This window comes from Pseudomonas kielensis (assembly GCF_014236655.1).
GTDB lineage: Bacteria > Pseudomonadota > Gammaproteobacteria > Pseudomonadales > Pseudomonadaceae > Aquipseudomonas > Aquipseudomonas kielensis.
In genome coordinates, this window is sequence record NZ_JACMYG010000007.1 from 171,660 (window position 1) to 228,321 (window position 56,662).

The window sequence follows — 56,662 nt, forward strand, 5'->3', positions numbered from 1 at the left end:
GAAATCGTTTCCTTCACTTACTTCAAAGTAGGCGAAGGCATCGAGAAGCCGGTCGACAACTTCGCTGAAGAAGTTGCTGCCCAGCTGGCTGCTGCCAAGCAATAAGACAGTTTTCAACTGTCGCCCGAAAGAGGCTGCCCGCTCACGCGCGCAGCCTCTTTTCAAATGGGAGGTCGATTTTATTTGGCTTCCCTTCGGAACTGGCTTACAAAGCCGTGTTCTGATGGCGCTGTGATAGCGTCAAGCTAGAGTAAACGCAGGCTGCAAACAGCCAGCACAGAATTTTTTAAAATACGCCGCAGGAGAGATTCGCAATGGCTCAGCAGGGCAGTGGTTATCAGGCTCGCTATAAACGCATTCTACTCAAGCTTAGCGGCGAGGCCTTGATGGGCTCCGAAGAGTTCGGGATCGACCCCAAGGTCCTGGATCGCATGGCGCTGGAAGTCGGCCAACTGGTCGGTATCGGTGTCCAGGTCGGTCTGGTGATTGGGGGTGGCAACCTGTTCCGCGGCGCGGCACTGAGTGCTGCTGGCATGGATCGGGTCACGGGCGACCACATGGGCATGCTGGCCACTGTGATGAACGCCCTGGCCATGCGCGATGCGCTGGAACGTGCCAATATCTCGGCCATCGTGATGTCGGCCATTTCCATGGTTGGCGTGACCGATCACTACGATCGCCGCAAAGCCATGCGTCACCTCAACTCCAAAGAAGTGGTGATATTCGCGGCCGGTACCGGTAACCCGTTCTTCACCACCGATTCGGCCGCCTGCCTGCGCGCGATCGAAATCGATGCCGACGTCGTGCTCAAGGCGACCAAGGTTGATGGTGTGTACACCGCAGATCCATTCAAAGACCCGCATGCCGAGAAGTTCGATCATCTGACCTACGATGAAGTGCTGGATCGCAAGCTGGGTGTCATGGACCTGACGGCTATCTGCCTGTGCCGCGACCACAAGATGCCGCTGCGCGTATTTAACATGAACAAGCCCGGCGCCCTGCTGAACATCGTACATGGCGGCGCTGAAGGGACTCTGATCGAGGAAGGCGAACAATGATCAACGACATCAAGAAAGACGCCCAGGCGCGTATGCAAAAATCCCTGGAGTCTCTGAACCTGGCGTTTGGCCAGATTCGTACTGGCAAGGCCCACCCAAGCATCCTGGGCAGCGTGATGGTGCCTTACTACGGTTCCGACACTCCGCTGAGCGGCGTGGCCAACGTTACCGTGAAAGACTCGCGCACCCTGCAGGTCGTGGCGTTCGAGCGCAACATGCTCGCTGCCGTCGACAAGGCTATCCAGAGCGCCGGCCTGAACCTCAACCCGACCAACCTGGGTGAGATGCTGCTGATCTCGATGCCGGCCCTGACTGAAGAAACCCGCAAGGGCTTCACCAAGCAGGCGCGCAGCGCAGCCGAAGATGCCCGTGTTGCCGTGCGCAATATTCGTCGTGATGCCTTGGGTGAGCTGAAGAAGCTGGTCAAGGACAAGGAAATCAGCGAAGACGAAGAGCGTCGTGCAATCGCCGATATCGATAAGTTGACCAAGGAGTCTGAGGCCCTGATCACCAAGGCCACGGAAGATAAAGAAAAGGACCTGATGGCCGTATAAGGGGTCAGGACGCCTTCATGGAAAAGACCAAGCAGCCTGCGCTGTCCACGGTGCCGCGACATGTCGCGATCATCATGGACGGCAATAATCGCTGGGCAAAAAAACGTTTCTTGCCCGGCGTAGCCGGGCACAAGGCAGGCGTCGATGCTGTGCGCGCCGTGATTGAGGTGTGCGCGGAATCGGGGGTGGAAGTCCTGACCCTGTTCGCGTTTTCCAGTGAGAACTGGCAGCGCCCGGCCGATGAAGTCAGTGCCTTGATGGACCTGTTCTTCAAGGCGTTGCGTCGCGAGGCCAAGCGCCTCAACGACAACAACATCACCTTGCGCATCATTGGCGACCGCTCGCGCTTTCATCCCGAACTTCAGGCAGCCATGCGTGAAGCCGAGGCGATGACGGCCGGAGCCAATCGTTTTGTCCTGCAAATCGCTGCCAACTACGGTGGTCAGTGGGACATCGCCCAGGCTGCGCAGCGTCTGGCGCGAGAAGTTCAGGCCGGCCACCTGCGGCCGGACGACATCACGCCAGATTTGCTGCAGACCTGCCTGTCCACCGGCGACCTGCCGTTGCCGGACCTGTGCATTCGCACCGGTGGCGAGCATCGCATCAGCAACTTCCTGTTGTGGCAGATGGCCTATTCCGAGTTGTACTTCTCCGACCTGTTCTGGCCGGACTTCAAACACGAAGCCATGCGCACTGCACTGGCCGATTTCGCTTCTCGCCAACGTCGCTTCGGTAAAACGAGCGAACAGGTCGAAGCTGGAGCCCGGGTTTAATGCTTAAACAACGAATCATCACGGCACTGATCCTGCTGCCAATCGCCCTGTGCGGGTTTTTCCTGCTCGAAGGTTCCGCTTTTGCGCTGTTCATCGGCCTGGTGGTGACCCTGGGGGCCTGGGAGTGGGCGCGCCTGGCTGGCTTCGAGGCGCAGTCGATGCGTGTCGCCTATGGGGCTGTGGTGGCCGCGATGCTGCTGGTCCTGCATCTGGTGCCCGGGCTTGCGCCTTGGGTGTTGGGCGCAGCCGTGCTGTGGTGGGGCGTAGCGACTTTCCTGGTGCTGACCTATCCCAAGACCAGCGAGCACTGGGCGAGTGCCGCCTGCAAGCTGGTGATCGGCCTGCTGATTCTGTTGCCGGCCTGGCAAGGCCTGGTGCTGATCAAGCAATACCCGCTGGGTAACTGGCTGATCATGGCGGTCATGGTGCTGGTCTGGGGGGCGGACATCGGCGCTTACTTCTCCGGCCGGGCCTTCGGCAAGCGCAAGCTGGCGCCGCTGGTCAGTCCTGGCAAGAGCTGGGAAGGGGTGTATGGCGGCCTGCTCTTGAGCCTGGTGATTACCCTGGTCGTTGGCCTGGTGCGTGACTGGAGTGTGGGTCAGTTGCTCATGGGGCTGATCGGCGCGGCGATCATCGTGTTCATCTCGGTGGTCGGCGACCTGACCGAAAGCATGTTCAAACGTCAGTCCGGGATCAAGGACAGCAGTAACCTGTTGCCGGGTCATGGCGGTGTGCTGGATCGAATCGACAGCCTGACCGCAGCAATCCCCTTGTTCGCTGTGTTGTTGTGGATGGCCGCACCGTGAGCCGGCCACAACAGATCACGGTCCTGGGTGCGACCGGCTCCATAGGCCTGAGTACCCTGGACGTCATCGCTCGCCACCCTGAGCGTTTCCAAGTCTTTGCCTTGAGCGGCTTCTCGCGCCTTAGCGAGTTGCTCGCCTTGTGCATCCGTCACGTGCCGCGCTTTGCCGTGGTCCCGCAGCCAGAGGCGGCTCGCCGTCTGCAGGATGATCTGCGGGCTGCTGGCCTGGCGACCCGTGTGCTGGTGGGGGAGGAGGGGCTGTGCCAGGTGGCTGCCGATCCCGAAGTGGATGCCGTGATGGCGGCGATAGTCGGTGCGGCAGGACTGCGCCCGACCCTGGCGGCAGTGGAGGCTGGCAAGAAGATTCTGCTGGCCAACAAAGAGGCGCTGGTGATGTCCGGCGCCTTGTTCATGCAGGCGGTGCACAAGAGCGGTTCGGTATTGTTGCCGATCGACAGTGAGCACAACGCGATCTTCCAGTGCATGCCGACGGACTTCTCCCGCGGACTGGGCAATGTCGGGGTGCGGCGGATTCTGCTGACCGCGTCTGGCGGCCCGTTCCGCCAGACCGCCCTGGCCGAGCTGGCACATGTCACGCCGGATCAGGCCTGTGCCCATCCCAACTGGTCCATGGGGCGCAAGATTTCGGTCGACTCGGCGAGCATGATGAACAAGGGTCTGGAGCTGATCGAGGCCTGCTGGCTGTTCGATGCCAAGCCGTCCCAGGTCGAGGTGGTGATCCATCCGCAGAGCGTGATTCACTCGTTGGTCGACTACGTGGACGGTTCGGTGCTGGCCCAGCTGGGCAACCCTGATATGCGCACGCCCATCGCCAATGCGCTGGCCTGGCCTGAGCGGATCGACTCCGGCGTGGCGCCGCTGGATCTGTTTGCCATTGCGCGCCTGGACTTCCAGGCGCCCGATGAAGAGCGTTTCCCGTGCCTGCGTCTGGCACGCCAGGCGGCCGAGGCGGGTAACAGCGCGCCGGCCATGTTGAATGCGGCCAATGAGGTGGCGGTTGCCGCCTTTCTGGATGGGCGTGTCCGCTACCTGGAGATCGCGAGTATCATCGAGGAAGTATTGAACCTTGAACCGGTAGTGGCTGTGGCGGATCTCGAGGCAGTGTTTACGGCGGACGCGAAAGCGCGTGTACTGGCGCAGCATTGGTTGAGCCGTCACGGGCGATAGGTGTTGCGGCAGGTTTGCCCGCACCAGCGCTGAATAGGATTGCGGAGAAAGTAGATGAGCGCGCTCTATATGATTGTCGGCACCCTGGTAGCCCTGGGCGTGCTGGTCACCTTCCATGAATTCGGCCATTTCTGGGTCGCGCGTCGCTGTGGCGTCAAGGTTCTGCGTTTTTCCGTAGGCTTCGGCATGCCGTTGCTGCGCTGGCATGATCGCCAGGGTACCGAGTTCGTGATTGCCGCCATCCCGCTGGGTGGCTACGTGAAAATGCTCGATGAGCGTGAAGGCGAAGTGCCGGCCGAGCAATTGGAGCAATCCTTCAATCGCAAATCGGTTCGCCAGCGTATCGCTATCGTTGCTGCTGGCCCTATCGCCAACTTCCTGCTGGCCCTGGTGTTCTTCTGGGTCCTGGCCATGCTCGGTACCGAGCAGATTCGCCCGGTGATTGGTGGGGTTGAAGTCGGCAGTATCGCCGCCAAGGCCGGCTTGAGCCCGGGTCAGGAAATCGTCGCCGTCGATGGCGAGGCCACTTCCGGTTGGGCCGCCGTCAATCTGCAACTGGTGCGCCGCCTGGGTGAGAGTGGCGCAGTGCAGTTGTTGGTGCGCGAAGAGGGCTCCACTGCCGATACCCCCCGTGAACTGATTCTGGACCAGTGGCTCAAGGGCGCCGATGAGCCTGATCCGATTCGCTCCCTCGGCATTCGTCCGTGGCGTCCGGCCTTGCCGCCGGTCCTGGCTGAACTTGATCCCAAGGGGCCGGCCCAGGCGGCTGGTTTGAAAACCGGCGACCGACTGTTGCAGCTCGATGGCCAGGCGCTGACGGATTGGCAGCAAGTGGTCGATTGGGTGCGTTTACGTCCTGAAACCAAAATTGTGCTGCAGGTCGAGCGCGACGGTGCTCGAATCGACGTCCCTGTGACTTTGGGAGCCCGGGGTGACGCTAAGGCCGCCATGGGTTACCTGGGGGCAGGGGTGAAAGCTGTCGATTGGCCACCAACGATGATTCGTGAGGTCAGCTTCGGTCCTGTAGCGGCCATTGGCGAAGGGGCGCGACGCACCTGGACCATGAGTGTGCTGACCCTCGATTCGCTGAAGAAAATGTTGTTCGGCGAGCTCTCGGTAAAAAACTTGAGTGGACCGATAACCATTGCTAAAGTGGCGGGCGCTTCTGCCCAGTCGGGCGTCGCTGATTTCCTGAATTTCCTTGCTTATCTGAGTATTAGCCTGGGGGTTCTGAATTTGTTGCCCATTCCTGTACTGGATGGGGGGCATTTGTTGTTTTATCTGATTGAGTGGGCGCGTGGTCGTCCCTTGTCGGATCGGGTGCAAGGTTGGGGGATACAGATCGGTATCAGTTTGGTGGTCGGGGTGATGTTGCTTGCCTTGGTCAACGATCTGGGTCGACTGTAACGCTTCGCTGAATTGCGAATCTGCCGCATTTTGCGGCAGTTTTTATTGCCAGTTGGAATAAGAAAGGACTTCATGAAACGTCTGCTGCTAACTGCGGTTCTCACCGTATTGATGATCGCCGAAGTTCACGCCGAGTCCTTCACTATCTCCGATATTCGCGTCAACGGCCTCCAGCGGGTATCCGCCGGCAGCGTCTTTGGTGCCTTGCCGTTGAACGTCGGTGAACAGGCGGATGATCGTCGCCTGGTCGAATCCACTCGTGCGCTGTTCAAAACCGGTTTCTTCCAGGACATCCAGTTGGGTCGCGACGGCAACGTCCTGGTCATCACGGTAGTCGAGCGTCCATCTGTCGCCAGTATCGAGATCGAAGGCAACAAGGCGATCTCCACTGAAGACTTGATGAAGGGCCTCAAGCAATCCGGCCTGGCTGAAGGCGAAATCTTCCAGCGTGCAACCCTCGAAGGCGTGCGTAACGAACTGCAGCGCCAGTACGTGGCTCAAGGCCGCTACTCGGCCACCGTTGATACCGAAGTGGTCCCCCAGCCGCGCAACCGCGTGGGCCTGAAGGTCAACATCAACGAAGGCACCGTTGCCGCTATCCAGCACATCAACGTGGTGGGTAACACGGTTTTCCCCGACGAAGACCTGATCGACCTGTTCGAACTCAAGACCACCAACTGGTTGTCGTTCTTCAAGAACGATGACAAGTACGCCCGTGAAAAACTCTCCGGTGACCTCGAGCGCCTGCGCTCCTACTACCTGGACCGCGGCTATATCAACATGGATATCGCTTCGACCCAGGTGTCCATCACCCCGGACAAGAAGCACGTCTACATCACTGTCAACGTCAACGAAGGCCAGAAGTACAACGTTCGTGACGTGAAGCTCAGCGGCGACCTGAAAGTGCCTGAAGACCAGGTCAAGGCGTTGTTGCTGGTGCAGAAAGGCCAGGTGTTCTCGCGCAAGCTGATGACCACCACTTCCGAACTGATCACCCGTCGCCTGGGTAACGAGGGCTACACCTTCGCCAACGTCAACGGCGTGCCTCAGCCCCACGACGAAGACCACACGGTCGATATCACCTTCGTGGTCGATCCCGGCAAGCGTGCCTACGTCAACCGTATCAACTTCCGTGGCAACACCAAGTCCGAAGACGAAGTGCTGCGTCGTGAAATGCGCCAGATGGAAGGTGGCTGGGCTTCGACCTACCTGATCGACCAGTCCAAGACCCGTCTGGAACGCCTGGGCTTCTTCAAGGAAGTCAACGTCGAGACACCGGCTGTACCGGGTGTCGATGACCAGGTAGACGTCAACTACAGCGTTGAAGAACAAGCATCCGGCTCGATTACCGCCAGCGTCGGTTTTGCCCAGAGCGCCGGTCTGATCCTGGGTGGTTCGATTACCCAGAACAACTTCCTGGGTACCGGTAACAAGGTCAGCATCGGTTTGACCCGCAGTGAATACCAGAGCCGCTATAACTTCGGTTACGTGGACCCCTACTGGACAGCTGATGGCGTGAGCCTGGGTTACAACGCGTTCTACCGCACCACTGACTACGATGAGCTCGACACCGACGTTTCCAGCTACGCCGTGGACAGCCTGGGTGCCGGTGTCAGCGTGGGTTACCCGATCAGCGAGACTTCGCGCCTGACCTTTGGCCTGAACGCACAGCAAGACAAGATCAAGACCGGCCAGTACACCGTCGACGAGATCTTCGACTTCGTTAACCGTGAAGGCGACCAGTACCTGAACTTCAAGGCTTCGGCCGGCTGGTCGGAGTCGACCCTGAACAAAGGCGTATTGGCTACCCGTGGTCACTCCCAGAGCGTGACCCTGGAAACCACCGTGCCGGGCAGCGACCTGTCGTTCTTTAAACTCGACTACCGTGGCCAGTTGTTCCAGCCATTGACCGATAACTACACCCTGCGCCTGCACACTGAGCTGGGCTACGGTGACGGCTACGGCTCGACGGATGGCTTGCCATTCTACGAAAACTACTATGCTGGTGGTTTCAACTCGGTTCGTGGCTTCAAGGACAGTACCTTGGGTCCGCGCAGTACTCCGAGCCGTGGTGTAAAAGATACGGGGAACCAAGGTACGGCTCTCGACCCGGACCAGGATCCGCTGCCGTTTGGTGGTAACGTCCTGATCCAGGGTGGTGCCGAGCTGTTGTTCCCGCTGCCATTCGTCAAGGATCAACGTTCACTGCGTACTTCCGTGTTCTGGGATGTCGGTAACGTGTTTGACTCCAAGTGCGAGCAGACCAAGAACACCGCGCCTGATTCGTACTCGAACACGCAGTGCAACGACGTCAGCCTCAGCAACCTGGCCAGCTCCGTGGGTATTGGTGTGACCTGGGTTACCGCATTGGGTCCTTTGAGCTTTGCTCTGGCCATGCCGGTGAAAGAACCGGATAACGCTGAAACCCAAGTGTTCCAATTTTCCCTCGGCCAGACGTTCTAAGCGTCTGTCCCAAGACAACGACAATGGATTTTGTAGGAGTGCATCGTGCGTAAGTTGACTCAATTGGTTCTCCTGGCAACTGTCCTGGTAGCGACCCCGGCATTTGCCGACATGAAGATCGCAGTACTGAACTACCAGATGGCGTTGCTGGAGTCGGACGCAGCGAAGAAGTACGCAGTGGACGCCGAGAAGAAATTCGGCCCACAACTGACCAAGCTCAAGACCCTGGAAAGCAGTGCCAAAGGCATCCAGGACCGTCTGGTCAGCGGTGGCGACAAAATGGCCCAGGGTGAGCGTGAGCGTCTGGAGCTTGAATTCAAGCAAAAGGCCCGCGACTTCCAGTTCCAGTCCAAGGAATTGAACGAAGCCAAGGCCGTTGCCGACCGTGAAATGCTCAAGCAGCTCAAGCCTAAGCTGGACAGCGCTGTGGAAGAAGTGATCAAGAAAGGTGCTTTTGACCTGGTCTTCGAGCGTGGCGCAGTGATTGATGTCAAGCCGCAATACGACATCACCCGCCAGGTCATCGAGCGCATGAATCAGCTGAAGTAATCCATGACAGCGACTAAAACACTCGGCCAGTTGGCCGAGTTCCTGGGCGCCACCCTGTGTGGCGACCCGGAGAAGACAATTACTGGGCTAGCCACTTTACAAGAGGCTGGCCCAGCTCAGTTGAGCTTTCTGGCAAACCCCCAATACCGCAAATACCTGGCCGACAGCCATGCCGCAGCCGTGTTGCTGAAGGCCGCTGACGCCGAAGGTTTTGCCGGTGATGCGCTGGTGGTGCCGGATCCCTACGCGGCGTACGCGCGGGTGTCTCACCTGTTCGATCCCAAGCCCAAGGCGGCTGCCGGTATCCACCCGACGGCGGTCATCGCCGTGGATGCGGTGGTTGACCCGGCGGCGAGCATCGGTGCCTTTGCGGTGATCGAGAGTGGCGCCCGTATTGCTGCCGGAGTCACGGTCGGCGCGCATTGCTTCATCGGGGCTCGTAGCGAGATCGGTGAGGGTGGCTGGCTGGCCCCGCGGGTGACGCTGTACCACGACGTGCGCATTGGCAAGCGGGTGGTCATTCAGTCCGGTGCGGTGCTCGGCGGTGAGGGTTTCGGTTTCGCCAACGAAAAGGGCATCTGGCAGAAAATTGCCCAGGTCGGTGGGGTGTTGGTCGGTGATGACGTGGAGATTGGCGTGAATACCGCTATCGACCGTGGCGCCTTGGCTGACACCATCCTCGGCAATGGGGTGAAGCTCGACAACCAGATACAGATCGCGCACAACGTGCAGGTGGGTGATCACACCGCCATGGCGGCGTGCGTAGGCATTTCCGGCAGCACCAAGATCGGCAAGCATTGCATGCTGGCCGGCGGTGTCGGGCTGGTGGGGCACATCGAGATCTGCGACAACGTATTCCTCACCGGAATGACCATGGTCACCCACTCGATTACCGAGCCGGGCGCCTACTCTTCCGGTACGGCCATGCAGCCGGCCGCCGAGTGGCGTAAAAGCGCGGCACGCATCCGTCAGCTCGACGACATCGCGCGACGTCTGCGCCAGTTGGAAAAGCAGGTAAGTGAAGTGACCCCTGGTGGTAATGCTTCATCAGATGGCTGATACCATTTCCATATCAAGTGTGCACAGCCGTTAGACTGCCTCCTTGATTTGCTAGAGGAGCGTGCATCAGTCGCGCGTTCCCAATCTTTACATAGGCTTCCCCCCGAAATGATGGACATCAACGAGATTCGCGAATACCTGCCTCACCGTTACCCGTTCCTGCTGGTGGACCGGGTAGTGGACCTCAATGTTGAGGAAAAGCGCATTCGTGCCTACAAGAATGTCAGCATCAACGAGCCGTTCTTCAACGGTCACTTCCCTGCGCATCCAATCATGCCGGGCGTATTGATCATTGAAGCGATGGCCCAGGCTGCCGGAATCCTTGGTTTCAAAATGCTCGACGTCAAGCCTGCCGATGGCACGCTTTACTACTTTGTCGGCTCCGACAAGCTACGCTTCCGTCAGCCAGTCAAGCCGGGCGATCAGTTGATCCTCGAAGCCACCTTCATCAGCTGCAAGCGCAAGATCTGGAAGTTTGAATGCCAGGCTTCGGTGGATGGCAAGCCCGTATGCTCGGCCGAGATCATCTGTGCGGAACAAAAAGTATGAGTTTGATTGACCCTCGCGCAATCATCGATCCGACGGCCGTACTGGCCGAGGGCGTTGAGGTCGGCCCCTGGTCGATCGTCGGCGCAGGTGTGGAAATCGGCGAGGGAACAGTGATTGGCCCGCACGTAGTGCTCAAGGGGCCGACGCGGATTGGCAAGCACAACCGCATCTATCAGTTTTCCTCGATCGGTGAGGACACCCCTGACCTGAAGTACAAGGGTGAAGAGACGCGCCTGGTGATAGGAGACCATAACGTTATCCGTGAAGGGGTGACGATTCACCGTGGGACCATCCAGGACCGCTCGGAGACTACCCTGGGCGATCACAACCTGATCATGGCCTATGCCCACATCGGCCACGACAGCGTCATCGGCAACCACTGCATCCTGGTCAACAACACGGCGTTGGCCGGGCATGTCCATGTGGCCGACTGGGCGATCCTCTCCGGTTTCACCCTGGTTCATCAGTATTGCCACATTGGCGCCCACAGCTTTTCCGGTATGGGTACGGCCATCGGCAAGGATGTGCCGGCCTATGTCACAGTGTTCGGCAACCCGGCAGAAGCGCGCAGCATGAACTTCGAGGGCATGCGCCGTCGTGGGTTCAGCGAAGAAGCGATCCATGCCCTGCGTCGTGCCTACAAGGTGGTCTACCGCCAGGGCTTGACCGTGGAGCAGGCGCTGGCTGAGCTGGCCGAGCCTTCGGCGCAGTTTCCGGAAGTCGCGCTGTTCCGTGACTCGATCCAGTCTTCGACCCGCGGCATCACACGCTAACCATGGCTAATCTGCGTATAGCGCTGGTGGCGGGCGAAGCTTCCGGCGACATCCTGGGCGCGGGTCTGATGCGTGCCCTCAAGGCTCGCCACCCGGCGGTCGAGTTCATCGGCGTCGGCGGTCCGCTGATGCAGGCTGAAGGCCTGACTTCCTATTTCCCCATGGAGCGCTTGTCGGTCATGGGGCTGGTGGAAGTCCTGGGGCGCTTGCGTGAGCTGCTGGCCCGACGCAAGAAGTTGATCAAGACCTTGATCGCCGAAAAGCCGGACGTGTTCATCGGTATCGATGCGCCGGACTTCACCCTCAATATCGAACTCAAGTTGCGTCAGGCCGGGATCAAGACCGTGCACTACGTCAGCCCTTCGGTCTGGGCCTGGCGGCAGAAGCGTGTGCTGAAGATTCGTGAAGGCTGCGACCTGATGCTGACGCTGCTGCCGTTCGAAGCCCGATTCTACGAAGAGAAGGGCGTACCGGTGCGGTTTGTCGGCCACACCCTGGCTGATGCCATTCCGCTGGAAGCCGACCGAGCCGCGGCGCGTGCCGAACTGGGCCTGCCGGACGGCCCGCTGGTGGCGTTGATGCCGGGCAGCCGGGGCGGTGAAGTCGGGCGCCTGGGCGGCTTGTTCCTCGATGCTGCGCAGCGGCTGCGGGCCATGCGCCCCGGGGTGCGGTTTATCATTCCGTGCGCCAACCCGGAGCGGCGGGTGCAGCTCGAAGAGCTGCTGGCTGGCCGTGATTTGCCGGTCACCCTGCTGGACGGGCGCTCGCACCAGGCGCTCGCGGCCTGCGACGCGGTCCTGATCGCTTCGGGCACCGCGACCCTGGAGGCGTTGTTGTACAAGCGGCCGATGGTCGTGGCCTATCGCCTGGCGCCGCTGACCTACTGGATTCTCAAGCGCATGGTGAAAAGCCCTTACATCTCCTTGCCGAACTTGTTGGCCCAGCGTCTGCTGGTGCCCGAGTTGCTGCAGGACGATGCGACGCCCGAGGCGTTGGCGCTGACCCTGTCGCCGCTGATCGATGGCGGCGAAGAGCAAACCATCGGTTTTGACCAGATCCACCGGACCCTGCGCCGCGATGCCTCGAACCAGGCCGCTGAGGCGGTCCTCAACTTGATCGGCGCACCACAATGAGTACGGTAAAGATGCAAATGGGCCTGGATTTCAACCTCGTCGCGGATGCTCAAGAGCTGGTCGCCGGAGTCGATGAAGTAGGGCGCGGTCCGCTCTGTGGTGCGGTGGTGACGGCGGCGGTGATCCTCGATCCGCAGCGCCCGATCCTCGGCCTCAATGACTCCAAGAAGCTCACTGAAGCCCGGCGCGAAAAGCTCTACGACGAAATCTGTGAAAAAGCCCTGAGCTGGTGCATCGCTCGCGCTGAAATCGAAGAAATCGACGAGTTGAACATTCTCCATGCCACCATGCTGGCGATGCAGCGCGCTGTCGAAGGCCTGCACATTCAGCCAAAGCTGGCGATGATCGACGGTAATCGCTGCCCCAAGCTGGCCATGCCGGCGGAAGCGGTGGTCAAGGGCGATAGCAAGGTCCCGGCGATTGCCGCGGCGTCGATCCTGGCCAAAGTCAGTCGCGACCGTGAAATGGCGGCCTTTGAATTGATTTATCCGGGGTATGGCATCGGCGGCCACAAAGGTTATCCGACGCCTGTGCATCTGGAAGCCTTGGCGCGCCTAGGCCCGACCCCGATTCACCGACGTTCGTTCGCGCCGGTGCGGCAGGCTTACGAGGCTCGCGAAGGGCTGCTAGAGCGCTAGTCCAAGCTGATGTTTTTGCCAAGGCCCGGTACAATCCGGGCCTTGTTGTCTCCACGTTATTAGCAGGATCACTATGCCGGCTTCATTCGTTCACCTACGCCTGCACACTGAATACTCCCTGGTCGACGGTCTGGTGCGGATCAAGCCGCTGGTCAAGACCCTGGTCGGCATGAACATGCCGGCTGTGGCGGTCACCGACCAGAACAACATGTGTTCCCTGGTCAAGTTCTACAAAAACGCCATGGGTGCGGGGATCAAGCCGATCTGCGGCGCCGACCTGTGGCTGTCGAACAAGGACCCGGACAACGCCTTGAGCCGGATCAGCTTCCTGGCGATGAATGCGGTGGGTTATCGCAACCTCACCGAGCTGATTTCCCGCGGCTTCATCGATGGCCAGCGCAATGGCCAGATCATCATCGAGCGCGAATGGGTGGCCGAGGCCAACGAAGGCTTGATCATGCTCTCGGCGGCCAAGGAGGGCGAAATCGGCATGGCCCTGCTCGGTGGCAATCCGGACGAAGCCGAAACCCTGGCCCGCGAGTGGATGGCAGTGTTCCCGGACCGTTTTTACCTGGAAATCCAGCGTACCAACCGTCCCAACGATGAAGAGCAGTTGCACGCTGCCGTGGCCCTGGCCGACAAGATCGGCGCGCCGCTGGTGGCCACCAACGATGTGCGGTTCCTCAAGCAGGAAGACTTCGCCGCCCACGAAACCCGGGTGTGCATCGGTGAAGGCCGGGCGCTCGACGATCCACGGCGCTCGAAGAACTACAGCGACCAGCAATACCTCAAAAGCGCCGAGGAAATGCTCGAGCTGTTCAGCGACTTGCCCGATGCCGTGCAGAACACGGTCGAAATCGCCAAGCGCTGCAACATCGATGTAAAGCTGGGCAAGCACTTCCTGCCTAATTTCCCAATTCCCGATGGCATGACCATCGATGAGTATTTCCGCAAGGTGTCCTTCGACGGGCTTGAAGAGCGCTTGAGCGTGCTGCTGCCCAAGGACACCACAGAGGACTACGAGGCCAAGCGCCAGGTCTACGTCGACCGGCTGAATTTCGAGCTGGATATCATTATCCAGATGGGGTTCCCCGGTTACTTCCTGATCGTGATGGACTTTATCCAGTGGGCCAAGAGCAACGGGGTTCCGGTGGGGCCGGGCCGGGGGTCGGGTGCCGGCTCGCTGGTGGCCTATGTGCAGAAGATCACCGACCTCGACCCGCTGGAATACGACCTGCTGTTCGAACGTTTCCTCAACCCGGAACGGGTCTCCATGCCCGACTTCGACGTCGACTTCTGCATGGACGGTCGCGACCGGGTCATCGAGTACGTGGCCGAGAAGTACGGGCGCAATGCGGTTAGCCAGATCATCACCTTCGGTTCCATGGCCGCCAAGGCGGTGGTGCGGGACGTGGCGCGGGTCCAGGGCAAGTCCTATGGCCTGGCGGATCGCCTGTCGAAGATGATTCCCTTCGAAGTCGGCATGACCCTGGAAAAAGCCTACGAGCAGGAAGAGATCCTGCGGGACTTCATCAAGGTCGATGAAGAGGCGGCGGAAATCTGGGAGATGGCGCGCAAGCTCGAAGGCGTTGTGCGTAACGTCGGCAAGCACGCCGGTGGTGTGGTGATCGCCCCCACCAAGCTGACCGACTTCTCGCCGATCTATTGCGATGAAGAGGGCGGCGGCCTGGTCACCCAGTTCGACAAGGATGACGTCGAGGCGGCCGGCCTGGTGAAGTTCGACTTCCTCGGCCTGCGGACCCTGACGATCATTGACTGGGCGCTGAAAACCATCAACCGCGACCGCGCCAAGGTTAACGAGCCGCCGCTGGATATCGCCTTTATCCCGCTGGACGACAAACCGACCTACAGCTTGCTGCAAAAGGCCGAGACCACCGCGGTGTTCCAGCTCGAGTCGCGGGGCATGAAGGAGCTGATCAAAAAGCTCAAGCCCGACTGCCTGGAAGACTTGATCGCACTGGTGGCCCTGTTCCGTCCGGGCCCGCTGCAATCGGGCATGGTGGACGACTTCATCAACCGTAAGCACGGGCGCGCCGAGCTGGCGTACCCGCACTCCGACTACCAGTACGAAGGCCTCAAGCCCGTGCTGGCGCCGACCTACGGCATCATCCTGTATCAGGAACAGGTGATGCAGATCGCCCAGGTCATGGCCGGCTACACCCTCGGCGGTGCGGACATGCTGCGTCGGGCCATGGGTAAGAAAAAACCCGAAGAGATGGCCAAGCAGCGCGGCGGTTTCATTGAGGGTTGCGCCACCAACAACATTGATGCCGACCTTGCCGGTAACATCTTCGATCTGGTGGAGAAATTCGCCGGTTACGGCTTCAACAAATCCCACTCCGCCGCCTACGGCCTGGTGTCTTACCAGACGGCCTGGCTGAAAGCCCACTACCCGGCGCCGTTCATGGCGGCGGTACTTTCGGCGGATATGCACAACACCGACAAGGTCGTGACCTTGATCGAAGAAGTGCGAACCATGAAGCTGCGCCTCGACGCACCGGACGTGAACACTTCGGAGTTCAAGTTCACGGTGAACGAGGAGGGGCGGATCATCTACGGCCTGGGCGCGATCAAGGGCGTGGGCGAGGGGCCGGTCGAGGCGATTACCGAGGCGCGTCAGGATGGGCCGTTCCAGGACCTGTTCGACTTCTGCGCGCGGGTCGACCTCAAGCGAATCAACAAACGTACCCTCGACGGCCTGATCCGCAGCGGTGCGCTGGACCGCCTGGGCCCGTACTTCTTTGATGAGACCAAAGCCTACCAGGCCAACATCGACCGCAACCGTGCGGTGCTGCTGACGGCCATGGAAGAGGCGATCAAGGCGGCCGAGCAGACCGCGCGGACCCACGACAGCGGCCACGCCGACCTCTTTGGCGGGCTGTTTGTCGAAGAAGATGCGGATGTCTACGCCAATCACCGCAAAGCCAAGGAGCTGACGCTCAAGGAACGCCTGAAGGGTGAAAAAGACACCCTGGGGCTGTACCTGACCGGTCACCCGATTGACGAATATGAAGGTGAAATCCGTCGTTTTGCCCGCCAGCGCATCATCGACCTGAAGCCGGCTCGCGACACCCAGACAGTCGCCGGCATGATCATCGCCCTGCGGGTGATGAAGAACAAGAAGGGCGACAAGATGGGCTTTATCACCCTCGACGACCGTTCGGGCCGGATCGAGGCGTCGCTGTTCGCCGAGGCGTTCCATTCCGCGCAGTCGTTGCTGCAGACCGACGCGATGGTGGTGGTCGAGGGCGAAGTCAGCAATGACGACTTCTCCGGTGGCCTGCGGCTGCGGGTCAAACGGGTGATGAGCATGGAAGATGCGCGCACCAACCTGGCCGAAAGCCTGCGCCTGAAGGTGCAGACCCAGGACCTCAAGGGCGATCAGTTGCGCTGGCTGGGGGAGTTGTTCAAGCGTCATCGTGGCGCCTGCCCCATCACGATGGAGTACACCAGCCCCGACGCGAAGGCCTTGCTGCAATTTGGCGAGACCTGGCGAATCGATCCGGCAGACAGCTTGATTCAAGCCCTGCGTGACCAGTTCGGGCGAGACAACGTCTTCCTCCAATACCGTTGACGGTCAGGGGCCCTTGAAGCGCCCTGGCCATGACCCGAATTTTTAATCTCGACCTGAACGCGCCTGTCCCTTAAGGTAGGGCGCGAATAGACAACCGGCCGACCCAAGCTCACTTGGACGTCGACCCAAGACGGACGCCTATGAACCCGAATTTTCTAGATTTCGAACAGCCGATCGCCGACCTGCAAGCCAAGATCGAAGAGTTGCGCTTGGTCGGTAATGACAATTCGCTGAATATCGGCGATGAGATCTCGCGCCTGCAGGACAAGAGCAGCACGCTGACCGAAGACATCTTCGGCAAGCTGACCAGCTGGCAGATCGCTCGTCTGGCGCGTCATCCGCGTCGTCCCTACACCCTGGACTACATCCAGCACATCTTCACCGAGTTCGATGAACTGCACGGTGACCGTCACTTCTCCGATGACGCCGCGATTGTCGGCGGTGTCGCCCGCCTGGACGACCAGCCAGTGATGGTGATCGGTCACCAGAAAGGCCGTGAAGTGCGTGAGAAGGTTCGCCGCAACTTCGGTATGCCGCGTCCGGAAGGCTACCGCAAGGCGTGCCGCCTGATGGAAATGGCTGAACGCTTCAAGATGCCGATCCTGACCTTCATCGACACGCCGGGTGCCTACCCGGGGATCGACGCCGAAGAGCGCAACCAGAGCGAGGCTATCGCCTGGAACCTGCGTGTCATGGCTCGCCTGAAAACCCCAATCATCGCCACCGTGATCGGTGAGGGTGGTTCCGGTGGTGCACTGGCTATCGGTGTCTGCGATCAGTTGAACATGCTGCAGTATTCGACCTACGCGGTGATTTCGCCGGAAGGGTGTGCCTCGATCCTGTGGAAAACCGCAGAAAAGGCCCCGGATGCCGCTGAAGCGATGGGCATCACCGCCGAGCGCCTCAAGGGCCTGGGTATCGTCGATAAAGTGATCGGCGAGCCATTGGGCGGCGCCCACCGCGATCCGGCCGCTGCAGCTGCCTCGATCCGTGGTGAGCTGATCGCGCAACTGCAGATGCTCAAGAAATTCGACAACGACGCGCTGCTGGCCCGCCGTTACGAGCGCCTGATGAGCTACGGTCTGTGATCTGACACCGGATCATGATGGGAGCGAGCCTGCTCGCAGTGACGAAGCTACAGTCAACCTGCGTGTTGGCTGGCCTTTTTCGCGAGCAGGCTCGCTCCCACCGCTGATGTGTGCGAAGTGATCGATATGCGCCAGCTCACACCTGATCTGTCTGCAAGACTGCTGTTGACCCTGACCCCCTGGCGCAATGCACCGACCTGGCGCATCGCCTTCTCCGGTGGCCTCGACTCCACCGTGTTATTGCACCTCCTGGCGCAACTGGCTAAAAGCCAGGCCCTGCCCGAACTTCAAGCGATCCATGTGCATCACGGCCTGCAGGCTGCGGCTGATGCGTGGCCGCAGCATTGTCAGGCCGTGTGTGACGGGCTGGGCGTGCCGCTGGCGGTGATGCGGGTTCAGGTCCAGGCCGGTGCGAGCCTGGAGCGAGCCGCCCGTGAGGCGCGTTATGCGGCCTTTGCCCAGGTGATCCAGGTCGATGAAGTGCTGCTGACTGCCCAGCATCGCGACGATCAGGCCGAGACCCTGATGTTTCGTCTGTTGAGGGGCGCGGGGGTCAGGGGCTTGTCGGCAATGCCGGCCCATCGTGCCCTGGGACCCGGGCACCTGGTGCGGCCGTTGCTGGATGTGTCGCGGGCCGAGCTTGAGGCGTACGCCTGTGAACACCAGTTGCGCTGGGTCGAGGACCCCTCTAATGGTGATCAGCAGTTTTCCCGCAATTATCTGCGCCAGCAGGTTTTCCCCGTCCTCAGTCGTCGCTGGCCCCAGGCAGCCGCCACCCTGGCGCGCAGTGCCGGCCATCTGCGCGAGGCCCAGGGCTTGCTCGATGAGTTGGCGCAGATGGACCTGGCCCAGGCTGCCACCGCCCATGAGTTTGCCTGGCTGGGGCATCCATCGCTGGACCTGGCGGCGCTTGCCGGGCTGTCCGCGGCTCGCCAGCGCAACGCCCTGGGGCATTGGCTGGCGACGCTGACTCGCCTGCCAGACACTGACCATTGGTCGGGTTGGGACAGCCTGCGGGATGCCGCGGCGGATGCCCGGCCGATCTGGCGACTGGCGGATGGCGAAGTGCATCGGGCCAATGGGCGGGTCTGGTGGTTGTCCGGCGATCGGCTGCCCGCGCTCACGGGTACAGTGCCCTGGCCTGATCCAGCAACTGAACTGGCACTGCCCGGCAATGGTCGGCTCAGCCTGGTGGGTGAGCCCCCGCACGGCCTGCTCAGCGTGCGTTACCGCCAGGGCGGGGAGGTGATGCAGTTGCCCGGTCGTGGACACCGCGACCTCAAGCGCTTGCTCAATGAGCGTCAGGTGCCGTGGTTCGCCCGTGGCAGATTGCCGCTGCTGTACTGCGATGAGCAATTGATTGCCGTGGCCAACCTGCCCGGGCTGGATGTCAGCGCGCAGGCAAACCTGGTTTTGCGATGGCAGCCAGTAATCAACGATCAAGGTTTGAGCTGAAAGGGGCTTTCCGGTAGACTACGCTCCCTTCTTGATACAACTTCTGTGGATTCGCCTGAATTGCAGGAGTTGCCGATTACCAAGCAGTCTTTGCTGGGCGATTCCAAAAAATGTGTAGCGAGCAACCTACTGGTGATTCATCTACCGGTCTGTCCCAACGCGGCGGTTTTTTTGAAAGATGCACTGTAATTAATGCAGGTGATCGGGGGCTTCGGCCTTCCTTCGCTTTCCCCGGCGGCACTGACCGCTTTAACGCAGACTTCTAGGGTTTTTCATGACGCGCTACATATTCGTCACGGGCGGTGTTGTTTCTTCATTGGGGAAAGGCATTGCATCGGCATCATTGGCGGCCATCCTGGAGGCGCGGGGACTTAAGGTCACCATGCTCAAGCTGGACCCGTACATCAACGTCGACCCGGGCACCATGAGCCCGTTCCAGCACGGTGAAGTGTTCGTCACTCACGACGGCGCCGAGACCGACCTGGACCTGGGCCACTACGAGCGGTTCATCCGCACGACCATGACCCAGAACAACAACTTCACCACTGGCCGTGTCTACGAGCACGTGCTGCGCAAAGAGCGCCGTGGTGACTACCTGGGTGCAACCATCCAGGTGATTCCGCACATCACCGACGAAATCAAGCGCCGCATCATCAAGGGTGCTGGCGACGCTGACGTGGCAATGGTCGAGATCGGTGGCACCGTCGGTGACATCGAGTCGCAACCGTTCCTGGAAGCGATCCGTCAACTGCGTTTCGAAGTCGGCGCCAAGCGCGCGATGCTGATGCACCTGACGCTGGTACCGTACATCGCCACCGCCGGCGAAACCAAGACCAAGCCGACCCAGCACTCGGTCAAGGAACTGCGTTCCATCGGCCTGCAGCCGGACGTCCTGGTCTGCCGTTCCGACCACCCGATCGACCTGTCTTCGCGTCGCAAGATCGCGCAGTTCACCAACGTTGAAGAACGTGCGGTGATCGCCCTGGAAGACGCCGACACCATCTACAAGATCCCGGGCATCCTGCACTCCCAGGGCCTGGATGATTTTGTCGTCGAGCGTTTTGGCCTGCAGTGCGATAGTGCCGACCTGTCCGAGTGGGAAGCGGTGGTCGACGCCAAGCTGAACCCGGAACACGAAGTCACCATCGCCATGGTCGGCAAGTACATGGAGCTGCTGGACGCGTACAAGTCGCTAATCGAAGCGATGAGCCACGCCGGCATCAGCAACCGGACCAAGGTCAACCTGCGCTACATCGATTCCGAAGACATCGAGAACCAGGGCACTGCGCTGCTCGAAGGTGTCGATGCGATCCTGGTCCCAGGCGGTTTTGGCCTGCGTGGCGTGGAAGGCAAGATCACCGCCGTGCAGTACGCTCGTGAAAACAAGGTGCCGTACCTGGGTATCTGCCTGGGCATGCAAGTGGCGGTCATCGAGTTCGCCCGTAACGTGCTGGGCTGGAAAGACGCCAACTCCACCGAGTTCGATCGCGCCAGCGGTCACCCGGTCGTGGGCCTGATCACCGAGTGGGAAGATGCCACCGGCGCCGTTGAAACCCGCACCGAGTCCTCCGACCTGGGCGGCACCATGCGCCTGGGTGCCCAGGATTGCCTGCTGGAAGCCGGCTCCCTGGTTCACGACTGCTATGCCAAGGACGTGATCGTCGAGCGTCATCGTCATCGCTATGAAGTGAACAACAATCTGCTGCCACAACTGATCGAAGCCGGCCTGAAAATCTCCGGTCGTTCCGGTGATGGCGCCCTGGTTGAAGTGGTTGAAGCACCGGATCACCCATGGTTCGTCGCTTGCCAGTTCCACCCGGAGTTCACCTCGACTCCGCGTGACGGCCACCCGCTGTTCAGCGGTTTCGTCAAGGCAGCATTGGCTCAGCACCAGAAAAAAGCCTGACGCGCCAAGGCGTGGATTCGCGACGTGACCCACGGGCTGGCAAGGCCCGTGGGTTGCCGCGATTATGCCGCTGGACGTTTCTGGATGATTGGCTGAACAGTTTTTCAACGGGGAAGCCGCGTTACCTGGGTTTCTCCGTGTTGTCGGTGCAGGTTTGCCCGCGCCAACCAACAGCAATGTGACCCACAAGTTATAAATCGATCGGTATACAGCGTTTTCGTCAACTTTGGAGTGTTTACAACAATGGCAAAAATCGTCGACATCAAAGGTCGTGAAGTTCTCGACTCCCGTGGTAACCCCACCGTCGAAGCGGACGTGCTTCTCGATAACGGCATCATCGGCAGCGCTTGCGCGCCGTCCGGTGCTTCCACTGGCTCGCGTGAAGCGCTCGAGCTGCGTGATGGCGACAAGAGCCGTTACCTGGGCAAAGGTGTGCTCAAGGCCGTAGCCAACATCAATGGCCCGATTCGCACCGCACTGCTGGGTAAAGACCCGGTTGACCAGAAAGCCCTCGACCGCATCATGATCGAGCTGGACGGTACCGAGAACAAAGGCAGCCTGGGCGCCAACGCGATCCTCGCCGTTTCCCTGGCTGCGGCCAAGGCCGCTGCCCACGATCAAGACCTGCCGCTGTATGCCCACATCGCCAACCTGAACGGTACCCCAGGCGTCTACTCGATGCCGGTGCCGATGATGAACATCATCAACGGTGGCGAACACGCCGATAACAACGTCGACATCCAGGAGTTCATGGTGCAGCCGGTTGGCGCCAAGTCTTTCTCGGAAGGCCTGCGCATGGGCACCGAGATTTTCCATCACCTCAAGGCAGTACTGAAGGCCCGTGGCCTGAGCACTGCAGTGGGTGACGAAGGTGGTTTCGCCCCTAACCTGGCTTCCAACGAAGACGCGTTGAAAGTGATCTCCGAAGCGGTAGCCAACGCCGGTTACACCCTGGGCACCGACGTGACCCTGGCGCTGGACTGCGCGGCGAGCGAATTCTACGAAGATGGCAAGTACAACCTGTCCGGCGAAGGCCAGGTGTTCACCGCTGAAGGTTTCGCCGACTACCTGAAAGGCCTGACCGAGCGTTATCCGATCATCTCGATCGAAGACGGCCTGGACGAGTCCGACTGGGCTGGCTGGAAGATCCTCACCGACAAGATCGGCGAGAAGACCCAACTGGTGGGCGACGACCTGTTCGTGACCAACACCAAGATCCTGAAAGAAGGCATCGATAAAAAGATCGCCAACTCGATCCTGATCAAATTCAACCAGATCGGTACCCTGACCGAGACCCTGGAAGCGATCCAGATGGCCAAGGCCGCTGGTTACACTGCCGTGATCTCGCACCGCTCCGGCGAAACCGAAGATTCGACCATTGCCGACCTGGCTGTGGGCACTTCGGCAGGCCAGATCAAAACCGGTTCGCTGTGCCGTTCCGACCGCGTTTCCAAGTACAACCAACTGCTGCGTATCGAAGAGCAATTGGGTGCCAAAGCCAAGTACAACGGCCGCAGCGAATTCCGCGGCTAAGCTTGGTGGAGTAAAAAGACACCGGATTGTGTCGAAAAAATCGCATCAGCGGGTTTTTTGCCACTAGTCTGATGCCTTAGAGTACGAGCCTGGTTCTTCCAGGCTTCGTGCTATCAGACGCTTCAAAGTGTTGGCATGGCTGTTTTTTTTCAGTGGATACCTGATATTCGATGCGCAGTCCCTATTGGTTGTTTCTTGTCTTGCTCTTGCTCCTGGGGGGGTTGCAGTACCGCCTGTGGGTGGGAAACGGCAGCCTGGCACAGGTGGCCGACCTGACTCAGCAAATTGCCGATCAGCAGGCTGAAAACCAGACGCTGCTGGAGCGCAACCGGGTGATGGACGCCGAAGTGATGGAGCTGAAAAAAGGCATGGAGACCGTTGAAGAGCGGGCTCGCCATGAGTTGGGCATGGTCAAGGACGGTGAAACCCTTTACCAGTTGGCCCAATGATGAATAGCTTGCCGGCCTTCTGGGCCGTGATTCCTGCCGCGGGTGTGGGTGCCCGTATGGCAGCCGACCGTCCCAAGCAGTATCTGCAATTGGGCGGACGCACAATTCTTGAACACAGCCTTGGCTGTTTCCTCGATCACCCGGCCTTGAAGGGGCTGGTGGTCAGTCTGGCGATCGACGACCCTTATTGGCCGAACCTGGCCTGCGCTGCCGACCCGCGCATTCAGCGGGTGGACGGTGGCGAAGAGCGTTCGGGCTCGGTGCTCAATGCCTTGTTGCACCTGCATGCGCAGGGGGCTGGCGATGAGGATTGGGTGTTGGTCCATGACGCGGCACGGCCGAACCTCACACGTGATGATCTCGACAAGCTGCTGTCGGAGCTGGCGGATGATCCGGTGGGCGGGCTGCTGGCGGTGCCGGCGCGTGACACCCTCAAGCGGGCGGACAAGCACGGCCGGGTACTTGAGACCGTTGACCGCAGTTTGATCTGGCAGGCGTATACGCCGCAGATGTTTCGCCTGGGTGCCCTGCATCGGGCGTTGGCCGATAGTCTGGTGGCGGATGTCACGATCACTGATGAAGCTTCGGCGATGGAGTGGGCGGGGCAGGCGCCGCGCTTGATCGAGGGGCGGGCGGATAACCTCAAGGTGACGCGGCCTGAGGACCTCGAGTGGTTACGCTTGCGTTGGGGGCAGCGCGGGGGGCTGTAGGTGTCGGGGCTGCCAGAGGCAGCGCTCGCCCCGTTGAGTAATGGGTACCGGCAGCAGGCTAGCTGCTGTACTCCGGCCGTTTCGCCAACCCTTCCTTAAGAAAATCCACCAATTTGCGCACCTTCGGCGACAGATGGCGTTGCTGTGGATACAGCGCCCAGACCGCGGTGTTCGGTGGCTGGTGGGCGTCGAGTAACGACACCAGGGCGCCACTGTTCAGGTGTTCCAGCACGTAGTAGTCCGGGAGCTGGCACAGGCCAACGCCCTGGAGTGCAGCGTCCAGTACGGCTTGTCCGCTGTTGCAGCGCCAGTTGCCTTGGACTCGCTGGGAAAACTCCCGGCCGTTCTGTGCCAGTTGCCAAAGGTCCGAGCTGCCGATAAGGCAGTTGTGCCGGCTCAGTTCCGACAGGCTATGGGGTCGACCGTAGCGCTCGAGGTAGGAGGGCGAGGCACACAGGTACATGCGCCGTGGTGCCAGGCGGGTGGCCACCAGGCGTGAGTCCTGCAGGCGGCCCAGGCGGATGGCCAGGTCGAGGCCTTCGTGCACCAGGTCCAGGGGACGATTGCTCAATTCGATGTCGACCCGCAACTGCGGGTAGAGCCCCATGAAACCGGTCACCAGCGGCACGATGAAGCGCTCGCCGTACGCCACGGCACACGTCATGCGCAGCATGCCCTTGGGTTCGCTGGTCAGGTCGCCGACGGCGCGCAGGGCCTCTTCGCGTCCGTCCTGCAAGCGTTGGCAGTGTTGCAGGAAGGTTTGTCCGGCCTCGGTGAGCGTGACGCGGCGCGTACTGCGGTAGAGCAGGCGAGTTTGCAGGCGTTCTTCCAGGCGTACGATTTGTCGACTGACGTGGGAGGAAGAGACCCCCAGGCGTTCGGCGGCGGCGGTGAACTGGCTGCATTCGGCGACGGCGACGAACTCGTCGATGCCTTCCCAGCGGTTCTCGGACATTTTGATTATCCCTGTATGGCAATAATATTTTGCATTTACCTCGATTATTCATCGGATGGCCGTGTATTACACTCCCGGTCTCGTTTTAATTCGCTGGAGAGTCAGGATGATCAAGTCGCGCGCTGCCGTTGCCTTCGAGGCCAAGAAACCCCTGGAGATCGTTGAAGTCGATGTCGCCATGCCCAAGGCCGGTGAAGTGCTGTTGCGCGTGGTCGCCTCCGGCGTTTGCCACACCGACGCCTATACCTTGTCGGGTGCCGATCCGGAAGGCATCTTCCCGTCGATCCTCGGCCACGAAGGTGGCGCGGTGGTCGAAGCCATTGGCGAGGGCGTGACCTCGGTGGCTGTGGGCGATCATGTGATTCCGCTCTACACCCCGGAATGCGGCCAGTGCAAATTCTGTAAGTCGGGCAAGACCAACCTCTGCCAGGCTATCCGCGCGACCCAAGGCAAAGGCCTGATGCCGGACGGCACTACTCGCTTCTCCTACAAAGGCCAGCCGATTTTCCACTACATGGGGACCTCGACTTTCTCCGAGTACACCGTGCTGCCGGAAATTTCCGTGGCCAAGATTCCTAAAGAGGCTCCGCTGGAAAAAGTCTGCCTGCTGGGCTGCGGCGTGACCACCGGGATTGGTGCGGTGATCAACACTGCCAAGGTCAAGCCGGGCGATACCGTGGCGATCTTCGGTCTGGGCGGCATCGGCCTGTCGGCCGTGATCGGTGCGGTCAAGGCCAAGGCCGCGCGCATCATTGCCATCGACATCAACCCGGGCAAGTTCGAGATCGCCAAGCAGTTGGGGGCCACCGACTGTGTGAACCCGAAAGACTTTGATCGTCCGATCCAGGACGTCATTGTCGACATGACCGATGGCGGCGTGGACTTTTCCTTTGAGTGCATCGGCAACGTCCAACTGATGCGTGCGGCACTGGAGTGCTGCCATAAAGGTTGGGGCGAGTCGGTGATCATCGGCGTGGCCGGTGCCGGCCAGGAAATCGCGACCCGTCCGTTCCAACTGGTCACCGGGCGCGTCTGGCGCGGTTCGGCCTTTGGTGGGGTGCGTGGTCGCAGCGAATTGCCAAGCTATGTGGAAATGGCCCAGACCGGCGAGATCCCGCTGGATACCTTCATCACCCACACCATGGGTCTGGAAGACATCAACAAGGCTTTTGACCTGATGCATGAAGGCAAGAGCATTCGCACCGTCATCCACTTTTAAGAGCGGCGGCAAGCTACACGCTGTAAGCGGCGAGCGGATGCCCCTCTCTTGCCGCTCGCAGCTTGCGGCTTGAAGCTGGGAGTACTCCCATGAGTCTGGAAAATATCTCGTGCCAGAAGAGCTTCGGTGGCTGGCATAAACGCTACAGGCATCACTCCCAAGTGCTGGGTTGCGACATGGTGTTTGCCGTGTACCTGCCGCCCCAGGCGGAGCAGGGTGGCAAGTTGCCGGTGCTGTATTGGTTGTCGGGTTTGACCTGCACCGATGAGAACTTCATGCACAAAGCCGGTGCCATGCGCTTGGCGGCCGAGCTTGGCTTGATCATCGTGGCGCCGGACACCAGCCCGCGCGGTGCCGATGTGCCGGGGGACCCGGAAGGGGCCTGGGACTTCGGTCTGGGGGCCGGGTTTTACCTGAACGCCACCCAGGAACCCTGGGCCAAGCACTATCGGATGCACGATTACGTGGTGCAGGAATTGCCGGCATTGGTCGAGGCGCATTTCCCGGCCTCGGACAAACGCGGCGTCAGCGGTCACTCCATGGGTGGCCACGGCGCACTGGTGTGCGCACTGCGTAACCCGGGGCGTTACCAGTCGGTCTCGGCGTTCGCGCCGATCAACAATCCAATGGATTGCCCGTGGGGCCAGAAAGCGTTTTCCCGCTATCTGGGTGAAGAGCGTTCGAAGTGGCGTGAGTGGGATGCCACGGTGCTGATCAGCGAAGCCAGCGAACAGCTGCCACTGTTGGTCGACCAGGGCGATCGGGATGATTTCCTCGCCACGCAGCTCAAGCCTGAAGCCTTGCAGCAGGCCGCCAAACTCGCCGGCCATCCGCTGACCTTGCGCTTGCAACCGGGCTACGACCACAGCTATTTCTTCATCGCCAGCTTTATCGATGATCACTTACGGCATCACGCGCACGCCCTAGGCGCCTAAAGCAGGTAGAATCACGCCCTGACTCAATCAGGGCGTTTTTTTATGCGTATTGGCCACGGCTACGATGTGCACCGTTTTGCTGAAGGCGATTTCATCACTCTGGGCGGCGTGCGGATTGCACACAGCTTCGGGCTGCTCGCCCACTCCGACGGCGACGTGTTGTTGCATGCGTTGAGCGATGCCTTGCTGGGTGCTGCGGCACTGGGCGATATCGGTAAGCACTTCCCCGATACCGACCCCCAGTTCAAAGGTGCTGACAGCCGTGCGCTGTTGCGTCATGTGGTTGCGCTGATTCATGCCAAAGGCTGGAAAGTGGGCAACGTCGACAACACCATCGTCGCCCAGGCGCCGAAAATGGCCCCCCATATCGAATCGATGCGCGCGCTGATTGCCGCCGATCTTCAAGTTGAACTGGATCAAGTGAACGTGAAAGCTACCACCACCGAAAAACTTGGCTTTGTCGGTCGCGAAGAAGGCATTGCCGTGCATTCCGTTGCCTTGTTGCTGCGCCCATGAACGAGGCGCAACTGCTCGGCCCGCGAGCCTACGGCGAACCTCTCGGCACCGCCGTACTGAAAGCCATCGCGGAAGATTTCCAGGTCGATGAAGTGCTCGACATTCCGCTGACTGGCGACGGAGAGCACCTGTGGATCTGGGTGGAAAAACGTGGCCTGAACACCGAGGAAGCGGCACGGCGTATCGCCAAGGCCGCCGGCGTGCCCTTGCGCACCGTCAGCTATGCCGGCCTGAAGGATCGCCAGGCGTTGACCCGTCAGTGGTTCAGCGTGCAATTGCCCGGCAAGGCCGACCCGGATTTGTCCGCGGCTGAAAACGACACCCTGAAAATTCTCAAGACCGCCCGGCACAAGCGCAAGCTGCAGCGGGGCGCACATTCGGCCAATGGTTTTACCTTGCGCCTGACCCAGTTCGCCGGCGACAAAGAGGCACTCGAAGCGCGTCTGCAGTTGATCGCCAAGCAGGGCATTCCCAATTACTTCGGTGCGCAACGTTTCGGCCATGACGGCGGCAATGTGGTGGACGCGCGTGCCTGGGCGGCGCGCAAGGCTTTGCCGGAGCAGCGCAATGTGCGTTCGCGGTTGCTGTCCACCGCCCGTAGCTTTATGTTCAATCAGGTGTTGGCGGCACGTGTTGCCGACGGCAGTTGGCAGCGCGCGCAGGTGGGTGATTTGCTGGCTTTCACCGACAGCCGCAGCTTTTTCCCGGCTGGCGAAGCAGAGTGCAGCGACCCGCGCCTGGCGATCCTCGACCTGCATCCGACTGGGCCGCAATGGGGCGAGGGCGACTCGCCTGCCGCGGGTGCGACCCATGAGCTGGAGCAGCGGATCGCCATGGGCGAAGCGGATCTGCGCGACTGGCTGGTAAACGCCGGAATGAGCCATGAACGACGCATCCTGCGGCTGCCCATTGGCGGGTTGACGTGGCATTATCCTTCGCTGGACATTCTGCAACTGGAATTCGTCCTGCCGGCCGGATGCTTCGCCACCGTATTGGTGCGTGAACTCGTTGATCTGGTGCCGGTGGGGCAGACGGACAGCCCATGCGTATTCTGATCTCTAACGACGATGGGGTAACCGCACCCGGTCTCGCCGCGCTTCATGCTGCGCTGGCGGATTACACCGAGTGCGTGGTTATCGCCCCGGACCAGGACAAAAGCGGCGCCAGCAGTTCGCTGACGCTGGACCGTCCGTTGCACCCGCAAACCCTGGTCAACGGCTTTATCAGTCTTAATGGTACGCCGACCGATTGTGTGCACCTGGGGCTCAACGGCTTGCTCGAACGCGAACCGGACATGGTGGTTTCCGGGATCAACCTGGGTGCCAACCTGGGGGACGACGTGCTGTATTCCGGTACGGTGGCCGCGGCCTTGGAAGGGCGCTTCCTCGCCAAGCCGTCCTTTGCGTTTTCCCTGGTCTCGCGGCAAGTGGATAACTTGCCGACAGCGGCCTACTTTGCGCGCAAACTGGTGGAAGCTCATGCCGAGCTGAACCTACCGCCGCGCACGGTGTTGAACGTGAACATTCCGAACCTGCCGCTGGACCACATCCGTGGCATTCAGCTGACCCGCCTGGGGCACCGGGCACGTGCTGCGGCACCGACCAAAGTGGTCGACCCACGCGGCAAGTCCGGCTACTGGATTGCCGCGGCCGGCGACGCGGAAGATGGTGGCCCGGGTACGGATTTCCATGCCGTCATGCAGGGGTATGTCTCCATCACCCCGCTGCAGCTCGATCGCACCTTCAATGTTGCCTTTGCCAGTCTCGATGGCTGGCTGGAGGGGCTGCGCTGATGGCTCGCGAGCAAGACGATATACTGCGCCGCGGGATCGGGATGACTTCCCAGCGTACCCGTGAGCGTTTGATCCAGCGACTTTATGAAGAAGGCGTGAGTAACGCCCAGGTCCTGGAAGTGATCCGCCGCACGCCGCGCCATCTGTTTGTCGATGAAGCGCTGGCCCACCGTGCCTACGAAGACACGGCCTTGCCGATTGGCCACAACCAGACCATTTCCCAGCCTTATATGGTGGCACGCATGAGCGAGCTGCTGTTAGAGGCAGGGCCTTTGGACAAGGTGATGGAGATCGGTACCGGTTCCGGTTATCAGACGGCGGTGTTGTCGCAACTGGTGGAGCGGGTGTTTTCGGTCGAGCGGATCAAGGTCCTGCAGGATCGGGCGAAAGAACGCCTGGTGGAATTGAACCTGCGCAACGTGGTGTTTCGCTGGGGCGATGGTTGGGAAGGCTGGCCGGCACTGGCACCTTACAATGGCATCATCGTCACGGCGGTGGCGACCGACGTGCCCCAGGCCCTGCTGGATCAGTTGGCGCCAGGAGGGCGTCTGGTGATACCGGTCGGGTCAGGGGAGGTTCAACAATTGCTATTGATCATCCGGGAAGAACAGGGGTTTTCCAGGCGTGTCCTGGGCTCGGTGCGCTTCGTCCCGTTGCTTAACGGGCCATTGGCCTGAGCATTTGTTCTGCGGCGCTGAATTCTCTTCGATTACCTTGGTCTTACAGCGGCAAGGATGGCTTCAACGTCGTTGTACTACAGCCAGTAAACGCGGGCCTGTATCGATTTCGTTTTGCCGACGGTAATGCGCCAGCGGCCAGTTATACTTGCGACACTTCATGCCTGAACCAGGCATCTACTTTTTTCAGCCACCAGAAAGGGAGCGGCGGGTGAGTCTCAAAGTCATTGCGCAGCGTATTGGTACAAAAAGCTTTCAGTGCCTGGTGACTGGCCTTGTCTTGAGCTCATTGCTGGTCGGTTGCTCCAGCACCAAGTCGAGTGACGTGCGGGTTGTCGATCGCAACAGCACGGCCGCCCAGCGTCCTGCCGTCACCACCGGCCAGTATGTAGTCCGTCGCGGCGATACCTTGTTTTCCATCGCTTTCCGCTACGGCTGGGACTACAAAGCCCTCGCCGCACGCAACAACATTCCTGCGCCTTACACGATACATCCAGGTCAGACGATTCGCTTCGACGGGCGCTCCGGTTCAACGCCGACCCAGGCCGTGACGTCGTCCACCACCAGCTCTTCGTCTTCCGGGAAATTCACGGTTACCCGCCGCCCAGCTTCGGCGGCCGGCACCACTACGAGCACTGCTGCGCCGTCTACGGCCAGCAAGCCCGCCCCGGCGCCATTGCCCCCAGCGGGGCCCGCTCCCACAGGATGGGGTTGGCCATCTAATGGCATTCTTATTGGAAAATTCTCTTCAAACGGTAGTTTGAATAAAGGAATTGATATCGCCGGAGATTTGGGACAGCCTGTTTTAGCTGCGTCTGATGGGACTGTCGTTTACGCCGGGAGTGGCTTGCGGGGCTACGGTGAATTGGTCATCATCAAACACAGCGATACCTACGTCAGTGCCTACGGTCACAACCGCAGGCTGTTGGTTCGGGAGGGGCAGCAGGTCAAGGTCGGACAGACAATTGCCGAAATGGGGTCAACGGGTACGGACCGGGTGAAACTGCATTTTGAGATTCGCCGACAAGGTAAGCCAGTAGATCCGCTGCAATTCCTGCCACGTCGTTGATTTGTTACCAGCCTGTTCCTTCACGTAGAGGAACAGGCTCCAGCGTTGCCAAGGATAAAGGCGCCGCTTGAGCTTGAGGTCGAACTCACCAAAGGACTATAACAATGGCTCTCAGTAAAGAAGTGCCGGAGTTTGACATCGACGATGAGGTTCTCCTGATGGAGACCGACGTCGCATCGGATCAGACGTCGAATGAGGGGGTTGCTACACCTTCAGTTCGCGCAAAATCCAAACACTCCGCCTCACTCAAGCAACACAAGTACATTGACTACACACGGGCGCTAGACGCTACCCAGCTGTATCTCAATGAAATCGGCTTTTCCCCCCTGTTGTCCCCGGAAGAAGAAGTTCATTTTGCGCGACTGTCGCAAAGTGGAGATCCGGCTGGGCGTAAACGCATGATTGAAAGCAACTTGCGACTGGTGGTGAAAATCGCCCGGCGCTACGTCAATCGTGGGCTGTCATTGCTCGACCTGATCGAAGAGGGCAATCTCGGGTTGATCAGGGCTGTGGAAAAGTTTGATCCGGAGCGTGGCTTCCGCTTCTCGACCGCAACCTGGTGGATTCGTCAGACCATCGAGCGCGCGATCATGAATCAGACCCGGACCATCCGGTTGCCGATTCACGTGGTCAAAGAGCTGAATGTCTACCTGCGCGCCGCCCGAGAGCTGACACAAAAGCTCGATCATGAACCTTCACCCGAAGAAATCGCCAACCTGCTGGAAAAACCGGTGGGAGAGGTCAAGCGAATGCTCGGCCTGAATGAACGGGTTTCTTCGGTAGACGTCTCGCTGGGGCCGGATTCGGATAAAACCCTCCTGGACACCCTGACTGACGACCGCCCTACCGATCCCTGTGAGCTGCTTCAGGATGATGACTTGTCACAGAGCATCGATCAGTGGCTGTGCGAATTGACCGATAAGCAACGTGAGGTGGTGATTCGCCGCTTCGGTTTGCGCGGCCATGAGAGTAGCACGCTGGAGGACGTTGGCCTGGAGATCGGACTGACCCGCGAACGGGTCCGACAGATCCAGGTTGAGGGACTGAAACGTCTGCGTGAAATTCTCGAGAAAAATGGATTGTCGAGCGAGTCTTTGTTCCAGTAGCAGGAACCCCGGTACTCGATCAGCAAAAACCCCGGTATCTCGGGGTTTTTTGTGCCTGCGATTTCACCCGTTGTTTAGCTGGGAGACTGACTCGGGTGCTTTCCTTTGTTGCTGTAAGCCGTGGCTTACTCTTTCGTACGTGTTCGGTTTTTATGCTTGCTGGATGAATGCCGTTGCTCAGTAATACATTTTTTAACATGTTGTTTTATATGGAATTAATTGCTGGCGCAGACACTTCTACACCTACTGTTTAAGCCTAAGCGGTGATTGTGATTGCTGGCCAAGCCTTTATTATCAGCCCTGTGTCGACGGACAGACACAACCATCAAGGATGATGGTCATGGAACATCGCAAGGACGTGATTCATCAGGACGATGAAAAGGAACACAGGGACTAGGGAAAAAATGTGGGCGGGTCACACCGCCCCTTTTTTTGCCTGCTGAAAAGTACGGCGCCCTAATATGCAAAAAGGCCCGCGAAGGGCCTTTTTTGAGCGTGCAGAAAAGATCAGCGAATCAGGTCTTTGATCTTGCCTTTGACGCCATCAAACTCCGCTGCGTCTGGCAGCGAATCTTTCTTCTCAGTGATGTTGGGCCAGATTTCGGCCAGTTCAACGTTCAGCTGAATGAATTCTTGCATCTCGTCCGGAACTTCGTCCTCGGAGAAGATGGCCACAGCAGGGCATTCCGGCTCGCACAGGGCGCAGTCGATGCACTCATCCGGGTGAATCACCAGGAAGTTCGGGCCTTCGTAAAAGCAGTCCACCGGACAGACTTCTACGCAGTCGGTGTACTTGCACTTGATGCAGTTGTCGGTGACGACGAAGGTCATTTCTAATTCTCTCCTCAGGCGGCGTGCTGCGCCCCTTCACGGTGGGGTCGCCAGGTTTGGGAGCGCTCGCCTGCAGACCAGGCTAATAGCCTGCAGCACCCCAAACCGCGCGAGATTCTAACAGCTTGCAGGCAACAGCGTTAGATCCGTGTCTTCAGTGTATAGAGCATTTCGAGTGCACGACGTGGTGTCAGGTCATCCAGATCGAGTTTTGCCAGTTCATCCAGCACCGGGTGAGGCAGGCTGGCGAACATGTCGCTCTGCTGCGGCGCCGCCGGTTTGCCTTTGGCCGGAGCCGGGATTTCATGGGGCAGGCTGGTGGTTTCCAGGCGGCTCAAGTGTTCTCGGGCGCGCAGGATGACCTCTGTTGGCACGCCCGCCAGTTGTGCCACCGCCAGGCCGTAACTCTGGCTGGCGGGGCCAGGCAGCACGTGGTGGAGGAAAACGATGCGCTCATTGTGTTCGGTGGCGTTGAGATGCACGTTGGCCACTAATGGCTGGCTTTCCGGCAGCACCGTCAACTCGAAGTAGTGAGTGGCGAACAGCGTATAGGCGCGCAGCTGGGCCAGGCGTTCGGCCGCGGCCCAAGCCAGGGACAAGCCGTCGAAGGTGCTGGTGCCACGGCCCACTTCGTCCATCAGCACCAGGCTGCGTTCGGTGGCGTTGTGCAAAATGTTCGCGGTTTCGCTCATTTCCACCATAAAGGTCGAACGCCCGCCTGCGAGGTCATCACTGGAGCCGATCCGGGTGAAGATCCGGTCCACCAGCGACAACTCACAGCTGGCCGCCGGCACGAAGCTGCCGATATGGGCCAGCAACACGATCAGTGCAGTCTGGCGCATATAGGTGGATTTACCGCCCATGTTCGGCCCGGTAATCACCAGCATCCGCGTGTTGTCGTCCAGGCTCAGGTCGTTGGCCACGAACGGGGTGCTCAGCACTTGCTCGACCACCGGATGACGGCCCTGGCTGATGCGCATGCACGGCTCGCTGACGAAGCGCGGGCAGTTCAGATCGAGGTTCAACGCGCGTTCGGCCAGGTTGCTCAACACATCCAGCTCGGCCAGTGCCGCGGCAGTGTCCTGCAAGGGGGGCAGTTGGTTGATCAAGTCTTCGAGCAGGGCTTCGTAAAGCATTTTCTCGCGGGCCAGCGCACGGCTCTTGGCCGACAGTGCCTTGTCTTCGAACGCCTTGAGTTCCGGGGTAATGAAACGCTCGGCACCTTTGAGTGTCTGGCGCCGGATATAGTCGGCGGGGGCCTGTTCGGCCTGCTTGCTGGGCAGTTCGATGAAGTAGCCGTGAATCCGGTTGTAACCGACCTTCAGGTGGGACAGGCCGGTGCGGGCCTTTTCCCGGGCTTCCAGGTCGATCAGGAACTGGCCGGCGTTCTCGCTCAGCGATTGCAGCTCGTCGAGCTCGGCGTCGTACCCGGTTTTCAACACCCCACCGTCACGGATCACCGCGGGAGGGTTGTCGATGATGGCTTTTTCCAGCAGCGCCGCCAGCTCGGGATAGGTGCTGGTGGTCACGGCCAACTGGTTCAGGTGGGGCGCTTCCAGTTCACTCATCGCCACCTGCAGTTGCGGCAGGGCGCCGAGGGCGTCACGCAGGCGCGCCAGGTCGCGTGGGCGAGCGTTGCGCAGGCCGATCCGCGCCAGGATCCGCTCAATGTCGCCGATCTCCTTGAGCTGCGGTTGCAGCTTCTCGAAGCGATAGCCATCCAGCAGGCAGGTGATCGAACTCTGCCGCGCCTCCAGTACCTGCAGGTCGCGCAGCGGACGGTTCAGCCAGCGGGTCAGCAGGCGGCTGCCCATGGCGGTCTGGCAGCGATCGACCACCGATTGCAGGGTGTTGTCGCGGCCACCGGCCAGGTTGGTGTCCAGTTCCAGGTTGCGCCGGCTCGCGCCGTCCAGCACCACGGTGTCGTCCAGGCGCTCGTGCCGCAGGCTGCGCAAGTGCGGCAGGGCGGTACGCTGGGTTTCCTTGGCATAGCTCAACAGGCAACCGGCAGCGCCGATCGCCAGGCTCAGGTTCTCGCAGCCAAAACCCTTGAGGTCCTGGGTGGAAAATTGCTGGCACAGGCTCTTGAACGCCGAATCTCGCTCGAAATCCCACGGCGCGCGGCGACGAACGCCACGACGTTTTTCGGCCGGGAGGTCTTTGGGCCAGTCATCCGGGATCATCAGCTCCACCGGGTTGACCCGCTCCAGCTCCGCCAGCAGGTTTTCCCAGCCTTTGATTTCCAGCACCGTGAAGTTGCCGCTGGTGATATCCAGTACGGCGAGGCCGAACAGACGCTCATCGCCCAGCACCGCGGCGATCAGGTTGTCGCGTCGCTCGTCCAGCAACGCCTCGTCGCTGACGGTGCCGGGGGTGATGATGCGCACCACCTGGCGATCCACCGGGCCCTTGCTGGTCGCCGGGTCACCTACCTGCTCACAGATCACCACCGACTCGCCCAGCTTGACCAGCTTGGCCAGGTAACCTTCGGCGGCATGGTAAGGAATCCCGCACATCGGAATCGCCTGACCAGCCGACTGCCCACGCGCCGTCAGGGTAATGTCCAGCAGCTTGGCGGCTTTCTTCGCGTCTTCGTAGAAGATCTCGTAGAAGTCACCCATGCGATAGAACATCAACTGGTCTGGGTGCTGGTTCTTCAGGCGCCAGTACTGCTGCATCATCGGCGTGTGGGAGGACAGGTCGGAAAGTGCTTTATTCATCGGGTAATCAGGCGGATTCATTCAAAGGGGTGGGTAAAGGAGGGCGTTGCCCAGGCCTTTGCGCGATGGGCGCAAGGTTACCATGGGCGGCTGCGCCCGACCCAGGGATGAACGCCGTGTGGGGGTGTTTTGCGGGTCTGAAGGGCAATTTATGCAAAACAGCATTTGTCATCGCTAAACAGAACCCTCATTATGGGAAATATGCAAAAACGCAATGTTTCTACCGTCCTCAGGGCACTGCTCGATCAACACGGGATCTCCCCTACGGAGCTTCACCGTCGTACCGGCGTGCCGCAATCCACCCTCTCGCGGATACTCGGCGGCAAGATCGCCGATCCGTCGGATAAACACATCTCGAAGATTGCCGAATATTTTCGGGTGAGCACCGACCAGTTGCGTGGCCGCGTCGATGTCACGCCGGGTTACCCGCCTGCACGGGATCCCGCGCACACGGAACTCAAGGACATCAGCCTGTGGGATGACGATACGCCCATCGAAGACGACGAGGTCTCGGTACCCTTTCTGCGCGAGGTTGAATTGGCTGCTGGATCAGGACGATTCGTCATTGAAGAAAGCGAGCGCGCCAGCCTGCGTTTCGGCAAGCGCAGCCTGCGCCACAACGGCGTTCAGTTCGATCAGGCCAAGTGCGTGACCGTGCGCGGCAACAGCATGTTGCCGGTGCTGCGTGATGGCGCTACGGTCGGGGTGAATGCCGGCAAGTGCGGGATCGGCGATATCGTCGATGGCGATCTCTACGCCATCAACCACAACGGCCAGTTGCGGGTGAAACAGCTGTACCGCCTGCCCACCGGGATTCGCTTGCGCAGCTTTAATCGCGATGAGCATCCGGATGAGGATTATGGCTTTCAGGATATCCAGACCGGGCAGATCGTAATCCTGGGGCATGTGTTCTGGTGGGGTATGTACGCCCGCTGATTGCCTTCTGCGCCAATACAAACCCGTCCGATGGCGGGTTTTTTTGTGCATGAGAATTTCTTGGGCGTGTGGTCCGAGTTCTGTGGATGCGTCAATGCATGGATTTGATGGGGTGAGGGTGGTTTTTGATTGACTGATTATGCATTGATGCATAATCTTTTGGCTCGCCACTCAGGAGTACTGAAATGACAATTGAACAGCACGCCTTGCTGGAGATCCCTGTCTGGCTGGTCATTGCACTCACGCTGCTGGGTGGCTTGTCGGGTGAAATGTGGCGCGCGGACAAGGAGGGTGCCCGCGGTTGGTCGTTGGTCCGGCGCCTGAGCCTGCGCTCCGGGTCGAGCATGATCTGCGGTGTTTCGGTGGTGATGTTGTTGTACGCCGCCAACATCTCGGTCTGGACGGCTGCCGCGTTTGGCTGTTTGACGGCGATGGCCGGTGCGGATTTCGCCATTGGCTTATATCAGCGCTGGGCAGCCAGGCGAATCGGCGTGGTGGAAACCCAGGCCCCGGAGGATCACCGGTAGTGCGCGGGCACGGCACGCCTCATATTTTGATCCACCCAGCGCCTTGCAAGCGCAACCTGCTCATGTAGGGTAGTGCTCACGCCCGTCTGATCAGGAGAGAGAGTCGTGAATGAAATCACACAGTTGGCCGCGGAGCTGGGCCGGCGTCTACAGGTTCTCAATGCCCACGTCAGCACGGCCGAATCCTGCACCGGGGGCGGTATCGCCGAGGCGATCACCCGGATTGCCGGCAGTTCGGCCTGGTTCGAGGCGGGGTATGTCACTTATTCCAATCGCCAGAAAACCCAGCAACTGAAGGTGCCGGGCGAATTGTTCGAGCAGGTCGGAGCAGTGAGTCGCGAGGTAGTGGAGGCCATGGTCCGCGGGGCGCAGCGCAACAGCCATGCGCGGTTTGCCGTGGCGGTCAGTGGGATCGCCGGGCCTGACGGCGGTTCGCCGGCCAAGCCGGTGGGGACTGTCTGGTTGGCCTGGGGGGTGGGCGAGGCCGTGTTTAGCGAGTGCCGGCACTTTCCCGGGAACCGTGATGAGGTCCGCCGACAAACGGTGAAGGCCGCGCTAGAGGGCTTGCTGCAGCATGCCGCCGGAGAAATCTCAAATCAGGGGTAGGCGATCCACAATCGCTGTGGAATAATACTGTCTACTTATACAGGTGTTGGCCGTCAGGCCTTATTGATTACGTGAGGACTTTAATGGACGACAACAAGAAGAAAGCCTTGGCTGCGGCCCTGGGTCAGATCGAACGTCAATTCGGCAAGGGTGCCGTAATGCGTATGGGCGATCAGGACCGTCAGGCGATCCCGGCTATCTCCACTGGCTCTCTGGGGCTGGACATCGCACTCGGCATCGGCGGCCTGCCCAAAGGCCGTATCGTTGAAATCTACGGTCCTGAATCCTCCGGTAAAACCACCCTGACCCTGTCGGTGATTGCCCAGGCACAAAAAGCCGGCGCGACCTGCGCGTTCGTCGACGCCGAGCACGCCCTGGACCCGGAATACGCTGGCAAACTGGGGGTTAACGTCGACGACCTGCTGGTTTCCCAGCCGGACACTGGCGAGCAAGCTCTGGAAATCACCGACATGCTGGTGCGTTCCAACGCGGTTGACGTGATCATCGTCGACTCCGTGGCTGCGCTGGTACCGAAGGCGGAAATCGAAGGCGAGATGGGCGACATGCACGTGGGCCTGCAAGCCCGCCTGATGTCCCAGGCGCTGCGTAAAATCACCGGTAACATCAAGAACGCCAACTGCCTGGTGATCTTCATCAACCAGATCCGGATGAAAATCGGCGTGATGTTCGGCAGCCCGGAAACCACCACCGGTGGTAACGCGCTGAAGTTCTACGCTTCGGTTCGCCTGGACATCCGCCGTACTGGCGCGGTGAAAGAAGGCGACGAAGTGGTCGGCAGCGAAACCCGCGTTAAAGTCGTCAAGAACAAGGTGGCGGCACCGTTCCGTCAGGCCGAGTTCCAGATTCTTTACGGCAAGGGCATCTACCTCAATGGCGAGATGATCGACCTGGGCGTGCTGCACGGTTTTGTTGAGAAATCCGGTGCCTGGTATGCCTACAACGGCAGCAAGATCGGTCAGGGCAAAGCCAACTCGGCCAAGTTCCTGCAGGACAACCCAGACATCGCAGCCAAGCTCGAGAAGCAGATTCGCGACAAGCTGCTGACGCCGGTGGACCTGAACGCTGCGCCGGTCAAAGAGACCGAAGATGACCTGGCCGACGCTGATATCTGATTGATCCAATGACCGCCGTACTCGATACCCTCGTCGCGGTGCGGCGAACCGCAATGGACCTGCTCGCGCGACGCGAGCATGGTCGAGTCGAGCTGACGCGTAAACTGCGTCAGCGCGGCGCCCCCGATGACATGATCGACACTGCCCTCGACCGACTGACGGAAGAGGGGTTGCTGTCCGAATCCCGTTACCTCGAAAGTTTCGTCTCCTACCGGGCCCGTTCAGGCTATGGTCCTTTACGCATTCGTGAAGAGCTGAGCCAGCGTGGTTTGCAGCGCACCGATATCGAACTCGCCTTGCGTGAGTGTGGAATCAGTTGGCAGGCACAATTGGAAGACACCTGGCGCCGTAAATTTGCCGGGCATTTACCGATCGATGCCCGCGAGCGTGCCAAGCAAGGGCGCTTCCTCGCTTATCGCGGTTACTCCATGGAGATGATCGGCCGGCTGTTCAGTGGCCGAGCAATGGACGACTAAAAAAGCCCGACTAAAAAATAGTCGGGCTTTTTTATTCATGTCACTTTGCTGGGTTCCCGTTGGCGCTGGGGAGTTGCAGGCTGGGAGGTGGCCCAGTTTTCCGGCAGGTTGAGGTAGTCCACCAGTTCACGCAGGCGCCCATGATCCCGGGCATTGAAGGTGAACGCCAGGCGCGCCAGGTGGCTGAACTGTGCGTCGTCATGCTCCTCGCCACTGTAGGCGTGCTGGTGAAAGTGATCGCTCAGGCACAGGTCGGCGAACGCCACTTGTAGGTGTGCCAGCGCTTGCTCGTTGAGTGCATGATTCATGCGGATCACAAACTGGTTTTTCAGCCAGCGGCTGGAGTGGAAGTTGCTGTAGAACTGATTGATTTGCGCCACCGCTTCTTCAGCGTTATCCACCAGGCGCACCAGTTTCAGGTCGTTGGGCAGGATGTAGCGATTGGCCTCCAATTGATTGCGGATGAAATCCAGCGCGCTTTCCCAGAACTTGCCACCCGGTGCATCCAGCAGCACCACGGGCACCAGTGGGCTTTTGCCGGTCTGGATCAGAGTCAGTACTTCCAGGGCTTCGTCCAGCGTGCCGAAGCCACCCGGGCACAGCACCAGCGCGTCGGCTTCCTTGACGAAGAACAGTTTGCGGGTGAAGAAAAAGTGGAAGGGCAGCAAGTTGGCGGTGCCACCGACGGTGGGGTTGGCATGCTGTTCGAAGGGCAGGGTGATGTTGAACCCAAGGCTGTGATCGCGACCCGCGCCCTCGTGAGCGGCGGCCATAATCCCGCCACCGGCACCGGTGATCACCATCAGGTCCGATTGCGCGAGTTTTTCTCCCAGTTCACGGGCCAGGGCGTACAGCGGGTGTTCCACCGGCGTGCGCGCTGAACCGAACACGGTCACCTTGCGCCTTCCCTTGAACTGTTCCAGCACACGAAATGCGTGCTCCAGCTCGCGCAGGGCTTGAAGGGTGATCTTGGCATTCCAGCGGTTGTGGTCGTCCTGGGCCATGCGCAGGACTGTCAGCATCATGTCGCGGTAGATCGGAATATTCGGACTGTTGGGGGAAACCAGGTTGAGTTGTTCTTCGATCTTGCTCGTGAGATCGACACCGTTGCTCTGGAAATGACGTATCAGAAGGTCATTCGGTTGGTAAGGCATTCAACTTCTCCTTCTACACAGAACCTTCGGCCCGACCGAAAGATTCGTCGGGGCCGCGACACGCCTTGTGTCGCCTGGGCATTACAGCCAACCCGACCCACCGCGCACGGCCGTCGAGTCATCCAGACGGGCTCTGTTTATCCCTTGGATGAAAGAAAATGTTCGCAAGACGCCGTTCTGGATGGCAGCCCCTTTTCTGCCGTGAACCTTGAATATCCACACATTGAATCTAGACGCTCGGCGTCAGTTGCGCTGGCTTGATCATGGTCCTGAAAAGTCTGTGCTGGCAATAGCTTGTTGGCGATAGGTGATCGACTTTCACCGCCCGCCTGAAGCCCCCCCTAGACGCTACGCGCTGACTGACCGAAACACAGGCACGCCACACATTTGTCGTACACCCCGGGCAAGACGCAAGCTCCCAAGGGCGATTCTTGGGCTCGGAGGCGGGTTATGGCGCGGGTGATGCTGGAGATCGATACGCAGCGGTTCCGATGCTCAAGTCGGCAGCCGAGGACCATCAGGTGAGCCTTGGGGAGGCATGTCGACGGCGGCTGGGGGGCAACGAGTAGCGCTCGCCTTATCTGCTGGCGCAGGTGGTGGAACTGCACGCCGATGAAGAGCAACGGCGCGCGGGTTCGGGGGCGTTACTTCTTCTTTTTCGCAGGCTCTGCCGGGCAGTCCGATTCCTGGAATCGGGCCGAGGCCACCGGACGGTTGGTTTTGTTCTCGGTGAATTCGTAACGCAAGATCGCGCCCTGGGCCATCAGCTTGCGGTAGTTGGGGTTGCGGCAAACGCTGGCACCCAGTTGCAGGTACACGGCTTTCGGGTTGGCGCGCATTTCTTCGGCATACACCGATTGCACACTGAGGTGATCAACCAGCTCCTTGCCTTCGACCGTGTAGCCCTGGTCCAGAATGTTGTCGCTGACTTCGCGAGGCAGGCCAACGTTACTTTCCGCGGCTACCTTCTCCAGCATCTTGCTCAGGTTCATCTCTTTCAGGGACGCGGCCTGGGCGCAGAAGGGCAAAGCCAGCACAAGGGCGGCGGTGGGAACGATGAGGCGCAGCATGAAACTCTCCTGATTCAGTGACTGGTGCTTCGACCCGTCACAGGGCTGAGCGTTCAGTGGCGGCAAATTATAGGGTGCGGGGGGCGGGCGGTACAGGCTTGCGCAGGTTGCTCTGGTAAACTGCTGGCACTTTATTGCCCTGCCGAGCGCTTTTTGTGTCGATTCAATCCTCCTGCCGTCGAAACCTGCCATGAGCCACGCCGTTTCCCGTTTGCGCGCCCAGCGCCTGGCCCGAGCCGTCCGCCCCTTTGTTGCGCGGGGCTCGCGGGCTGAGCGGTGCGCCGGCTGCCGGGTAATCCCCAGCCATTGCCTGTGTGCGTGGCGCCCGACCGTTGCGGCCAAATCGGCCATGTGCCTGGTGATGCATGACGTCGAGCCGATGAAACCGAGCAATACCGGCTGGCTGATTGCCGACGTGATCGAGCAGACCAGTGCGTTTCCCTGGTCGCGTACCGAAGTCGAGCCGGGCTTGCTGGCCCTGATCGCCGATCCTCAGTGGCAGCCGTACATCGTGTTTCCGGGAGAGTTTGTCGCGCCGCAGCGGGTGGTGAGCGAGGTCCGGCTGGAGCCGGGCAAGCGCCCGCTGTTCATTCTGCTGGACGCGACCTGGAGCGAGGCGCGCAAGATGTTCCGCAAGAGCCCTTATCTCGAGCATTTGCCGGTGTTGAGCCTGCAGCCCGAACAACTGTCGCGCTACAAGTTGCGCCGCTCCAAGCGCGATGACCACTTCTGCACCGCCGAGGTGGCCGCGCTCTGCCTGGAACTGGCCGACGATCAAGCCGCCAGCGAAGTGCTGGACGCCTACCTGGACGTCTTCAGCACCCATTACCTGTCGGCCAAGTTTCAGCAGGCGATCGATCCGGACGATGACGTCCACACTCGCCTCAAGCCCTACCTCTAGGCGGTGCTGCGGGCCAGCACCGGGTTTTTCGGCCAGAGCTGGGCGGCCAGCATCCCGGCTAGCATCAGCCCACAGCCGATGTAGCCCCGCAGGCTCAGTTCTTCACCCAGTAGCCAGGCACCGGCGATGGCGGCAAACACGGCCTCCAGGGAAAAAATAATCGCGGCATGGGAGGCAATCGCGTCTTTCTGGGCGATCACCTGCAAGGTGTAGCCGATGCCGACCGCAATCAGGCCGCCATAGAGAATGGCCGGGCCGGCGGCGATGATCGCGTTGAGGTCGAAAGTCTCCAGGCACAGGGCCAGGACCAGGCTGACCACCGAGCAGGTGGTGAACTGCAGGAATGCCAGGCGAATCGGGTCGTGTCGGCTGGCGAAAACGCCCACCAGCACCACGTGCCCGCCCCAGACAAAGGCGCCGATCAACTGCAACCAGTCGCCGGACGCCACCTGGAACTGATCGCCGACGCTGAGCAGGAACATCCCGACCACCGCCAGAGTCGCCCCGAACCAGGTGCCGAGCCCGGTCTTGTGCCCGATCAACAGCCCCAGCAGCGGCACGACGATGACGTAGAGCCCGGTGATGAAACCGGCATTGGTCACGCTGGTGAACAGCAGGCCGACCTGTTGCAGGTTGATCCCCAGGGCCAGGGCGAGGCCCATCAGGCCGCCACCGATCAACAAACCACGGGTCAGGAAGGGTTCGTGGTGGCTATTCTGGCGGTTGCCACGTAGGACCAGCGGTAACAGACACAACGAACCAAGCGCGAAGCGCAGGCCGGAATAGAGGAAAGGACCGATGTGATCCATACCGGAGGTTTGTGCGACAAATCCTGATCCCCAAATCATTGCGGTGATCAACATCAGGACATCGGCACGCAGGGCTTTGGTCTGCATGATGGCACTCTTATTAGTTAGCCAGCTAAGATGCCGTAAAGGATGCGGCTTGACCACCCCGATTTCGCTGGGCATCCTTGGCGCCGATTAGGGTGCGGCCGAAGATTGAAACGCCGGTTTTATGGGCTCTTGGCGTTGAACGTACCCTGTTGGTTGCACCTGCAGGTGCTACCTTGAGTTGTTTTGGTGAGGCCTGAATGCATCAGGCCTGCCATAAAAACAGGATCATTTGAACAATGGCCACATACGAAATCCTGATTGCCGATGACCACCCCCTCTTTCGTAGCGCACTGCACCAGGCCGTCACCCTGGGCCTGGGCCCGGACGTGCGCCTGGTGGAAGTGGCGAGCATCGCCGAGCTGGAAACCCGCCTGACCGAGAAGGCCGACTGGGACCTGGTGCTCCTGGACCTGAACATGCCGGGCGCATACGGATTCTCCGGGCTGGTGCTGTTGCGCGGCCAGTACCCGCAGATTCCGGTGGTGATGGTCTCGGCACAGGAAGAAGCGTCGATCATGGTCAAGTCCCGGGAGTTCGGGGCCAGTGGCTTCATTCCCAAATCCAGCTCGCTGGAAGTGATCCAGCAGGCGGTGCGTGCGGTGCTGGATGGCGATGTGTTCTGGCCACCACAAGCGTTCGAGGCGGTCAGCGTCTCGCCGGAAGCCAAGGCCGCGAGCGAGGGCCTGGCGAGTTTGACCCCGCAGCAGTTCCGCGTGCTGACCATGGTCTGCGAAGGTTTGCTGAACAAGCAGATCGCCTACGAGCTGAGTGTGTCGGAGGCCACCATCAAGGCCCACGTAACGGCGATTTTCCGCAAGCTGGGTGTGCGCACCCGGACTCAGGCGGCGCTACTGTTGCAACAACTCGAGTCAATTTCGCCGCAATAAAGCCGGCTCATTCACGCTTTTTTGACTTTTGTTGATCTAGCTTTCCCTCTCCTTTTTTCAGTTGCCTACTCTTATGTCACCTTTCAAAGGCCAGACCGGCCTCAAACGCATCCTCAACGCTTCGGGCTACTCCCTGGACGGCCTGCGCGCCGCTTTCACCGGCGAAGCGGCTTTTCGGCAACTGGTGTTGCTCAACGTGATTCTGATTCCGCTGACCTTCTTTCTGAATGTCAGCCGGGTCGAACAGGCCGTGCTGATTGCCGTCTGCCTGCTGGCGCTGATCGTGGAGTTGCTCAACTCCGCGGTAGAAGCGGCCATCGACCGCATCTCCCTCGACCTGCACCCGCTGTCGAAAAATGCCAAGGACATGGGCAGCGCCGCTCAGTTCGTGGCCTTGAGCATGATTGCCCTGGTGTGGGCTGTGATCCTGATCTGACCCTCAGGCGATGCTCGGCAGCACGATCTCGTCGCTGCGCTGAACCCCGGCGGTGAAGGCGCGGCACAGTTCGAGGAATTCGCGCATGGCTGAGGTCTGGTATTTCTGTTTGTGCCAGATGAAGTAGAACTGCCGCGCCAGGTCCAGGTCCGGGGTTTCCACCGCCACCAGGCTGCCGCGCCGGAAGGCGTCGCGCAGCGCCAGGCGGGAAATGCAGCCAATGCCCAGGCCCGATTCCACCGCCCGCTTGATCGCTTCGGTGTGTTCCAGCTCCAGGCGGATATTCAAGGCGCTGCGGTGATGGCGCATGGCCTGGTCGAAGGTCAGGCGAGTGCCGGAGCCCTGTTCGCGCAGAATCCACGCCTCCTGACTGAGCTCCTCCATGCTGGCGATGCCGCGTTGGGCCAGCGGATGCTGGGGGGCGCAGAACACCACCAGTTCATCTTCGACCCAGCTCTGCACTTCAATGTCCGGATGGCTGCAGTCGCCTTCGATTAGACCCAGATCAATTTCATAGTGCGCGACCTGTTGCACGATATTGGCGGTGTTCTGTACATGCAGCTTCACCTGGCTCTCCGGGTGGCGCTGCATGAAGCTGCCGATCAGGAGCGTCGCCAGGTAATTGCCGATGGTCAGTGTGGCGCCGACCGCCAGGGAGCCAAAACCGGACTTGCCGTTGAGCAGGTCCTCGATTTCCTTGGCCTGGTCGAGCAGGGCCACCGCTTGTGGCAACAGCTGTTTACCCAGGGCGTTGAGGCTCAGCCGTTTGCCGGCGCGATCGAACAACTGGCAGCTGCATTGGCGCTCCAGTTCAGTGATCGAGGTGCTGGCCGCCGATTGCGAGAGGTTGAGCAGACCCGCAGCACGGGATACGCTTTCCTGCTGGGCAACGGCGACGAAGACTTGAAGTTGACGTAGAGTAAATCGCATATCTATATAACCGATAACCCTTATCTTAATAATCCATTTAACAGATATTGTCGCTGCCATTAGAATGCGATGCAATTGCGCACAGCGGCGCAGGCAAAATCTCCAGGAGTCCCACGTACATGAGCAACATGAACCACGAGCGTGTCCTCAGTGTTCACCACTGGAACGACACTCTGTTCAGCTTCAAGTGCACCCGCGATCCGGGCCTGCGCTTCGAGAACGGTCAGTTCGTGATGATCGGCCTGCAACAGCCCAACGGCCGCCCGCTTATGCGTGCTTACTCGATTGCCAGCCCGAACTGGGAAGAGCATCTGGAGTTCTTCAGCATCAAGGTGCCTGATGGCCCGCTGACTTCCCAGTTGCAGCACCTGAAGGAAGGCGACGAGATCATCATCAGCAAGAAGCCTACGGGCACGCTGGTGCTGGACGACCTGAAACCTGGCAAACACCTGTACCTGCTCAGCACCGGTACCGGCCTGGCGCCCTTTATGAGCGTGATCCAGGATCCGGAAACCTACGAGCGTTTCGAAAAAGTGATCCTGTGCCACGGCGTGCGTTACGTCAACGAAGTCGCTTACCGCGAGTTCATCACCGAGCACCTGCCGCAGAACGAGTTCTTCGGCGAAGCCCTGCGTGACAAGTTGATCTACTACCCGACCGTGACCCGTGAGCCATTCGAAAACGAAGGCCGCCTGACCGACCTGATGCGCAGCGGCAAGCTGTTCAGCGACATCGGGCTGCCCCCGATCAACCCGCAGGACGACCGCGCCATGCTGTGCGGCAGCCCGAGCATGCTCGACGAGACCAGCGAAGTGCTCAACAGCTTCGGCCTGAAAGTCTCGCCGCGCATGCGTGAGCCGGGTGACTACCTGATCGAACGCGCGTTCGTCGAGAAGTAAGCCCCCGCATCACTGAAAAGCCCCCATTGCCTGTGCAGGCAGTGGGGGCTTTTTTATGTCGGAATAACTTCGAGGACGCGAATCACCCCGGCCTCGGGATAATGCCAACGCACATCCAAGTCCCAGAACTGCGCGCCATATTCCCGCTCGGGTGTAGGAATCTGGTAGGCCGGGCGTGGGTCTTGTGCCAAGCACTGCTCGATCAACGCCACCAGTGGCTCTGCAAGGCGCTGAGCGTGCTCGTGAGCCTGCTGCAGGGCACTCTCCGCCCACTGCACAGGGATCAGTTGCGGCGCGGCGCTGGCGATGCTGTTGGCAGCGCTGTCGATAATGTCGGCGTAGGGCACATAGGGTTTGATGTCCAGTACCGGCGTGCCATCGAGCAGGTCGATCCCCGAGATCCACAGGCGATTGGCTTCGACCCGGTCCAGCTTGACCACCGACTGACCGATGCCGTTGGGGCGATGGGTGGCGCGGGTGGCAAACACCCCCATGGACTTGTTGCCGCCCAGGCGCGGCGGACGCACCTTGAGCCGTGGCTTGTCTTCCAGGGCCTGGTGAAACAGGAACAGCAGCCAGACGTGGCTGACCTGCTCCAGCCCCTGCACCGCATCACCCTGGTCGAACGGCGCCACCAGCTCCAGGATGCCCCGCGCAGCAGGGGCCAGTTGGGGCTGGCGGGGAATGGCGAACTTCTCCTTGAAGCAGGAGTGCACAAAGCCGATGGGGGAAACGCTGTAGGTCATGGTGGCGGGTCGAGGCGGGGTTAGGGCGAGCATGATAACTCACGGGGCCCTGATCCCGTCTTCGCGCCGATCTCAGAGGCTGAACCCGCCATCCAGCGGAATGATGTTGCCGGTCATGTACGCCCCGGCGGTACTCGCCAAGCTGATGGCCAGAGCCGCCATTTCCTCCTCGCGACCCCAGCGTTTCATGGGGATCAAGGCCGTGTCTTCGGCCAGGGCCTGGGCATCGTTGCCGATGTGCTGGGTCATCTTGCTCGGGAAGCGCCCCGGGGCAATCACGTTGACATTGATGTGCTGGCTGACCAGTTCCCGGGCGAGAATCCGCGACAGTTGGTGCAGGGCGGCCTTGCTCGGGCCGTAGGCGTAGGCCTGTTCACCGAAGGAGGAGATTCCGGCGACCGAGCCGATGTTGATGATCCGGGCCGGATTGGCGGCCGAACCGGCCTTGCGCAGCAGCGGCAGGAACTGCTGGATACAGTTGAACACCGACGTTACGTTCAACTGCATGACTTTTTCCCAGCCCTTGACCGGGTAGCTCTCCAATGGCGCTCCCCAGGTGGTGCCGGCATTGTTCACCAGGATGTCCAGGTGGCTCACGCACTCGCCGAGACGGCTGGCCAATTGGGCGACGCCTTCTTCTGTGGCGAGGTTGGCTGCGATCGCGTGGCAGTGCCCCAGGGCGCCGAGTTCATCGGCGGTCTGTTGGCAGGCCTCGGCGTCGCGCGCGCAGACAAACACCGTCGCTCCTGCCTCGACGAAGGCTTGGGCGATCATTTTGCCGATACCACGGGTGCCGCCGGTCACCAGAGCGGTGCGGCCTTGCAGGGAGAAGTAGGGGTGCATGGCGAATCCTGATCACTGAGGGTCATTACACCCTAGTCGTCAGCCGCGGGAAGCGGAGCCACTATTTTTGCCGGGAATGTGCAGCCATACGGGCGGGTCGAGCTGCGGGCGATGGCGTTTTGAAGGTCGCCATCGCCGCAAGCGGGCTCTTACTGCGGGCGGACGCGCAGGGTCAGGCCCTTGAGGAAGTTGCGCAGCAACTGGTCGCCACACGGGCGGTAGTTGGTGTGGCCGAACTTGCGAAACAGCGCGCTCAGCTCTGGCTTGGACACCGGGAACTCGGAGGCCTTGAGGATGGCGTGCATGTCGTCTTCCTTCAGTTCGAAGGCCACGCGCAGTTTCTTCAGGATGATGTTGTTGGTCACCGGCGTTTCGATCGGCTGTGGCGGACGGCTTTCGTCCTTGCCGCGCTTGAAGATCACCAGGCCATCGAGGAAGTGCGCCATGACGTCGTCGGGGCAGAACACGAAACCTTCTTCCTCGTCTTTCTTGAGGTAGGTAACGAGGTCTTCCTTGGTGACATCCATGCCGCCGAGTTTGATGATCTCGACGACCTTGTTGTCGCTGATGTCGAGCATGTAGCGCACGCTGCGCAGTACGTCGTTATGAATCATGTGTGCAGTCCTGATCATTCAGCTGTGGGCGTTGCCGGTACCGGCGACACCAAAATGAGTGGCAGCCTCAGAATTTCTCTTTGGCGGACAGATAGCGCCATTGGCCCACCGGAACCTTGCCGATGGATACGCCGCCGATACGAATGCGGCGGATGGCGATGACCTTGAGGCCGACCGCCTGGCAGAGCAGGGCGATGATTCCCGGTTGCGGGTTCTTCATCGCGAAGCGCAGGCGGTTTTCGTTCTGCCAGCTGGCTTTGACCGCTGGCAACTCCTTGCCCTTGTAGGTCAGGCCGTGGTTCAGGCGGTTGAGGCCGTGGGCGACCATGTCGCCTTCGACTTCAACCACATACTCTTGTTCGATCTTGCTCGCATCGGCCGTGAGCTTGCGCAGGATCTTCCAGTCCTGGGTGAACACCAGCAGGCCGCTGGCGTTGGCCTGCAGGTCGGCACTGGCGGTCAGGCGCAGGAAATGGCCCTTGAGCGGGCGCTTGCTGAAACGGTGCTCTTCGCTCAGGGTCTCGGCGCTGATCAATTGCTGGGCGCTCTCGACGTCCATGCCCGCGGGGGCATGCAGCAGGATGGTCACCGGCTCCGGCGCGGTGGCCTTGGCCTCAGGGTCCAGCTCGACTTTCTGGGTGTCGACCTTGAACTGCGGTTCGTCGATGACTTCGCCGTCCACGGTGACCCAGCCGCCTTCAATGAACAGCTCAGCCTCCCGACGGGAACAGCCGACGAGTTCGATGAGGCGTTTGGAAAGACGAATCGGGTCAGTCATGACAGGGCCGTAACAAAAAGGGGGCAGGTATTGTACCTGCCTCGCGCCGGTTAATCGCGGGTCCATTTGCCTTGTGTGGCTTTTAGCCGCGCAGGGCCTGCGCCCCGGACTGCTTCAAACGCATGTGCAGCAACGGATAGGGCTGGCCCATGCCATCGACTTCCGAGCGTCCGATCACTTCAAACCCTTGCTTGTAATAGAAGCCCAGGGCCTGCGGGTTCTGCTCGTTGACGTCCAGTTCATCGGCATTCAGGTGTTCCATGGCGTACTGCAGCAGCTGTTTGCCCAGGCCTTCACCACGGTGCTGGGGGGCGATGAAGAGCATTTCGATCTTGCCGGCGGCAACCCCGGCGAACCCGCTGATGTGTTGCTGCTTGTCGCGGGTGCAGATCAGCATCACCGCATCGAGGTAGCGGGTGAGCACCAGATTGCGCAGCAACTCGATGTAGCTGTCCGGCAGAAAGTCGTGGGTCGCACGCACGGATGCCTCCCAGACCTGAGTCAGTTCCTGATAATCGCTGAGTGTCGGCGTGTGGATGACCGAATGCTGACGCATGCCCGTCTGCCTCTTGTGAGTGGATAAGCAAACGATAGCCGTAAAAAAGCCCCGCATCTGGTGAAAAAGAGCGGGGCTTTTTGGGTTCAGTGCAATTGGTAGGGATGCCCTGCCTTAGATCTGTTCAGCCCACAGGTCGTACTCGTCGGCATCGGTGACCTTGCACCAGACTTTATCGCCGGGCTTGAGGTTGCTGCCGTTGTCGATGAATACGTTGCCGTCGATTTCCGGGGCATCGAAGAAGCAGCGGCCGACCGCGCCTTGCTCGTCGACTTCATCGACCAGCACTTCGATTTCACGGCCGATGCGCATTTGCAGGCGCGCCGAACTGATGGCCTGCTGGTGCGCCATGAAGCGCTCCCAACGGTCCTGCTTGACGTCGTCCGGGACCACGTCCAGGTCCAGGTCGTTGGCCGGTGCGCCTTCTACCGGCGAGTACTGGAAGCAGCCCACGCGGTCGAGTTGGGCGTCGGTCAGCCAGTTCAGCAGGTACTGGAAGTCTTCTTCGGTTTCGCCGGGGAAGCCGACGATGAAGGTCGAACGGATGATCAGGTCCGGGCAGATTTCGCGCCAGTTCTTGATGCGCGCCAGGGTCTTGTCTTCGAAGGCCGGGCGTTTCATCGACTTGAGGACTTTCGGGCTGGCGTGCTGGAACGGGATGTCCAGGTACGGCAGGATCTTGCCAGCGGCCATCAGCGGGATCAGCTCGTCGACGTGTGGGTACGGGTAAACGTAGTGCAGGCGCACCCAGACACCCAGGGTGCTGAGGGCTTCGCAGAGTTCGGTCATGCGGGTCTTCACCGGCGCGCCATTCCAGAACCCGGTGCGGTACTTGACGTCAACGCCGTAGGCGCTGGTGTCCTGGGAGATCACCAGCAGTTCCTTGACGCCGGATTTGACCAGGCGCTGGGCCTCGTCCAGCACGTCGCCCACCGGGCGGCTGACCAGCTTGCCGCGCATCGAGGGGATGATGCAGAAGCTGCAGCTGTGGTTGCAGCCTTCGGAAATCTTCAGGTAGGCGTAGTGACGCGGGGTCAACTTGATGCCTTGTGGCGGCACCAGGTCGATCAGCGGGTTGTGATCCTGGCGCGGCGGCACGACTTCGTGCACGGCATTGACCACTTGCTCGTACTGCTGCGGACCGGTGACGGCCAGCACGCTTGGGTGCACGTTGCGGATGTTGCCTTCTTCGACGCCCATGCAGCCGGTCACGATGACCTTGCCGTTTTCCTTGATGGCTTCGCCGATCACTTCCAGGGATTCGGCCTTGGCCGAGTCGATGAAGCCACAGGTGTTCACCACCACGACGTCCGCGTCCTGATAGGTGGACACGACGTCATAGCCTTCCATACGCAGTTGGGTAAGGATGCGTTCGGAGTCGACCAACGCTTTTGGGCAACCCAGGGATACGAAGCCAACCTTGGGGTTGGCCGACGCAGGAGTGGTGGACATGTCTAACCTCGGTATTTGTGACGCCTCCAGCCGGGAACGGCAAGGCGACAGACGGGCGCTTGGCGTCCTGCCTCGTGATTACGCTGCTTTTTGACGAGTGACTGTTGTTGTCGGGCAAGGCGCCGCGCCGAGTCATAGCGGGCTATGGCGAGAAGCGGCAACGCAGCATGGCAACAACAGGCGCCGTCAAAAAACAGCAGTATTCGCGAGGCAGGACGCTTAGCCTCTGATCAAAAAGTGCGCAATTCTAGCGATGGTCGGCCCTCTTGACCAGCTTTATGCAGGGAAATACGACGAGTGCTGCGCTATGCTTCGTGCCGTTGGGCTTTACCGATTTTTTACAGTCAACAATACGTCTGTAACGGGAAGTAAAACAGCGCATGCTGCACGATCAAACGTCGTGCTTTTCCAAGGCAGTCCGGGTCTGGGCAGTAGGGGTGGTGGATGGGTCAGGCAAGTAGTCAGGCGGCAGGTGCCGAGCATTCGGCGGCCAAGCCGATCGGCATGCTGGTGGCGGCGGTGGGGGTGGTGTACGGCGATATCGGCACCAGCCCGCTGTACACCCTCAAGGAGGTCTTCTCAGGGGGCTATGGCGTACCGGTCAACCACGACGGCGTACTGGGGATTCTGGCGCTGATCTTCTGGTCGTTGATCTGGGTGGTGTCGATCAAGTACATGATGTTTGTCCTGCGTGCCGACAACCAGGGCGAAGGCGGGATCATGGCCCTGACCGCGTTGGCGCGGCGTGCGGCGGCCGGGCATGCCCGATTGCGCACCTTGCTGGTGGTCTGCGGGCTGATCGGCGCGGCGCTGTTTTATGGCGACAGCATGATTACCCCGGCGATTTCCGTGCTCTCGGCGATTGAAGGCCTGGGCCTGGCATTCGACGGCATCGACCATTGGGTGGTGCCGATATCTCTGGTGGTGCTGGTGGCGCTGTTCCTGATTCAACGCCACGGTACTGCGCGCATCGGCATCCTGTTCGGGCCGATCATGGTCACGTGGTTCCTGGTGCTGGGCGCGCTGGGCGTCCACGGCATCCTGCAGCACCCGGAAGTGTTGCAGGCGATGAACCCGGTCTGGGGTGTGCGCTTCTTCATTGTCCGCCCGGGCATGGGCGTGGCGATCCTCGGTGCGGTGGTGCTGGCATTGACCGGTGCCGAGGCGCTGTACGCCGACATGGGCCACTTCGGCCGCAAGCCCATTGCCCGTGCCTGGTTCATCCTGGTGCTGCCGGCGCTGGTGCTGAACTACTTCGGCCAGGGTGCGTTGCTGCTCGGCGATCCCACTGCGGCCCGCAACCCGTTCTATCTGCTGGCGCCCAACTGGGCCTTGATTCCGTTGGTCGGCCTGTCGACCCTGGCCACGGTGATTGCCTCCCAGGCGGTGATTTCCGGGGCGTTCTCCCTGACCCGCCAGGCCATCCAGCTCGGCTACATTCCGCGCATGCACATCCAGCACACCTCCAGTGCCGAACAGGGTCAGATCTACATTGGCGCGGTGAACTGGTCGCTGATGGTCGGGGTAATCCTGCTGGTGCTCGGGTTTGAATCCTCCGGGGCGTTGGCCTCGGCGTACGGGGTGGCGGTGACGGGCACCATGCTGATGACCACCATCCTGGTGTCGGCGGTCATACTGTTGCTGTGGAAGTGGCCTCCGCTGCTCGCGGTTCCGGTGTTGTTGGGCTTCCTGCTGGTGGACGGTCTGTATTTCGCCGCCAACGTGCCGAAAATCATCCAGGGCGGGGCCTTTCCGGTGATCGCCGGTCTGGCGCTGTTCGTGCTGATGACTACCTGGAAGCGCGGTAAACAACTGTTGGTCGAGCGGATGGACGAGGGTGGCCTGCCTCTGCCGATCTTCATCAGCAGCATCCGTGTGCAGCCACCCCATCGGGTCCAGGGCACGGCGGTGTTCCTCACCGCACGTCCGGACGCCGTGCCCCACGCGTTGTTGCACAACCTGCTGCATAACCAGGTGTTGCACGAGCAGGTCGTGCTGCTGACCGTGGTCTACGAAGATATTCCACGGGTACCGCCGGCGCGGCGTTTTGAGGTCGAGGCCCACGGCGAAGGCTTCTTCCGGGTGATCCTGCACTTTGGCTTCGTCGACGAGCCGGACGTGCCAGAGGCGCTGAAACTGTGTCATCTCGATGAGCTGGATTTCAGCCCGATGCGCACCACCTACTTCCTCAGCCGCGAGACGGTGATCGCCTCCAAGCTCGAAGGCATGGCCCGCTGGCGCGAGGCGCTGTTCGCCTTCATGTTGAAAAACGCCAACGGCAACCTGCGCTTCTTCAATCTGCCGCTGAACCGGGTGATTGAGTTGGGGACGCAGGTGGAGATGTAGTTCGCGGGTCAGCGGCGAGGTGCCTGCGCTGTAACAAAAAGCCCCCGCTATCGTGCGATAGCGGGGGCTTTTTTGTTGGATCACCCACTCAGTCTTCAGCCACCTTGGCAGCGCCCTGGCGCTTTTCGATGATGTCCACCAGGCGCTGGGCCAGGGCCGGGTAGTTTTCGTCGAAGTGGTGCCCGCCTGGGAGCTTCATGGCTTGGCCGACGGCTGTCTTGTCGGTGCAGCCACTCTCGTCGGCTTCTTCCTCGCCATAGATGCACACCACTTTGGCGGCCGGCAGCTTGGCCATTTCCGGGCCGGTGGCGGCTTCCTTGCCGGCGTTGCCGAGCCAGCCTTCGACTTCGATCTCGAAGCTGCCGGTGCGGGCGAAGGCCAGCAGGATGATCGCGTCGACCCGTTGTTGCTCCGACTCCGCCAGGCGGTTGTAGATGGCGGGCAGGACGTCGGCGCCAAACGAGTAGCCGGTGAGAATGAAGCGCTTGGTGCCCCATTTCTGCCGGTAGTGCTGCATCAGCTCGGCGAGGTCGATCGCACTCTGCTCGGGGCTTTTGTGCTGCCAGTAGTAGCGCAGGGTGTCGATGCCAACCACCGGGTAGCCGATCTTGGCCATTTCACCGGCCACGTCGCGGTCCAGGTCGCGCCAGCCGCCGTCGCCGGAGAGGAACAGAGTGACGGTGTCCTTGGCCTGGCCGGCGGGCACTTCGACCACCGGAATGTTCAGGCCGCCATTGCCCTTGTCGGCACCGATCAGCAGCTTGCGCAGCTCGTTGTTCAGCACCTGCGGCAGGTTGATGTCGTAGTCGCTGATGCTGGTTTGCGCATTGGCCTGGTCCCTTACGAAACCGGCACTGGTGTCGTCCGGGTTATCGTTCCACGCCACCAGCCAGTGGCCGTGGGCGGCGCTTTTTGGCAGCAGGTGGGTGCAACCGGGTTTCTCCAGGGCCAGGTCGACCGAGACCGCCTGGGACTTGTCGTCCTTCTGCTCGGCCAGCCAGCGCCATGCCAGCACCGCACCCGGGCCGATACCGCTGACCAGGGTGGCCGGGCCATTGAGCTGCTTGAGCGCCGCCTGCAGGGCGCGGCCTTGCCGCATGCAGTCCTTGGGCAGGATCACCTGGACGATTTGTGCTGCGCCGCCACGGCTGAGGGTGATCAGCTGGGTGTCGCTGAGCTTTTGCTCTTCGTTGACCGCAATGACCACCTGGGCGCGCGGCTGGGTGCCCGGAATGACCCGGGTCATGGGCGCGCCGTCAGCCGGCGTCAACAGTTCCACGGTGGGTTGTGGCGCTGGACGGTTCCAGTACCAGTAACCACCGCCGAGGATCACAGCCAGTGCCACCAGGGTGGCCAATACATACCGCCAGGAGCGTTGAATCATCAGCGTTTCACCAATCCAGTCAAGCCGCCCGCAATCAGGGCGGCGGTATCGGCCAGCGCCACCAGCGGATCAAGTCCGGCGGGCACGGCCATGTAACGAGGTTCCCAGTCAGGCTGGAACTTGTCTTTGAAGCGGCGCAGCCCCTGGAAATTGTAGAGCTGCTCGCCCCGGCGGAACACCATCGAGCCGAGGCGCTGGGTCAGTGGTGCGCCCCGCCGGGGTTGCAAGCCCGACAATGGCACCATGCCCAGGCTGAAGCGTGCATAGCCGTGGTTCTTATAATGCTGAATCAGGCCGACCATCATGAATTCCATGGTCAACTTGGGAGCGTCCGGGTGGGCGCGCATCAGGTCGAGGCTGGCCAGGTCGTGGCTGTAGGTCTCGAGCAGGTTGGCAAATGCCACCGGGCGACCTTCAAAACGAATGATCGCGATGCGAAAGTGCTTCAGGTAGTCATCGCTGAAGCGGCCCAGGGAGAAGCCTTTCTCGCGCACGTTCTTGCCGGTGAGCCAGGCATCGGAAATCACCTTCAGTTCGTCCATCGGCGCCTGGCCGGGCTCGTGGATTTCCAGCGACAGGCCGTCACGGGTGCCACGGTTCCAGGTGTAGCGCAGGTCCTTCATCTCCTTGCCCTTGGCTTCCAGGTCAAAGCGCAGCAGGTCGACCCGGGCCTCTTCGCCCAGCTTGATGGCGGTCAGGCCGATGTCCATGTAGTAGGGCAGGTTTTCGGCGCGCACCTGATAAAACACCGGGCGGGCGTGGTGCAGGTCGCAGAGGTCGCGGAACTGCCAGATCATCTCGGCGCGTTGCTGCGCCTGGCCGATCGGGTCATACAGGGCAACCAGGCTGCGGCCGCGACGGGCATACATCAAGAAGGCGTCGCCGTTGGGGTGGAACAGCAGCGCCTTGTCACCGGTCAGTGCCAGGCCGCCATCCGGTTGGGCCGAGGCCATCAGGATCTTTTGTGCTTTTGCCAGGTCAGTGGCGTCCGGCAGGTCAATGGCCGGGCGGGCCGTGCGCAGCAGCCAGGTCAGCGACACCACCACCAGCAGCACTGCGGCACCGAGCAGCGAGCGCAAGCCGCGCGGCGCATCGGAGTCCAGGGTGAACTGCCACCACAGCTGGTGGCTGTACGGCACATCCTGGTAGGCGAACAGCAGCAGCCAGATCGACGCAGCCAGCACGCAGACGCTGGCCACCAGGTACAGCGGCGAGAAGGGCAGCTCGGTCAGGCGGCTGGGGCGATAGAACGAACGGCGGAAGATCGCCAGCAGGCTGGCCGTCAGGATCAGCAGGCTGGCTTCCTCCCAGTCAAAGCCCTTGAGCAGTGACAACAAGGCACCGGCCAGCAGCAACACGGTGGTGAGCATCCAGGCGGCCGACAGTCGCCGGCGCAGGCCCTGGGCCAGCAACAGGCACAGTACGCCGATCAGGCTGGCGCCGAAGTGCGAGGCGTCGATCAGGCGATGGGGGATCAGAAAGCCGATGTGTTCCAGGCGGGTATCGATCTCTGGAGTGGCGCCGGAGAACAGCAGGACCACCCCAGACAGGAACACCAGCACCGCGAGCACCGGCGCGGCGAGGCCG

At 60.6% G+C, this 56,662-nt stretch carries 54 protein-coding genes (2 of these 54 only partly in view); 39 read left to right on the forward strand and 15 right to left on the reverse strand.

The window, feature by feature from the left end:
• From tsf to ispD, 21 genes are all read left to right on the forward strand, one after another.
• A protein-coding gene (gene tsf / locus H7995_RS09620) for a translation elongation factor Ts (RefSeq protein WP_157714741.1) crosses the window boundary here: on the forward strand, positions 1-105 show its end. The gene continues 759 nt to the left of window position 1, outside the view; the window shows 105 of its 864 coding nt (coding positions 760-864); its start codon lies off the left edge, out of view; its stop codon occupies positions 103-105.
• Between the two features lie 209 nt (positions 106-314).
• Complete coding sequence (gene pyrH / locus H7995_RS09625; RefSeq protein ID WP_011059526.1) at positions 315-1,058, forward strand: UMP kinase; 744 nt, start codon at positions 315-317, stop codon at positions 1,056-1,058.
• Positions 1,055-1,612 carry a ribosome recycling factor gene (gene frr / locus H7995_RS09630; RefSeq protein ID WP_166588558.1) on the forward strand — a complete coding sequence of 186 codons (558 nt, stop codon included), beginning with the start codon at positions 1,055-1,057 and terminating at the stop codon, positions 1,610-1,612. The genes pyrH and frr overlap by 4 nt, the downstream gene beginning before the upstream one ends.
• A gap of 17 nt (positions 1,613-1,629) precedes the next feature.
• Positions 1,630-2,385 (forward strand): polyprenyl diphosphate synthase, encoded by a 756-nt coding sequence (gene uppS, locus H7995_RS09635; protein ID WP_166588557.1) that lies wholly within the window; start codon positions 1,630-1,632, stop codon positions 2,383-2,385.
• The gene (locus tag H7995_RS09640; RefSeq protein WP_166588556.1) at positions 2,385-3,191 is read left to right on the forward strand and encodes a phosphatidate cytidylyltransferase; all 807 of its coding nucleotides are present in this window, start codon (positions 2,385-2,387) and stop codon (positions 3,189-3,191) included. Before uppS ends, H7995_RS09640 begins: the two co-directional genes overlap by 1 nt.
• Entirely contained in the window at positions 3,188-4,378 is a 1,191-nt protein-coding gene (ispC, locus tag H7995_RS09645) for a 1-deoxy-D-xylulose-5-phosphate reductoisomerase (RefSeq protein ID WP_182343672.1), read from the forward strand. The genes H7995_RS09640 and ispC overlap by 4 nt, the downstream gene beginning before the upstream one ends.
• 54 nt (positions 4,379-4,432) lie before the next feature.
• A complete protein-coding gene (gene rseP, locus H7995_RS09650; RefSeq protein ID WP_166588554.1) occupies positions 4,433-5,785 on the forward strand; it encodes a sigma E protease regulator RseP in 1,353 nt (450 codons plus the stop codon).
• Positions 5,786-5,857: 72 nt separating this feature from the next.
• Positions 5,858-8,248, forward strand: coding sequence for an outer membrane protein assembly factor BamA (bamA, locus tag H7995_RS09655; protein ID WP_185818279.1), 2,391 nt, complete (start codon positions 5,858-5,860; stop codon positions 8,246-8,248).
• Between the two features lie 45 nt (positions 8,249-8,293).
• Positions 8,294-8,797, forward strand: a complete 504-nt coding sequence (locus H7995_RS09660) for an OmpH/Skp family outer membrane protein (protein WP_166588552.1) — start codon at positions 8,294-8,296, stop codon at positions 8,795-8,797.
• A gap of 3 nt (positions 8,798-8,800) precedes the next feature.
• Positions 8,801-9,856, forward strand: coding sequence for a UDP-3-O-(3-hydroxymyristoyl)glucosamine N-acyltransferase (gene lpxD, locus H7995_RS09665; protein ID WP_166588551.1), 1,056 nt, complete (start codon positions 8,801-8,803; stop codon positions 9,854-9,856).
• A 108-nt stretch (positions 9,857-9,964) separates the two neighbouring features.
• Entirely contained in the window at positions 9,965-10,405 is a 441-nt protein-coding gene (fabZ, locus tag H7995_RS09670) for a 3-hydroxyacyl-ACP dehydratase FabZ (RefSeq protein ID WP_027619040.1), read from the forward strand.
• A complete protein-coding gene (gene lpxA, locus H7995_RS09675) occupies positions 10,402-11,178 on the forward strand; it encodes an acyl-ACP--UDP-N-acetylglucosamine O-acyltransferase (RefSeq protein ID WP_166588550.1) in 777 nt (258 codons plus the stop codon). The genes fabZ and lpxA overlap by 4 nt, the downstream gene beginning before the upstream one ends.
• A 2-nt stretch (positions 11,179-11,180) precedes the next feature.
• Positions 11,181-12,311 (forward strand): lipid-A-disaccharide synthase, encoded by a 1,131-nt coding sequence (lpxB, locus tag H7995_RS09680; protein ID WP_185818280.1) that lies wholly within the window; start codon positions 11,181-11,183, stop codon positions 12,309-12,311.
• Positions 12,312-12,322: 11 nt separating this feature from the next.
• Entirely contained in the window at positions 12,323-12,949 is a 627-nt protein-coding gene (gene rnhB, locus H7995_RS09685) for a ribonuclease HII (RefSeq protein ID WP_166588795.1), read from the forward strand.
• A gap of 73 nt (positions 12,950-13,022) precedes the next feature.
• On the forward strand, positions 13,023-16,544 hold the full coding sequence (gene dnaE / locus H7995_RS09690; RefSeq protein WP_166588548.1) for a DNA polymerase III subunit alpha: 3,522 nt from the start codon (positions 13,023-13,025) through the stop codon (positions 16,542-16,544).
• A 140-nt stretch (positions 16,545-16,684) separates the two neighbouring features.
• On the forward strand, positions 16,685-17,632 hold the full coding sequence (locus H7995_RS09695) for an acetyl-CoA carboxylase carboxyltransferase subunit alpha (RefSeq protein WP_182343678.1): 948 nt from the start codon (positions 16,685-16,687) through the stop codon (positions 17,630-17,632).
• Between the two features lie 126 nt (positions 17,633-17,758).
• The gene (tilS, locus tag H7995_RS09700; RefSeq protein WP_166588546.1) at positions 17,759-19,087 is read left to right on the forward strand and encodes a tRNA lysidine(34) synthetase TilS; all 1,329 of its coding nucleotides are present in this window, start codon (positions 17,759-17,761) and stop codon (positions 19,085-19,087) included.
• Positions 19,088-19,361: 274 nt separating this feature from the next.
• Positions 19,362-20,993: a CTP synthase gene (locus tag H7995_RS09705; RefSeq protein ID WP_166588545.1), complete on the forward strand. Its 1,632-nt coding sequence runs from the start codon at positions 19,362-19,364 to the stop codon at positions 20,991-20,993.
• 243 nt (positions 20,994-21,236) lie between these two features.
• Positions 21,237-22,526, forward strand: coding sequence for a phosphopyruvate hydratase (eno, locus tag H7995_RS09710; RefSeq protein WP_166588544.1), 1,290 nt, complete (start codon positions 21,237-21,239; stop codon positions 22,524-22,526).
• 170 nt (positions 22,527-22,696) lie between these two features.
• Positions 22,697-22,975 (forward strand): cell division protein FtsB, encoded by a 279-nt coding sequence (gene ftsB / locus H7995_RS09715; RefSeq protein ID WP_027619031.1) that lies wholly within the window; start codon positions 22,697-22,699, stop codon positions 22,973-22,975.
• A complete protein-coding gene (gene ispD / locus H7995_RS09720) occupies positions 22,972-23,685 on the forward strand; it encodes a 2-C-methyl-D-erythritol 4-phosphate cytidylyltransferase (RefSeq protein WP_182343680.1) in 714 nt (237 codons plus the stop codon). Before ftsB ends, ispD begins: the two co-directional genes overlap by 4 nt.
• Before the next feature lie 58 nt (positions 23,686-23,743).
• Here the strand turns inward: ispD and H7995_RS09725 are convergent, their stop codons facing one another.
• Positions 23,744-24,640: a LysR substrate-binding domain-containing protein gene (locus H7995_RS09725; RefSeq protein ID WP_166592673.1), complete on the reverse strand. Its 897-nt coding sequence runs from the start codon at positions 24,638-24,640 to the stop codon at positions 23,744-23,746.
• Positions 24,641-24,746: 106 nt separating this feature from the next.
• Here H7995_RS09725 and H7995_RS09730 point away from each other — a divergent pair, with 106 nt between their 5' ends.
• The 8 genes from H7995_RS09730 (at position 24,747) to rpoS (ending at position 31,954) form a co-directional block, all read left to right on the forward strand.
• Positions 24,747-25,859: an S-(hydroxymethyl)glutathione dehydrogenase/class III alcohol dehydrogenase gene (locus H7995_RS09730; RefSeq protein ID WP_182343682.1), complete on the forward strand. Its 1,113-nt coding sequence runs from the start codon at positions 24,747-24,749 to the stop codon at positions 25,857-25,859.
• Positions 25,860-25,948: 89 nt separating this feature from the next.
• The gene (fghA, locus tag H7995_RS09735; RefSeq protein WP_182343684.1) at positions 25,949-26,794 is read left to right on the forward strand and encodes an S-formylglutathione hydrolase; all 846 of its coding nucleotides are present in this window, start codon (positions 25,949-25,951) and stop codon (positions 26,792-26,794) included.
• 42 nt (positions 26,795-26,836) lie between these two features.
• A complete protein-coding gene (gene ispF, locus H7995_RS09740) occupies positions 26,837-27,310 on the forward strand; it encodes a 2-C-methyl-D-erythritol 2,4-cyclodiphosphate synthase (protein WP_166592670.1) in 474 nt (157 codons plus the stop codon).
• Positions 27,307-28,365, forward strand: a complete 1,059-nt coding sequence (gene truD, locus H7995_RS09745; RefSeq protein WP_166592669.1) for a tRNA pseudouridine(13) synthase TruD — start codon at positions 27,307-27,309, stop codon at positions 28,363-28,365. Before ispF ends, truD begins: the two co-directional genes overlap by 4 nt.
• Positions 28,353-29,102, forward strand: coding sequence for a 5'/3'-nucleotidase SurE (surE, locus tag H7995_RS09750; RefSeq protein WP_166592668.1), 750 nt, complete (start codon positions 28,353-28,355; stop codon positions 29,100-29,102). The genes truD and surE overlap by 13 nt, the downstream gene beginning before the upstream one ends.
• Positions 29,103-29,143: 41 nt before the next feature.
• Complete coding sequence (locus H7995_RS09755) at positions 29,144-29,779, forward strand: protein-L-isoaspartate(D-aspartate) O-methyltransferase (RefSeq protein ID WP_174244610.1); 636 nt, start codon at positions 29,144-29,146, stop codon at positions 29,777-29,779.
• Between the two features lie 211 nt (positions 29,780-29,990).
• Positions 29,991-30,848, forward strand: a complete 858-nt coding sequence (locus tag H7995_RS09760) for a peptidoglycan DD-metalloendopeptidase family protein (protein WP_166592666.1) — start codon at positions 29,991-29,993, stop codon at positions 30,846-30,848.
• Between the two features lie 104 nt (positions 30,849-30,952).
• A complete protein-coding gene (gene rpoS / locus H7995_RS09765) occupies positions 30,953-31,954 on the forward strand; it encodes an RNA polymerase sigma factor RpoS (RefSeq protein ID WP_185818281.1) in 1,002 nt (333 codons plus the stop codon).
• A gap of 507 nt (positions 31,955-32,461) precedes the next feature.
• Here rpoS and fdxA read toward each other — a convergent pair.
• Together fdxA and mutS are read right to left on the reverse strand one after the other, a co-directional pair.
• Positions 32,462-32,785: a ferredoxin FdxA gene (fdxA, locus tag H7995_RS09770; protein WP_166592664.1), complete on the reverse strand. Its 324-nt coding sequence runs from the start codon at positions 32,783-32,785 to the stop codon at positions 32,462-32,464.
• A gap of 140 nt (positions 32,786-32,925) precedes the next feature.
• Entirely contained in the window at positions 32,926-35,505 is a 2,580-nt protein-coding gene (gene mutS, locus H7995_RS09775; protein ID WP_166592663.1) for a DNA mismatch repair protein MutS, read from the reverse strand.
• Positions 35,506-35,706: 201 nt separating this feature from the next.
• Between mutS and H7995_RS09780 the strand changes: the two genes are divergently transcribed.
• From H7995_RS09780 to recX, 5 genes are all read left to right on the forward strand, one after another.
• Positions 35,707-36,441, forward strand: coding sequence for a LexA family transcriptional regulator (locus H7995_RS09780; protein ID WP_166592662.1), 735 nt, complete (start codon positions 35,707-35,709; stop codon positions 36,439-36,441).
• Positions 36,442-36,626: 185 nt separating this feature from the next.
• Positions 36,627-36,968, forward strand: coding sequence for a phage holin family protein (locus H7995_RS09785; protein ID WP_166592661.1), 342 nt, complete (start codon positions 36,627-36,629; stop codon positions 36,966-36,968).
• A 105-nt stretch (positions 36,969-37,073) separates the two neighbouring features.
• Entirely contained in the window at positions 37,074-37,574 is a 501-nt protein-coding gene (locus H7995_RS09790; protein WP_159994057.1) for a CinA family protein, read from the forward strand.
• Positions 37,575-37,657: 83 nt separating this feature from the next.
• Positions 37,658-38,707 carry a recombinase RecA gene (gene recA, locus H7995_RS09795; RefSeq protein WP_095166849.1) on the forward strand — a complete coding sequence of 350 codons (1,050 nt, stop codon included), beginning with the start codon at positions 37,658-37,660 and terminating at the stop codon, positions 38,705-38,707.
• An 8-nt stretch (positions 38,708-38,715) separates the two neighbouring features.
• The gene (gene recX, locus H7995_RS09800; protein ID WP_166592660.1) at positions 38,716-39,183 is read left to right on the forward strand and encodes a recombination regulator RecX; all 468 of its coding nucleotides are present in this window, start codon (positions 38,716-38,718) and stop codon (positions 39,181-39,183) included.
• Positions 39,184-39,218: 35 nt separating this feature from the next.
• Here the strand turns inward: recX and H7995_RS09805 are convergent, their stop codons facing one another.
• Positions 39,219-40,337, reverse strand: coding sequence for an LOG family protein (locus H7995_RS09805; RefSeq protein ID WP_166592659.1), 1,119 nt, complete (start codon positions 40,335-40,337; stop codon positions 39,219-39,221).
• A gap of 644 nt (positions 40,338-40,981) precedes the next feature.
• Positions 40,982-41,407, reverse strand: a complete 426-nt coding sequence (locus H7995_RS09810) for a PA3611 family quorum-sensing-regulated virulence factor (RefSeq protein ID WP_166592658.1) — start codon at positions 41,405-41,407, stop codon at positions 40,982-40,984.
• A gap of 190 nt (positions 41,408-41,597) precedes the next feature.
• Between H7995_RS09810 and H7995_RS09815 the strand changes: the two genes are divergently transcribed.
• Complete coding sequence (locus tag H7995_RS09815) at positions 41,598-42,308, forward strand: tRNA-uridine aminocarboxypropyltransferase (protein WP_166592657.1); 711 nt, start codon at positions 41,598-41,600, stop codon at positions 42,306-42,308.
• Here H7995_RS09815 and H7995_RS09820 read toward each other — a convergent pair.
• Entirely contained in the window at positions 42,305-43,204 is a 900-nt protein-coding gene (locus tag H7995_RS09820) for a DMT family transporter (RefSeq protein ID WP_185818282.1), read from the reverse strand. The two genes, H7995_RS09815 and H7995_RS09820, sit on opposite strands and share 4 nt — an antisense overlap.
• A gap of 236 nt (positions 43,205-43,440) precedes the next feature.
• On the opposite strand from H7995_RS09820, the gene erdR reads away from it, so the two are divergent.
• On the forward strand, positions 43,441-44,091 hold the full coding sequence (gene erdR / locus H7995_RS09825; RefSeq protein ID WP_095166875.1) for a response regulator transcription factor ErdR: 651 nt from the start codon (positions 43,441-43,443) through the stop codon (positions 44,089-44,091).
• A gap of 73 nt (positions 44,092-44,164) precedes the next feature.
• Positions 44,165-44,527: a diacylglycerol kinase gene (locus H7995_RS09830; RefSeq protein ID WP_166592655.1), complete on the forward strand. Its 363-nt coding sequence runs from the start codon at positions 44,165-44,167 to the stop codon at positions 44,525-44,527.
• A 3-nt stretch (positions 44,528-44,530) separates the two neighbouring features.
• On the opposite strand, the gene H7995_RS09835 is transcribed toward H7995_RS09830, so the two are convergent.
• Positions 44,531-45,457, reverse strand: a complete 927-nt coding sequence (locus tag H7995_RS09835; RefSeq protein ID WP_166592654.1) for a LysR family transcriptional regulator — start codon at positions 45,455-45,457, stop codon at positions 44,531-44,533.
• A 119-nt stretch (positions 45,458-45,576) separates the two neighbouring features.
• On the opposite strand from H7995_RS09835, the gene fpr reads away from it, so the two are divergent.
• The gene (gene fpr, locus H7995_RS09840) at positions 45,577-46,356 is read left to right on the forward strand and encodes a ferredoxin-NADP reductase (RefSeq protein ID WP_003443014.1); all 780 of its coding nucleotides are present in this window, start codon (positions 45,577-45,579) and stop codon (positions 46,354-46,356) included.
• A 53-nt stretch (positions 46,357-46,409) separates the two neighbouring features.
• On the opposite strand, the gene tsaA is transcribed toward fpr, so the two are convergent.
• The 6 genes from tsaA to rimO all read right to left on the reverse strand — a co-directional run bounded on the left by tsaA (position 46,410) and on the right by rimO (position 51,345).
• Entirely contained in the window at positions 46,410-47,102 is a 693-nt protein-coding gene (gene tsaA / locus H7995_RS09845) for a tRNA (N6-threonylcarbamoyladenosine(37)-N6)-methyltransferase TrmO (RefSeq protein WP_166592674.1), read from the reverse strand.
• Positions 47,103-47,174: 72 nt separating this feature from the next.
• The gene (locus tag H7995_RS09850; RefSeq protein WP_166592653.1) at positions 47,175-47,945 is read right to left on the reverse strand and encodes an SDR family oxidoreductase; all 771 of its coding nucleotides are present in this window, start codon (positions 47,943-47,945) and stop codon (positions 47,175-47,177) included.
• Between the two features lie 149 nt (positions 47,946-48,094).
• A complete protein-coding gene (locus tag H7995_RS09855) occupies positions 48,095-48,559 on the reverse strand; it encodes a YehS family protein (RefSeq protein WP_095166883.1) in 465 nt (154 codons plus the stop codon).
• Between the two features lie 67 nt (positions 48,560-48,626).
• Positions 48,627-49,337, reverse strand: a complete 711-nt coding sequence (locus H7995_RS09860; protein WP_166592652.1) for an rRNA pseudouridine synthase — start codon at positions 49,335-49,337, stop codon at positions 48,627-48,629.
• Positions 49,338-49,419: 82 nt separating this feature from the next.
• The gene (locus H7995_RS09865) at positions 49,420-49,893 is read right to left on the reverse strand and encodes a GNAT family N-acetyltransferase (RefSeq protein ID WP_166592651.1); all 474 of its coding nucleotides are present in this window, start codon (positions 49,891-49,893) and stop codon (positions 49,420-49,422) included.
• A gap of 114 nt (positions 49,894-50,007) precedes the next feature.
• Positions 50,008-51,345, reverse strand: coding sequence for a 30S ribosomal protein S12 methylthiotransferase RimO (gene rimO / locus H7995_RS09870; protein WP_182343698.1), 1,338 nt, complete (start codon positions 51,343-51,345; stop codon positions 50,008-50,010).
• 444 nt (positions 51,346-51,789) lie between these two features.
• Here rimO and H7995_RS09875 point away from each other — a divergent pair, with 444 nt between their 5' ends.
• Positions 51,790-53,691, forward strand: a complete 1,902-nt coding sequence (locus H7995_RS09875) for a potassium transporter Kup (RefSeq protein WP_185818283.1) — start codon at positions 51,790-51,792, stop codon at positions 53,689-53,691.
• A gap of 88 nt (positions 53,692-53,779) precedes the next feature.
• On the opposite strand, the gene H7995_RS09880 is transcribed toward H7995_RS09875, so the two are convergent.
• Together H7995_RS09880 and mprF are read right to left on the reverse strand one after the other, a co-directional pair.
• Positions 53,780-55,075, reverse strand: coding sequence for a virulence factor family protein (locus H7995_RS09880; RefSeq protein WP_166593037.1), 1,296 nt, complete (start codon positions 55,073-55,075; stop codon positions 53,780-53,782).
• A protein-coding gene (gene mprF / locus H7995_RS09885; RefSeq protein WP_182343700.1) for a bifunctional lysylphosphatidylglycerol flippase/synthetase MprF crosses the window boundary here: on the reverse strand, positions 55,075-56,662 show its 3' portion. Its footprint extends 1,055 nt past the window's final position; 1,588 of the gene's 2,643 nt are visible here — the last part of the coding sequence; its start codon lies off the right edge, out of view; its stop codon occupies positions 55,075-55,077. The genes H7995_RS09880 and mprF overlap by 1 nt, the downstream gene beginning before the upstream one ends.

Excerpts from the sequence above, each read along its gene's own strand:
- pyrH (WP_011059526.1), top strand. The coding sequence starts at position 315 with ATGGCTCAGCAGGGCAGTGGTTATCAGGCTCGCTATAAACGCATTCTA.
- frr (WP_166588558.1), top strand. The coding sequence starts at position 1,055 with ATGATCAACGACATCAAGAAAGACGCCCAGGCGCGTATGCAAAAATCC.
- uppS (WP_166588557.1), top strand. The coding sequence starts at position 1,630 with ATGGAAAAGACCAAGCAGCCTGCGCTGTCCACGGTGCCGCGACATGTC.
- H7995_RS09640 (WP_166588556.1), top strand. The coding sequence starts at position 2,385 with ATGCTTAAACAACGAATCATCACGGCACTGATCCTGCTGCCAATCGCC.
- rseP (WP_166588554.1), top strand. The coding sequence starts at position 4,433 with ATGAGCGCGCTCTATATGATTGTCGGCACCCTGGTAGCCCTGGGCGTG.
- bamA (WP_185818279.1), top strand. The coding sequence starts at position 5,858 with ATGAAACGTCTGCTGCTAACTGCGGTTCTCACCGTATTGATGATCGCC.
- lpxD (WP_166588551.1), top strand. The coding sequence starts at position 8,801 with ATGACAGCGACTAAAACACTCGGCCAGTTGGCCGAGTTCCTGGGCGCC.
- fabZ (WP_027619040.1), top strand. The coding sequence starts at position 9,965 with ATGATGGACATCAACGAGATTCGCGAATACCTGCCTCACCGTTACCCG.
- lpxA (WP_166588550.1), top strand. The coding sequence starts at position 10,402 with ATGAGTTTGATTGACCCTCGCGCAATCATCGATCCGACGGCCGTACTG.
- lpxB (WP_185818280.1), top strand. The coding sequence starts at position 11,181 with ATGGCTAATCTGCGTATAGCGCTGGTGGCGGGCGAAGCTTCCGGCGAC.
- rnhB (WP_166588795.1), top strand. The coding sequence starts at position 12,323 with ATGCAAATGGGCCTGGATTTCAACCTCGTCGCGGATGCTCAAGAGCTG.
- dnaE (WP_166588548.1), top strand. The coding sequence starts at position 13,023 with ATGCCGGCTTCATTCGTTCACCTACGCCTGCACACTGAATACTCCCTG.
- H7995_RS09695 (WP_182343678.1), top strand. The coding sequence starts at position 16,685 with ATGAACCCGAATTTTCTAGATTTCGAACAGCCGATCGCCGACCTGCAA.
- tilS (WP_166588546.1), top strand. The coding sequence starts at position 17,759 with ATGCGCCAGCTCACACCTGATCTGTCTGCAAGACTGCTGTTGACCCTG.
- H7995_RS09705 (WP_166588545.1), top strand. The coding sequence starts at position 19,362 with ATGACGCGCTACATATTCGTCACGGGCGGTGTTGTTTCTTCATTGGGG.
- eno (WP_166588544.1), top strand. The coding sequence starts at position 21,237 with ATGGCAAAAATCGTCGACATCAAAGGTCGTGAAGTTCTCGACTCCCGT.
- ftsB (WP_027619031.1), top strand. The coding sequence starts at position 22,697 with ATGCGCAGTCCCTATTGGTTGTTTCTTGTCTTGCTCTTGCTCCTGGGG.
- ispD (WP_182343680.1), top strand. The coding sequence starts at position 22,972 with ATGATGAATAGCTTGCCGGCCTTCTGGGCCGTGATTCCTGCCGCGGGT.
- H7995_RS09725 (WP_166592673.1), bottom strand. The coding sequence starts at position 24,640 with ATGTCCGAGAACCGCTGGGAAGGCATCGACGAGTTCGTCGCCGTCGCC.
- H7995_RS09730 (WP_182343682.1), top strand. The coding sequence starts at position 24,747 with ATGATCAAGTCGCGCGCTGCCGTTGCCTTCGAGGCCAAGAAACCCCTG.
- fghA (WP_182343684.1), top strand. The coding sequence starts at position 25,949 with ATGAGTCTGGAAAATATCTCGTGCCAGAAGAGCTTCGGTGGCTGGCAT.
- ispF (WP_166592670.1), top strand. The coding sequence starts at position 26,837 with ATGCGTATTGGCCACGGCTACGATGTGCACCGTTTTGCTGAAGGCGAT.
- truD (WP_166592669.1), top strand. The coding sequence starts at position 27,307 with ATGAACGAGGCGCAACTGCTCGGCCCGCGAGCCTACGGCGAACCTCTC.
- surE (WP_166592668.1), top strand. The coding sequence starts at position 28,353 with ATGCGTATTCTGATCTCTAACGACGATGGGGTAACCGCACCCGGTCTC.
- H7995_RS09755 (WP_174244610.1), top strand. The coding sequence starts at position 29,144 with ATGACTTCCCAGCGTACCCGTGAGCGTTTGATCCAGCGACTTTATGAA.
- rpoS (WP_185818281.1), top strand. The coding sequence starts at position 30,953 with ATGGCTCTCAGTAAAGAAGTGCCGGAGTTTGACATCGACGATGAGGTT.
- fdxA (WP_166592664.1), bottom strand. The coding sequence starts at position 32,785 with ATGACCTTCGTCGTCACCGACAACTGCATCAAGTGCAAGTACACCGAC.
- mutS (WP_166592663.1), bottom strand. The coding sequence starts at position 35,505 with ATGAATAAAGCACTTTCCGACCTGTCCTCCCACACGCCGATGATGCAG.
- H7995_RS09780 (WP_166592662.1), top strand. The coding sequence starts at position 35,707 with ATGCAAAAACGCAATGTTTCTACCGTCCTCAGGGCACTGCTCGATCAA.
- H7995_RS09785 (WP_166592661.1), top strand. The coding sequence starts at position 36,627 with ATGACAATTGAACAGCACGCCTTGCTGGAGATCCCTGTCTGGCTGGTC.
- recA (WP_095166849.1), top strand. The coding sequence starts at position 37,658 with ATGGACGACAACAAGAAGAAAGCCTTGGCTGCGGCCCTGGGTCAGATC.
- recX (WP_166592660.1), top strand. The coding sequence starts at position 38,716 with ATGACCGCCGTACTCGATACCCTCGTCGCGGTGCGGCGAACCGCAATG.
- H7995_RS09805 (WP_166592659.1), bottom strand. The coding sequence starts at position 40,337 with ATGCCTTACCAACCGAATGACCTTCTGATACGTCATTTCCAGAGCAAC.
- H7995_RS09810 (WP_166592658.1), bottom strand. The coding sequence starts at position 41,407 with ATGCTGCGCCTCATCGTTCCCACCGCCGCCCTTGTGCTGGCTTTGCCC.
- H7995_RS09815 (WP_166592657.1), top strand. The coding sequence starts at position 41,598 with ATGAGCCACGCCGTTTCCCGTTTGCGCGCCCAGCGCCTGGCCCGAGCC.
- H7995_RS09820 (WP_185818282.1), bottom strand. The coding sequence starts at position 43,204 with ATGCAGACCAAAGCCCTGCGTGCCGATGTCCTGATGTTGATCACCGCA.
- erdR (WP_095166875.1), top strand. The coding sequence starts at position 43,441 with ATGGCCACATACGAAATCCTGATTGCCGATGACCACCCCCTCTTTCGT.
- H7995_RS09830 (WP_166592655.1), top strand. The coding sequence starts at position 44,165 with ATGTCACCTTTCAAAGGCCAGACCGGCCTCAAACGCATCCTCAACGCT.
- H7995_RS09835 (WP_166592654.1), bottom strand. The coding sequence starts at position 45,457 with ATGCGATTTACTCTACGTCAACTTCAAGTCTTCGTCGCCGTTGCCCAG.
- fpr (WP_003443014.1), top strand. The coding sequence starts at position 45,577 with ATGAGCAACATGAACCACGAGCGTGTCCTCAGTGTTCACCACTGGAAC.
- tsaA (WP_166592674.1), bottom strand. The coding sequence starts at position 47,102 with ATGACCTACAGCGTTTCCCCCATCGGCTTTGTGCACTCCTGCTTCAAG.
- H7995_RS09850 (WP_166592653.1), bottom strand. The coding sequence starts at position 47,945 with ATGCACCCCTACTTCTCCCTGCAAGGCCGCACCGCTCTGGTGACCGGC.
- H7995_RS09855 (WP_095166883.1), bottom strand. The coding sequence starts at position 48,559 with ATGATTCATAACGACGTACTGCGCAGCGTGCGCTACATGCTCGACATC.
- H7995_RS09860 (WP_166592652.1), bottom strand. The coding sequence starts at position 49,337 with ATGACTGACCCGATTCGTCTTTCCAAACGCCTCATCGAACTCGTCGGC.
- H7995_RS09865 (WP_166592651.1), bottom strand. The coding sequence starts at position 49,893 with ATGCGTCAGCATTCGGTCATCCACACGCCGACACTCAGCGATTATCAG.
- rimO (WP_182343698.1), bottom strand. The coding sequence starts at position 51,345 with ATGTCCACCACTCCTGCGTCGGCCAACCCCAAGGTTGGCTTCGTATCC.
- H7995_RS09875 (WP_185818283.1), top strand. The coding sequence starts at position 51,790 with ATGGGTCAGGCAAGTAGTCAGGCGGCAGGTGCCGAGCATTCGGCGGCC.
- H7995_RS09880 (WP_166593037.1), bottom strand. The coding sequence starts at position 55,075 with ATGATTCAACGCTCCTGGCGGTATGTATTGGCCACCCTGGTGGCACTG.